Source organism: Alteromonas sp. ABV4_515, assembly GCF_056160345.1.
Genome location: NZ_JBSWWZ010000004.1, coordinates 57,672 through 114,608, shown reverse-complemented (window position 1 = coordinate 114,608; position 56,937 = coordinate 57,672). Strand labels below are relative to the sequence as shown.

Here is a 56,937-nt window from a genome sequence, read left to right as displayed (position 1 = left end):
TATTGTTGCGTCGGTATGGTTCTCCAGCGCTGCCCTGGGTATTGTGATTTGCCTGGCTATTCTGGTGAACATTGTATCAGCGGCCCTTGCCGGGGTGTTTCTGCCGGTATTGCTGGACAAGCTGAAAATCGACCCCGCGCTTAGCGGCTCCGTCATCCTCACAACCGTGACAGACATCGTCGGCTTTGTCGCATTTCTCGGATTGGGAACGCTTTTTCTGCTGTAATCTGCCTGCTATCTCAAAGGACTTGCGTTTGATGAAACATATCATCAACAATGCAGGTCCTTTTTTGTTTCCGTGGAATTCCATTGAGTCAGTCCTCCGCCTCCCAGGCCACCAAAGTCGGCGTCATTTGCGCCATTGCCGCTTACACGATGTGGGGCGTTGCACCTGTGTATTTTAAGCAGCTGCAGGTCTTACCGGCCATGGATATACTGATGCACCGGATAGTCTGGTCTGCAGTACTGTTATTTGGGCTCATTTTTGCGCTGAAACAATGGCCGAAAGTCTCTGCTGCACTACGCAGCCCCGCCGTCATGAAAGTCCTGTTCTGCGCCGGCTTGCTATTAGGTGCGAACTGGCTTCTTTTCATTTGGGCAATTAATAACGATCACTTGTTGGAAGCCAGTTTAGGTTATTACATCAATCCATTGATAAACGTGTTCTTTGGGCGCTTGTTCCTGGGAGAAGTATTGCGGCCAATGCAAAAAGTAGCGGTAGGATTGGCACTCACTGGGGTAGGGATCCTGATTTTCACTTTTGGTCATTTACCCTGGATAGCGTTGGTGCTGGCTATCACTTTCAGTATTTACGGTTTACTGCGTAAGAAAGTGGCGGTGGATTCTTTGCCGGGGTTGTTTATAGAAACCACATTACTGTTGCCATTTGCATTGGTTTACTGGGTGGGTTTCGCCAGTGAACAAAGCGATTTATTTGCCAATGAATGGTCTCTGAATGCCTTAATTGTGGCTGCTGGTTTAGTGACTACGGCACCCTTACTGTGTTTTACAGCAGCTGCCCGTCGCATAATGTATTCCACTCTCGGCTTTTTTCAGTACATTGGGCCGTCGATCATGTTTGTGCTGGCCTTATTCGTGTACAACGAGCCGTTTGAGATGTCCAGATTGATTACCTTCGGCTTTGTCTGGTTGGCGCTGGTGGTGTTCAGTACCGATTCATTGCGCGCGTATCGTCAGCAACAGCGCAAACTTCAGATAGAGCGGGCGCAAACCTGATTTCGCCCGCTCGACTTCGCCTTATAAAGCAGCTTGTCGGCTTCTGTAAGCAAGGTTTCAATATTCTCCCCATGAGCAAACACCAATCCGATACTGCTGGTAATGCTAAGCAACTTGTCTTTGTAAAGAACGGGGGTTTCTGACACCAGAAGACGGAAATCTTCAACACGCTTTTGCGCTTCTTGTGCCGACTGGAAAGGCAGAAATACACAAAATTCTTCACCGCCGAAACGTGCCACTGGCACATCACTAAAGAGTGATGCGATAAGTTCAGCAACGGTTTTCAACACCGCATCGCCGGCATCGTGGCCGTAGGTATCGTTCACCGATTTAAAGTGGTCTAGGTCGATAAGTGCTAATGCCTGATTTTCTGGCGACTGTCGATATTGCGTGGCAATAGAAAAAAAGAAATGACGGCGGTTTGGTAAGCCAGTGAGGTAATCAGAATTGGCTACCCTACGCAGGGTTTCAACATTCTCTAGCAATTCCAGGTTCTGCATGACCCGGCACAAGAACTCTTCATGGCAAAAGGGGCTACGTAAAAAGTCATTGGCGCCGCTTTTTAAAAACGTAGCTGGCAGTAGGCCTGTTCGGTCTTCCGCGATACCAATAATCGCCATTTCTTCTTTTGAATAGGCCCGGCGTAGCTCAGCGATAAAATGAATGCCTTCGTTACCATCTATGGTGTAATCGACAAGCATCAGCTGAATATGCGGATTGTCCGATAAGTACGCCATGGCCTCGTCTTGCCCATTGGCAGAATAAACGAGAAAGTTGTGACGTCGCAGCAGCGATACCATGGCGGTGCGACTTTTACGCTTGTCATCGACCACCAACACACCAATCGATTTGTTTTTATCCAATCGTGCAAGCAGGCGACTTAAATAATCGTAAATTTGATGATTATCTTTTACCAGATAATCAACAATTTCACGGCCTAGAATGGCTTTGCGGGTTTCGGCATCGGCTTGGTCTGTCACCACAATGGTGGGCATGAAAGCGGAAATGGTAAAGTCGATCGCCTCACCATGTGGTGCGTCGGGCAGGCTGTAAGCGACTACCGCACAGAGGTATTCCTCTGGGGTAGACAGAGAAAAGCGCACTTGGGCTTCAGTAAGAGAACTTACACCAACGGGCATCAATCCGGCCTTACGCACCAGCTTTGACACCAATTGAAGGCCCTTCTGGCTACTTTCAATCACCAGCACTTTTGTTTGCATTTCCGACCCCAGCGAGGCTAACTCTGTAAACTATAGACGTATCTGAAAGGTATCGGCTTAGGCTGGCTGAAGTTTAGCGTAAGCCAGTACCAGCCATTTACTGCCGAATTCATCAAAGTTTACCTGCACTCGGGCGTGGTCGCCAGAACCCTCGTAATTCAGCACAATACCTTCACCGAATTTGCGGTGAGTCACCCGCTGCCCTAACTGGAAGCCGGTTTGTTCGAAGCTTTCGTGTGATGTGGCACGAGAGAAACGGTTATGTACCGGACGTGATACCGTGGATTTAAGTCGCACTTCTTCTACGCATTCAGCGGGAATTTCACGAATAAAACGGGAAGCCGTATGGTATTTATCCTGACCATAAAGGCGACGACTTTCTGCATAAGTGATAAACAGCTTCTTCATGGCTCGCGTCATCCCTACATACGCAAGTCGACGCTCTTCTTCCATACGGCCGGGTTCGTCGTTGGTCATTTGGCTTGGGAACATGCCTTCTTCCACCCCGGCCATAAATACCAGGGGGAACTCCAGACCTTTCGCTGTATGGATGGTCATCATTTGCACCGCGTCTTGATCGGAGTCGGCCTGGGTTTCTCCTGCTTCAAGAGAAGCGTGGGCAAGAAAGGCACTCAGCGGCGTCATTTCATCGGCCTCTTCTGGCACGACAAACTGCTTACAGGCGGTAACCAACTCTTCAAGGTTTTCTAATCTTGCCTGGGCCTTTTCCCCTTTTTCAGCCTGGTACATGGCATAAAGGCCGGACTGACGGATGGCTTTATCTGCCTGTTCTTCCAGTGGCTGGCCTTCGGTAGCCTGTTCAAGCTCTGTGATCAGTAAAATAAAACTCTGTAGTGCATTGGCTGCGCGGCCTTTTAATGCGCCCTCAGCGATTAATAAATTACTCGCCTGCCACAGTGAACAGTTGTGCGCTCGCGCTGTTTCCCGGATGGTGGACAGGGTTTTTTCTCCCATACCTCGACTTGGTGTATTCACCACGCGCTCGTAAGCGGCATCGTCGTGTGGATGGTTAATCATGCGCAGGTAACCAAGAGCGTCTTTGATTTCCTGACGTTCGAAGAATCGTAAACCACCATAAATACGGTACGCCAAACCTTCATGAAGTAGAGCTTCTTCCAAAACCCGCGACTGGGCATTGTTACGATACAAAATGGCGGATTCAGCCAGCGGATGACCTTGCTGCAACCAGGATTTAATTTGCGAGACGATGAAACGGGCTTCATCAAGCTCATTAAAGCCGGCATACACCGATACCAGTTCACCTTCGGCGCCGTCAGTCCAGAGTTCTTTACCCAGGCGGCCGGTATTATTGTCGATAACGGCGTTAGCGGCTTTGAGTATGGTACTGGTAGACCGATAGTTCTGCTCTAGGCGGATTGTTTCTGGCTTGGGGAAGTCTTTTAGAAATTTATGAATGTTATCGACGTTAGCACCACGCCACCCGTAAATTGACTGGTCGTCATCACCTACGATCATAATGGTGTTATCACCAGTGCTACACAGCATGCGCAGCCAGGCGTACTGAATATTGTTGGTGTCCTGGAATTCGTCGACCAGTATAGCGCGGAACCGCTTCTGATAGTGAGCGAGGATCTCTGGATTGCGAGCCCATAGTTCGTGGGCACGCAGTAGTAACTCGGCAAAATCCACCAATCCTGAACGATCACAAGACTCCTGGTAAGCCGCGTAGATGTCGCGCATTTTTTGTTGGGTATGGTCGTTGTGCGTATCAATGTGCTGGGGGCGTAAGCCTTCGTCTTTATTGCCGTTGATATACCACTGCACTTGCCTTGGCGGCCAATGCTTTTCGTCCAAATTCATGGCTTTGAGGATACGTCGGATTAGGCGGTACTGATCGTCTGAGTCGAGGATCTGAAAGTTTTCCGGTAACCCGGCTTCGGCGTGATGCGCGCGCAGCAACCGGTGAGCTAAACCGTGAAACGTGCCCATCCACATGGTATGCATGCTACGTTTCATCAAACTTTCAATGCGGCCACGCATTTCTTTGGCCGCTTTATTGGTGAACGTAACCGCCAAAATTGAGAAAGGCGCAATGTTCTCTACTTCCATCAGCCAGGCGATTCGATGAACCAGCACTCTGGTTTTACCACTTCCCGCGCCGGCTAACACTAGCATGTTGGTTTGTGGGGCTGCTACGGCTTCACGTTGTTTATCGTTGAGGTCGTCGAGAAGTAAAGATACATCCATCAGGCAAGTCACCGCTGAGTTGATTAGTAAAACCGCCTGATTATGCCAGACCCCGCTGTGAATTTATACAGTAACTAAAAGGAATAGTTATTCTCGAAACACCTCGACAGCAAGATTAAATATCAGTAACTTTGACTAAAGTATAATGAACGGAAAATAACCAGTCTGGTACAGTCTTACAAATACTGTTTGTTAATTCATCGATGCGGTGTGCAGTTACGGGTAGCAGTATTTTTAGGCTTAAGCAATAAACGTTGAGTTTTCTGAATTGGAATGCTGACCTCGGATGGCCGAACTGTTATGGATTACGACGTTAAAAATGAAACCGTAGATTTCGATAACCTTATTATCGAAATCTACGATGCAGCACTTACCCGGAAGTGGGGAAGAGTGCTTGCCACATGCAATCAGGTTTTTCAGGCAGATAAAACCTTCCTGTTGCTCAGAGATCTCGTCAACGAACGGGAAGTCGCCCTTCGCATTAAAGTGCAGGAAGAAGCAGTCCATAATCCTGAAGCACTTGCTTCTCTCTCCTCTCTCTCTGTTTTTAAGCCTTTGTTTCTAAAACTCCACGAAGGCGATATTTTCGATACCAGCGAAAAGGTATTTCGTGATCAGAAAGATGCGCCCACTTTCATCGAGCAGATCCTGTCTCCGCTGAATGCTGAAAAAATGCTTGGAGCGCTATTAATGCGGGATGCCCGCTATGAAGCTTACCTGGGCGTGTGCAGAGCAGAGCAAAACGACGACTTTTCGACCTTCGAGCATGTTGCATTCAAACGATTAGTGCCTCATTTTATTCGTGCTGCCCGCTTCTTTCGAGACGAAGAAGTCTTCAGGCAACAGCGCCACTTAGCGCAAGGTTTGTACGATCATATCAAAACGGCGTTTGTGGTGTGTAACAGTAAGCTAGAAGTACAGGCGTACAATGTTCAGGCCGAATCCTATTTCGCGGAAAGCGGTGTGCTTGCGGTGAAAAATCGTAAACTCGCATTTAGCGCTTCGTCTCAGCAGAGCCGTTTTAGCGATAAAGTCAGCGAGTGCCTTCATGAAGCTGGGCTGGGAGTGGGGTCGGAAAAAGTATTGGTGATTGATGACCATGTAGACAAAATCGAGATCTTCCACATTCACAAGCTGGGCTCTCAGGCTGAAGGCGAGCGTAGAGAGGCCATGGTGGTGGTAAATATTCAATCTCGAATTAAACCCGACTGGAAAAACGTGCAGTCATGCTATGCACTGAATAAGAAAGAAGTTTTGATAGCTCGCATGCTCTATAAAGATACCCCGTACGGCGATATCTCAGTGGCCGTAAACCTGCCTGAAAGCGAAGTGAAAGATCATGTACACCGTATTTTAAAAGCAGTAAATGTTCGTAATGAGGAAGCGCTTATTGGTAAGCTGTCGATGTTTGCTCATTCTCTTTCTGGCATAGAGTAAGTGGCTGGAAAACTGCACTAACCGGTAAACATTTGCGTACCAAGCCTAATGGTTTCGCATTGTTTTAATTACCGGAGTGTACTTTGACTCACCGTAAACACTATTCGTCAGAAGCGGAGAAGCTCTCAGATTTTTCTTTAGGCGCCTGGTGGCAAATTGCAAAGCGTACTTATGTTCGTCAGAACGCCCACGATCTCTCGCTGGTTTCCGCAGGCGTGGCATTCTATTTTCTACTCGCCGTATTTCCTTTACTTACGGCGGTCATTTCACTGTACGGACTTTTAGTTACGCCGGAACAATTGCACAGTCACATGGCTCATCTCATTGACGTTGTGCCAACAGATAGTCGCTATATCATTGAAGAACAACTCACCAAACTTACCGGAAACTCAGATACGACCCTCAGTTGGGGGGTAATGCTGAGCCTGCTCATTACCACCTGGAGTAGCTCAAAGGGAGCGAATGCCCTAATCACGGCTTGCAACATCACTTACAACGAGAAAGAAGGGCGTCCATTTTTATGGGGATTGGTGGCACGCATGGTGTTAACCGTTGGCATCATTGCTTTTGTTATTGTGGCATTGTTGTGTATCTCAGTGTTGCCAGAAGTGCTGAGTTATATTGCGGGTGCTGCATTAAGTGAAAAAGCGGCGATGTGGCTCACTTGGCCGGTTATGATTTTGCTATTTAATGTCGCGTTGGCAGCGCTATATCGATATGGCCCACATCGTCGCCCAGCTAAATGGCGCTGGGTGACAGCAGGGTCACTGTTTGCGTCCATTTTCTGGGTCGTAGCGTCTTATGCGTTTTCTATGTATCTGAACGCCTTCGCCTCGTACAGTAAAACCTATGGGTCACTGGGTGGCATTGTTATTCTTTTGATGTGGTTTTACCTAAGCGCCTATATCATTTTATTAGGGGCAGAACTGAATTCAGCGACAGAATATCAAACTGACCAGGACAGTACAGCAGGGGAAGACAAACCTAAGGGGAAGCGGGGCGCTTATGTTGCCGACCATTCTCCGGGGGACGGTAAAAACTGAGTGAAAGCCGTAAATGAAAATGGCCGGATAAACCGGCCATTTTAAAGAGTCAGAAATTGATATACGCTGACTCGAGAATCCTACAGATTAATTAAAGTAGCGATCTACTTCTTTCTCTGCTTCATCACGGCTTTTGCCGTAATTTTTCTGAATCTTACCTACCAACTCTTCGCGGCGACCATCAATCTTGTCGAGATCATCATTAGTGAGTTTACCCCACTGTTGTTGGATTTTACCTTTCATTTCTTTCCAGTTACCTTCAATACGATCGCTGTTCATATCAGTCTCCTCGTGTTGTTAACTTGTTTCGCCGCGTTGTGCGACTGAATGTTTCAGAATGAGTAATACAAGGCCTGTTCCAACAAGTTGCATCTCAAGATAAATACATGAATTCAATTAATTATTTTATATTCTCGATTGCGATGGTACCGAATGGTTGATAGCGGTACGATGTAGAACTTTCACACCGCCCGGTAAAAGCGTTTCGGTTTACCCAAGGTGCTTAAAAGTTTGTAATTTAGATCGGTTAATGCCGGTCTGTGGTATTAAAGATGTTGTTGACCGACTTGGGTCGGTATTTGGTAACAAGCCACTTGATAAATGGCGTCGAATCACTATCTTTTCCCGCTATGCACGAATGCATCAATAGGAAAGTCAATGCTCGTAACTACTCAAAATGCTGATTTCTGGTTAACGCTGAAATCTGAAGCTCAGGCAATTGCTGATAATGAACCGCTTCTTGCGAGCTATATTCATGCATGCATTCTTACTCATCATAATTTTGAATCGTCGCTAAGCTTTATTCTGGCCAATAAAATGGCGGATGAAGTGATGCCTGCCATGGCAATTCGTGAGGTGTTTGAAGAGGCGTATTTACTCGACCCGATGATTATTGAATCGGCGGTTGAAGATATAAAAGCCGTTTATAATCGTGATGCAGCGGTAACAAACTTTCTGACTCCATTACTGTATTTTAAAGGCTTCCACGCTGTACAAGCGCATCGTCTTGCGCATTATCTTTGGCAGCGGGGGCGCCATCAGTTAGCCCTGTTTCTTCAAAGCCGTAACTCGGAAACCTTCGGCGTAGACATTCATCCGGCCGCCAAAATCGGCAAAGGTGTCATGTTCGACCATGCAACGGGTATTGTGGTGGGTGAAACGGCGGTTGTCGAAGATAACGTGAGTATTCTGCAGAGCGTGACGCTTGGCGGTACAGGCAATGAATCTGGCGATCGTCATCCCAAGATCCGTCAAGGTGTCCTTGTTGGCGCTGGTGCAAAAATTCTTGGGAATATCGAAATCGGAGAAGGGTCTAAAGTTGGCGCGGGGAGCGTTGTGCTTGATAACGTTCCAGCTCACGTGACGGTAGTTGGTGTTCCTGCCAAAGTGGTGGGTAAGCCCTGTTGCAAACGTCCGTGCGACTCCATGCGCCAGAACGTATTAGAGGACAGCGAGCAAACAGCAAGCTAGTAAGTCCGGTTTAAAACGATATTTAGGCTGGTTTATGCCAGCCTGAGTAAGTCATCCAGCGCCGATAACTCGACGTGAGGCAGCAAAGTTACGGCTTCACGGCTTAAGTTCATCTCCCGATTAGCGGCTATCCACGCACTTTGCATGCCTGCCTTAATCGCACCCATCACGTCTTTTTCTAAATTGTCACCCACATGCAGTATTGCTTCCGGTGACAGGCTCAGCATGTCTGCGGCTTCGTGGAACATGTCTGGCGCGGGTTTCGAGGGGCGAACGACGCTGGCATGCAACACCGCTTCGAAATACTCTGTTAATCCTGTTTTCTGTGTATCTACGTTTCCGTTAGTAATCGCGATAAGAGGTATTTTTTTCGCCAACGCCGACATGACTTCATGAACCTTATCATCAAGCCGGAAATCACTGCGGGCATGGTAAAAGCAATTAAAGCAATCCTGTGCTGCCTGCTCAAGCGCAGAGCCTGGTGCGACATCATCAGCCAACGCGACGCGCAGCGTTTCCAGTCGTAGTAACCCCATATCAGAACCCAACGGGGGATTGTTTCTAATCAGTTCGCGTTTTATTTCGTTCCAGCGAGGGCGAGGAAGCGCTGCCGCACGGGGGAAATTTGCAGCGATAAATGCAGTTAGCGCAGCGTCGGCCTGACTAATGACCGGTTCGTTATTATACAAGGTGTCATCAAGGTCGAAGGTCATCGCCTTTATCGGAGCGAGCGGTCTATAAAATCGCATGGTACCTCTGTGAGTTTTGCGTGTTACTTTTTACGTGCGCGGGGGTGTGCCGAATCGTACACCTTTGCTAAATGCTGAAAATCCAGATGCGTATAGACCTGGGTAGTGGAAAGATTAGCATGTCCTAAAAGTTCTTGTACGGCACGCAAATCACCACTAGATTCTAATACGTGTGTGGCGAAGGAATGGCGCAGTTTGTGAGGGTGAACGGTCTGGTTCATGCCCTGTGATTGAGCCAACGCATTAAGGCGGTTTTCTACTTGACGGTTTGAAATTCGGTTGCCTCTTTTACTGACGAACACAGCAGGTTCGTAGGGGGAGGCGAAATCACCGCGTACTTTCAGCCAGGCGGTAAGCGCTTTCTGTGCAGTTCTTCCCAACGGCACCAAGCGTTGTTTATTTCCCTTACCCATCACCCTTAACGTGCCGTCAGACTTATTCCAGTCAGCCAGTCGCAGACCGGTGAGTTCATTTAAACGTAATCCACAGCCATACAGCAGTTCCGCCATAGCCATATCTCTGCATTCAATGCCTGAATCCTGTGGCGTAGAAAGCAGTTGCTGCATGTCATCTACACTGATTTGCTTGGGCAGTGGTCGACCAAGCTTTGGGGCTTGAATGCCTTCAACGGGGTTGCTGAACAGTTCGTTCTTCTCTATTAAATAGTGACATAGCGTACGCAGAGAAGAGAGCATGAGCGCAATAGAGCGGGCATGCTTGCCTTGGCGTTTGGCTATAGCCATTATCCTTTTTACATCAGAAGGCGTTAGGCCTGACCAATCCTCCAGTGCGAGTTCGCGGGCGATGGAAGTAAGTTGTCGGCGATAGTTGGAAATGGTGTGAGATGACAGACCCCGCTCCACTTCAAGGTGCAGGAGAAATTTATCAAGCCATTGCTGGCAGGTGTCAGACAGAGGGGGCTGTTGCTCCGCCGCTGGCATCAATAACCCAACAAATCCGGCATAGTAATATTCAGGACTTCCTGTAGTTGCTTAAGCAGAAGGGTATCCATGTCTGGCGTGAAGTGACTGGCATCGTTAGAGCCTATGGCCAGTATGCCCAAATCACGGTTGTCACCAAGCAGGATCAGCGCGACAGACTCGGCGGTTTCTTCACCAAAAATCACTTGTCGCTCGTGCTGGCTTAAACGGCCGAAAAAGAATGTGCTGTCTTTGAAGCGTTTTTCGATAACCAGGCGACGTTGCAGTTCCTGCATGGCGTGAGGGCCTTTGAAAAGCTGCAATACTACTGAGTGGAGATCTAAACGTTCCTGCAGTACTGTTTCCAGTTTGTACTGAATCTCAGACACTGATTTGCAACGCAGTAATTCTACGTTTAGGTCGGTATACACCCGATAGATTTTTTCGTTCTGCTTGGCAACGCCAATAAGCTGATTGAGTTTGAAATTTAGCTGGCGTACTTTCTTGCGCAGCTGTTCGCTCTGTCTTTCAACCAGCGAAATTGCCCCTTTTTCCTCGTGAGGAATAACCAGGCGCTCCAAGATATCCGGATTCTGGGTGAAAAATTCGGGGTGTTTTAGGAGAAACGCCCTGACTTCTTCAGCGGTGAGTCCGAATGCCTCGTCGTAATTTGGTTCCAGCGTTACCGGTTGCTTAGTTTGACCTGAAGCATCACTCATAGGTTAATCTGTCCGTCGTAAATATGCTCAGCCGGCCCGGTCATCTTAAGTGCCGAGTCCTCGCCCTGCCAGCGAATACGTAAACTGCCGCCGGGTAAATCTACCCTGACTTCCTTATCTAGTTTGCCTTGAATCTGACCGACAGCGACCGCCGCACAAGCGCCACTGCCGCACGCCAGGGTTTCCCCTGAGCCTCGTTCAAACACCCGAAGTTTAACATGTTCCTTCGACACCACCTGCATAAAGCCAACATTAACCCCCTCAGGAAAACGCTCATGACGCTCCAAAAGCGGGCCAAGTACATGCACATCCGCGGTGTCGACATCATCGACTTCCATCACACAGTGAGGGTTGCCCATCGATGCCGCGCCTAAGAAAACCGTTCTGTCGTCAACACGGAAAATGTAAGTCTTTTCTTGTTTGTTGGCGACCATAGGAACCCGGGTGGGCTCGAAGTCAGGTACACCCATATTCACGGTGACCTGACCATCCTTTTCTAGATACAGCACCATTTTTCCTGCTTTGGTGCTGACCTTAATTTTGTTGCGGTTGATTAACCCTTTCATTTTGACGAAACGGGCAAAACAACGGGCGCCGTTGCCACACTGTGACACTTCGGAGCCGTCTGCATTGAAGATGCGGTAATGGAAATCCTGTTCAGGATCATAGGGAGGTTCTACCAACAAAAGCTGGTCGAAGCCAATACCAAAGTGCCGATCCGCGAGTTGCTGGATCTTCTCCTTTGAAAAGAAAACGTTCTGGGTAACGTTATCAATAACCACGAAGTCATTACCCAGGCCGTGCATTTTGGAAAATTGAACTTGCATTAAGCGCACATCTTTCTTATTTGTATTTCTCTAGTTTACGTAAGTTTATGCTCACCTTTCCAGAGATCTTTTAACATTTCTCGTTCACGCACTACAGTAACGGTAGTTCCATCGACCATAATTTCAGGTGGACGGCAGCGAGTATTATAGTTTGAAGCCATAACAAAACCATAGGCGCCAGCGCTGCGAACCGCCAGCAAATCACCGGGTTTAATTGCAAGTTCGCGGTCTTTACCGATGAAATCACCGGTTTCGCAAATTGGGCCAACCACGTCATATACCCGTGGCGTTGCATCGGTGTCTTGTTCAACGCGACCAATATGTTGCCATGCTGAATATAACGAGGGGCGGATAAGGTCGTTCATCGCCGCATCAATAATGGCGAAGTGCTTTTCATCGCCTTCTTTTACAAACTCAACCTCGGTGATCATGATGCCCGCGTTCGCTGCAATGGCGCGTCCCGGTTCCATAATCAATTTTAGGTGTTCACGGCCAGACATTTTTTCAGCCAGTGCGGCGGCATACTCTTTCGGGTGAGGTGGCGTTTCGTTGCTGTAGGTTACGCCAAGGCCTCCACCGACATCCAGGTGACTGATGGTGATGCCTTTCGATGCTAACACGTCAATCAGTTCCAGTAGGCGCTCAAGGGCATCCACAAAGGGTTCTATGGTGGTGAGCTGCGAGCCAATGTGACAATCCATGCCTTTTACTTCAAGATTCGGCAGGCTGTCTGCTAACTCGTAAGTGGCAATGGCACGCTCACGGGGAATGCCGAACTTGTTCGCTTTCAGACCGGTAGAAATATACGGGTGAGTTTTGGCATCCACATCGGGATTAATACGTAGAGAAATAGGCGCTGTGACCCCCATTTCTGCAGCTACCGCGTTGATGCGCTCTAGTTCTGGTTCCGACTCGACGTTAAAGCACAGAATACCTTGCTCCAGCGCATAGCGGATCTCCTCACGCGTTTTACCTACACCAGAAAATACCACTTTACCGGCATCGCCGCCGGCTTCCAGTACCCGTGCCAATTCACCACCAGATACAATGTCAAAGCCAGAGCCCAGCTTTGCCAGAACACTAAGTACACCAATATTGGAATTGGCCTTTACCGCGTAACAAATAAGGTGCGGGTGTTCGCCTAGCGCTTGGTCAAAGGCATGCCAATGACGCTCAAGGGTTGCGCGAGAGTAAATATAAGCCGGGGTGCCATACTGGTTGGCAATATCTGAAACCGCCACGTCTTCAGCGAAAAGGCGGCCGTCACGGTAAGCGAAAAAATCCATTACTGGGTATCTCCGGATTGATCGGCGGGTGACTCGGCAGGAGTCTGTTTGTTGTTTTGAGACTCATCTGGAAGAGTGAGTGCCCCGCGATATCCACATGCCGACAGGCTGCTGGCAGCCAAAAGCAGCACGATTAAAAAGAAGGGTTTTCTGCGCACAACGAACCCGCAAAGAAAGACTGAAATTGCTGCTATGATGGCACCGCGGTGCTAAATTGCAAGCGCCAATAATCGCTCTTTAGTTTTATCGCCATATTGTACCTGTGCCCACAGTGCGTCGCACAAGGTTTGGGTATCGTGCAGGTCACCATTTTTCAGCCAGTTAATCAGTAGTGAAGGGTCTTGCGGGAATTGAATTGCTTCGTTTTCTGGGGCGTCGAGCCATTCTTCTACAATGTCGGTATCGAGCTGGAAAAGGGTATGACACAAACCCATTTTATCCAGTGTCAGTACATTGGATAACTGTTCAAACTGCCCGTGTAGTGGTTTGATCAATAGCTTCTTACCTAGGTGGAGTGCTTCGCTAGACAATTCAAAGCCGCCATTGGCAATTACCCCATTGCAGTGTTGCAGGTCGTGCTGAAACCCTTTTTTCGATGGTGGGTGCCAGCTAATGTGGCGATTTTGGAAATGCCCTTTTATTGCTGGGTGATAGCAAATAAATTGCTGTTCGGTGAGAGGTTCCAGCATCAGGCGAATATCGTCGATATGCTCGAAGGGCAAATAAACTAACACATGGCTTTTAGTTGGCCGGGCGATACGCTCATCGGCGACAAAGGGAGGCACGATGGGCTGGTTAAAGTGAAACCAGTGCACGCCGAGCTGTACTTGCGTAGGGGCAAAATATTTCAAAATAAGCTTGTTAAGCACGCCATCACCGGCCTTGGGTACCGGATAGCTGAAACAGGCTTGGTGGCTAATTGAAATTGACGGTAGCCCTACACGTTTCGCTGACCATGCGGTGATAGGCTCGAAATCGTTAATCAGCAGGTCGTAACCAGACACGTCAAAATGACGCACGTCTTTAATAAACTGGCTAAAATTGTTCGATTTAACCGTGGCAATGTTGTCTACTCTGCCATGGCTGGTGATAAAGGTTAGTCCTTGGAAGGTGCGGTAGTTTCCAAACACATCCATGTCGAAGTATTTGTCGGTGTCGCGACCTGAAAAAACAAAATCAACTTGAAAATCATCACGATGGGCAAACGCTGCCGCCATAATTCGCGCACGCGCGATATGACCGTTACCGGTGCCCTGTACGCCATAGAGAATTCTCATACTACCCCAGAATAGTCAGACTCGCAGATGCAATGGTGAGGCCCAGCAACGCGCCGGCAATGACATCCGTTGGATAATGCACGCCCAGAAGAATACGGGATAAGCCAATCAATGCAGCCCAGCTATAAGCAATGACAGCGAACGGCGGATAAAAGTGCGCGACAATACTGGCCATCAGCCAGGCTGCGGCAGTATGCCCAGAGGGAAGGCTGAATTTATCTGACGGCGTGACGTGCGCGTTCAGATTATGCAGAAAGTCGCAAGGACGCGGGCGCTTGAACATACGTTTAAGCACCACATAAACGGGCAGTTCCAATGCGTAAGCCATAAGCGCCGTATACAAAAACAGTTCACCAAATTCAGGCTCGAACGCCCAGAGCAATAATCCAATGGCAAAATACAGGTAGCCGTCGCCGGTTTTTGACAACCAGACAATCGCGGTGCAGTTTCGTTTTTGTGTACGTCGGTAAAGCCAGTAGAACAAATCAGTATCGGCTTTGGTCAAGGATTTCCGGTTTAGCATAGCCTTGGCCTACATAATATTGGTTAAGAACTAAGCTAATCGCGATCTGTGAACTGCAGGTGACAGAAAAAAGAAACCTTTGTGACAGGGGGTCAAGAGGGAAATATTTGTGCCTGATAAACGCGGGGCAGGTGTTTTTATTACAGCAAATAATGCTATGCTAACAATAGTTTCTGTTGATACGCCGTATGCTTTTAAGCTTACATAAATAGGGCGGTTTTCCGGCCTGTTGCGTATAACGAGTTTACAATCGGTTTCACAACCAGCACCTCCCTTTCTCTCATCAGCAATAAGGCACAGCGATGGACTATAACACCTCTGAATTATGCGATTTATTTGCAGACAGCGTAGACGTGGTCGACCCTATGTTCGTCAGTTATGGCGGGCATTATTCGTTTGGCGGCGAAGTCACAACGATTAAGTGCTTCGAAGATCGCGGTCTTATCGATCGTGTATTGGCTCAGCCGGGTGAAGGAAAGGTATTGTTGGTTGACGGTGGCGGTTCTACCCGTCGTGCGCTGGTCGATGCCGCTTCTGCCCAGCTTGCTATCGATAATGACTGGGAAGGCATTGTGGTATACGGGAGTGTTCGTGAGGTAGATACACTAGCAGATATGGACATCGGTATTCTTGCCGTAGCTTCTATTCCGGTAAATGCCGAGTCAGAAAGCGTTGGAGAAGTGGATATCCCAGTTAATTTCGGTGGTGTGACATTCTTACCTGAAGATCATCTGTATGCAGACAGCACCGGCGTTATTCTGTCTCCGGAGCCGCTTGATTTGGATTAGTCTGAGGTTTAACCCCCAGTACTGAAAAACCTTCCGCGCATTTGCCCGGAAGGTTTTTTTAACGCTATTTCTTAGCAAATACGTTGTTCAGGTAAGCCGCAATACGCACACCAGCTTGTTGCAAGCGGGTTTTGGCTACCGGTAGAAAGTCGTAAACATAGTCGTAAGACATGTTGTTCGCATCTTCCGGGTACAGAGTATCGCGAATTTCAGTGCTCTCTTTGATCCAGACATTGGGGTCAAGTTCTTGCCAATCTTCGGCCTGTTTGGCAGTAATTTTTCTATCCAGCCAGTCGGTCCACTCTGTGTACGACAGATTTTTTGAATCAATCATGCCCGAATCCCAAACTGAATGAAGATTGCTGTCTTCCCAGAAGAAACGCACTTTTACTGAATTTCCACCGCGATCTGTGCCGTTACCTGCGTGTAAAGGCTGATGTAAATCGCCGATAATATGTACGATAAAGCGCAACGCAACCTGACGATCTTCACGGCTGGCTTTAGAGTCTTTAATCACTTTTGTGTAGTGCTGTAGCGCGCTATAAGCATCGCCTTGTTCTGGGGCACCCACCTCATGATACTCATGGCCTTTGGGCACGGTAACGTAGTGCCAGGGCGGCGAAATTTTGCGCCAGAATTCACTCGGATTAGAACGCATTTCATCAGGATACGTGGAGGCTTCTGCCAGTGATTCATGGGGTAGCAGTTTTACTACAGCCGCTTTCGCTGCGGGTGAAAGATGGTTTTCAGCAATAGCGCCGGTAACCCGGTGACCGGTTTGTCCCCAGCCAAATGCCGGTAAACTGGTGGCCAGCGTGGATACCAGGCAGAAAGAAAGTGCAACAGTCCGTTTTGCAAACACCTGCATATCGGTTCCTCTTAAAATTGTTATTTGTCGTTAGTGTGGTGGTAGCCCCAGCGCATCATGAGTGTTTGGTCGATGCCCAGGTGGTCGAGTACTCTGGCCACGACGAAATCAACCAAATCGCTGATTTTCTGTGGATTATGATAGAAGCCTGGAGATGCAGGCATGATTGTGGCACCCATTTGTGACAGTTTTAGCATGTTTTCCAGATGAATAGTTGAAAGGGGCATTTCCCGGGCAACCAGGATTAACTGTCCGCGTTCCTTCAACACTACATCTGCAGCGCGCTCGATAAGGTTGTCGCTGGCGCCCACGGAAATGGCCGACAAAGTGCCGGTAGAGCAGGGGCAAACTACCATCTTCTTTGGTGCCGCAGAGCCAGATGCTACCGGGGAGAACCATTCTTCTTTACCGCAAACGGTGATCTGGCCTTCGCGAGCACCAAATCGCTCGCTGAAAAACGCGGCAGCATCTTCAGGGCGAGAGGGAATTTTTACCTCTTCTTCAGTGGCGAAAACCACCTTCGCTGCCGATGATATCAGCACGAATATGTCGTAGTCTGCCTTGACCAGAATTTGCAGTAACCGCAATGCGTAGGGCGCGCCTGATGCGCCAGTAATCGCTAGCGTGACGGTATTCGTCGTCATGTAAAAACCTCTGATTAACTCTGTGAGTTGGTGCTTTTCCTTTGAATCTATTTGCTACCAAGGGCGTCTAGTAAACGCTGATGAATACCTTCAAAACCGCCATTACTCATTACCAATACGTGGTCGCCCGGCTGACTGATAGCAGCCACCTTTTGCACAATACTTTCTACATCATGATAGCAGTAAGCAGGCGTTTCACTGTGTTCGGCTATCTCGTTGAGCGACCAGTTCATCCCTGCAGGCTCGAATAAAATGACTTCATCTGCCTGTTGCCAGCTATTCCCTAAAGTATGTTGATGTACGCCCATTTTCATAGTGTTAGAGCGCGGCTCAAGTACAGCGATAATACGTGCGTTACCCACTTTATTGCGTAGTCCCGCTATCGTAGTGGTGATTGCCGTAGGATGATGGGCAAAATCGTCATAAACGGTAATGTTGTTTACCGAGCCTTTGCATTCCATGCGGCGCTTCACGTTTTTAAACGTTCCCAGTGCTGCGATTGCATCGCTTAACGTTACACCTGCGTGGTGGGCCGCAGCGATAGCCATCAACGCATTATCAACATTATGCTGACCCAACAGCGACCAATTTACCGTGCCAGCCAGTCCGCCTTGATATATTACGTCGAAGCGGCTGCCGTCGGCTACGTGCAGCTCGGCTTTCCAGTCAGAGCCAACAAATTGTTGCTCTGACCAGCAGCCTTTCTGCAATGTGTCGTTCAATGCTTCGTCATGCTGCGGAGACAGGATAAGGCCGTTTTGCGGTACCATGCGCACCAGGTGGTGAAACTGGGTTTGAATGGCCGCTAAATCGGGAAAAATGTCAGCGTGATCAAATTCTAAGTTGTTCAGTATTAGCGTGCGCGGGCGGTAGTGCACAAATTTGGAACGTTTGTCGAAAAAGGCACTGTCGTACTCGTCTGCTTCAATCACAAAAAATGGGCTTTCGCCAATGCGTGCCGATACGCCGAAGTTTTCCGGAATACCGCCAATCAGAAAACCAGGTTTAAGACCGGCATATTCGAGAATCCATGCCACCATGCTTGAAGTGGTGGTTTTCCCGTGGGTGCCCGCAACACCGATAACCCAGCGGCTGGTGAGCAGGTTATCGAGCAACCACTGAGGGCCACTGGTGTAAGGAAGATTGCGATTCAGTACATATTCAACGGCAGGATTTCCCCGCGACATGGCGTTACCAATAATCACCATATCCGGTGCTGGCTCAAACTGTGCAGTATCGTAGCCTTCGGTAAGCGTTATGCCCAGTGCTTCCAGTTGCGTACTCATTGGGGGGTAAACGTTGCGATCTGAGCCGGTAACTTTGTGGCCCAGTGATTTGGCGATTGCGGCAATACCACCCATGAAGCTGCCGCAGATCCCGAGAATATGAACGTGCATAAAAATCCTGTATCCAATTAAGAGCGCTACTTTAGCAGAACTCCTACCGTGCGCGCCAACATGAGCGTTGTGACCAGGAGTAAAAGCCAATCTGTGAATAAGCCGTTTCCCTGAGCGGCATTCGCGGTTACAATCATTTTTAACTGCTGCTGTACAAATAAAACATGATCGAAATCGTGTTTAATTTCCAATAATAATAACTAACCACTGCAGTTCTGATTTGTTCGCCAAAGACGGGCGGGAATGCCCGGCAGCGTTCAGTCGTTACCCTACATAAATCAAAAAGGCTATTGCACACAATGAAACGTTTAAATTCTCAACTTCAACAAGACGGCGCTCCCCTCGAACTGATCCTGCTTATCCGTACTTTGCTTGCGGGCTGTAAGGAAATTTCGTTCCGGGTAAGTCAGGGCGCACTGGCAGGTGTACTGGGTTCCACGTTGAGTGAAAACGTACAGGGCGAAACGCAGAAGAAGCTGGATGTGATTTCCAACCAAATTCTGAAAGATACCTTGCGTGACTCGGGTTACGTTAAAGCGATTTCGTCTGAAGAAGAAGATACGGTTGTGCCATGTAATCCTGAAGGGAATTACCTGGTGAGCTTTGATCCGTTAGACGGCTCATCGAATACTGAGATTAACAGTCTAATTGGTACCATATTCTCTATCGCCCATGCGCCACAGTGGATGGAAGCGGATGATCCTTCTGCGTTTCTGCAGCCAGGCACGCAAATGGTTGCTGCTGGTTATGTGCTGTATGGCCCGTCTACCATGATGGCGTTAACCACAGGTCGCGGTACCCACATTTATACGCTGGATAAAACCCATGGTGGTTTCCTGCTAACGCACCCCAATGTGCAGGTGCCAGAGCAAACGTCAGAGTTTTCCATCAACGCATCGAATCAGCGTCATTGGGAAGCGCCAATGAAAGCATACATCGCAGATTTGCTGGCCGGTACCGATGGTCCACGCGAAAAGAATTTCAACATGCGCTGGGTAGCAGCCATGGTAGGTGATATTCACCGCTTACTGTGTCGCGGTGGTATTTTTATGTATCCGTACGACAACCGTAATCCGTCAAAAGCCGGTAAGCTTCGTTTATTATATGAAGCCAACCCGATGGCATTTTTGATGGAGCAGGCGGGTGGTCTGGCAGATACTGGAACTGGTCGTATCATGGAAGTTATGCCAACAGAAATTCACCAACGAGTACCGGTGATTTTGGGTTCCAAAGAAGAAGTGGAAACCTGTCTGAGTTATCAGAACAAAGCTGAATAGGCTTTATTCAGCAAAGAAATAACGAGAAATAACGAAAGCTGCTTAAGACATGGGTCGTAAGCAGTTTTTATTTGTCCGGAGTCACCGTATACTTAGGCGGCGATTTCGCCGGGAAAGGGAATGAATAAGTTTCCTTTCCCGGAAAAATCCTATTTTAATTTAGCAAACCAAAGGACTATTTCATGAGCCTTAATAACGTTCCAGCTGGTAAAGATATGCCAGAAGTGGTGAATGTCATCATCGAAATCCCAGCTCACGCTGATCCGGTAAAATACGAAGTAGACAAAGACACCGGTGCAATGTTTGTTGACCGTTTCATGGCTACTTGCATGCACTATCCGGTAAACTACGGCTACGTGAACAACACACTGTCTTTAGACGGTGACCCGGTTGACGTACTGGTTATGACCCCGTTCCCAATCATTAGCGGTTCTGTCATCAAGTGTCGTCCTGTTGGCGTTCTGAACATGACCGATGAGTCTGGTACCGATGCAAAAGTACTGGCTGTGCCAGTAGACAAGCTGTCTACCATCTATCGTGACGTTAAAGACATCAACGATGTGCCAGAACTGACTAAACAGCAAATTGAGCACTTCTTCTCTCACTATAAAGATCTGGAACCAGGCAAGTGGGTTAAGATCGACGGTTGGGCAGATGCTGAAGCAGCAAAAGCTGAAATCGTATCTAGCGCTAAGCGTTATCAAGAAGGCGAATAATCCCTCAAGGCATGTTTATGCTTACTTATTTGGAAGCCCGGTAAGCCGGGCTTTTTTGTCTCTGCTTACCCTGATCGGGTTGTATTATAAATACGAAAAAGATCCGATCTGATCTGCATTTTAGCTTGCATTTTCCTGACTTTTCCGAAACAGCGATCCACAAACAGTTTGACAATTTCCACAGGCACAACTTTTGTTGTATTTGCCAAAGGCTATAGTTACTTCATCTACTATTTATATCTGCTGAATTGATCGACACCTTGCCATATAGGGTCTTGACGGCTGTTGAATGGCTTCACTATGCGGCTTGCAGAGCTATTGAGTCCACCTCATCAACGCTATGTATACAAACAATGCACAAAGTTATCCACAGGTTGTTGGCGATCATTTACTCTGATCCGGATCGAAATAAAAGCGTGATCAATTCGCGGCCAGCACACATGTTTGTAGACGATGAAATTAGACTGGCTCGATTGGAAAAGTGGGGCGTATGTTGTAATTTGTGCTAGAAGTAGTAGATGGTTTGACAATCTTGTGCTGCGCCTGGCTGTGTTCAGGACGTCCGTTGTCTTATCCAATTGTAACGGCCGCACAAAGTCGCGCGGCTGCCGGAGAGTGATGTGAGTTCAGAAATCAGTAAGCTTCAACAGCAAATAGCAGTATTGCAGCGCAAGCTGAGTCGAGAACAACTTGCCCGAGTGGCAGCAGAAGACATGCTAAACAACTACTCTCGGGATGCTTACCTGGCCAATCAGAATTTGCGTAAAGCCCTCAGTGAAACACGCGCAATTTATCAGCACTTACTCACTCACTTGCCCGAAGAAAAAGCGGCGAAGCTAGATACTGCTTCAAAAGCTGATTTTCATGACGCAGGTATGGTAGACCGCATGACTCTTCTCAGTCAGCTTGCAGCGGGTATTGCTCACGAAATCAATAACCCCATCGGCTTTATTAAGAGTAACTGTGAGATTCAGGGTCACATGCTTAGAGATGTATTCGAAGCTTGGGATGAACTCAAAAGCGAGATAGTTCGGTCGGACTCTGAGTTGAAAGACCTCCCTCATGATCTTGAGCTGAAATACATGCTACAGGACGTGCGTGAAATGTTAGACGACATTCAGCAGTCCTCCCTTGAGGGAGCGAGTCGTATTGCTGAGATAGTATCGTCGCTGCAAATATTTTCCTCGCCAGTCACCGTTGAAAAACGTTGGGAAGAAATTGACGATTTATTGCAATATTGCGTTGAAGACATTATTCATAAATTACCAGCGTCGATTAGCCTTGAGATGATGCCCACCCTCACACATGAAGGCATTGAAGTTAACCGTAAGCAAATTAAGCGTGTTATCGAATCGCTGATTGAAAATGCCGCAGATGCCTGTGGCAAGAAAGGTGCAATTACGGTGGCCACCGCCATTATGCCGGGAGCACTGAAAATCTATATTAAGGATGACGGGGAAGGTATAAAGCCTGAACACAAACCACTCATTTTTACTCCTTTCTTTACAACCAAGCCACCCGGTGGTGGTACTGGACTCGGCCTGTCTGTAGCGCAAGCTTTGATGGAGTCTCATACCGGTTGGATCAACATAGACAGCACTGAAGGTGTTGGTACCACGGTGACGCTAAACTTCCCACTTAGCTGAGCGTTTTTCTGGGGCTCACATCAGAGTGGCCATAGATAATTATAAATTCTGCATTTTCAATCTCTTGTGTGCCCTTTATAATCAGGAACAGATTTTTTTATCGGGTCAATTACTCATTAGTTGTAATTTGCACTAAGGTTTACTTAACGATATTTAATCTATCTTGAAACAATAGGGATATGATTCAGAAACATGCGAAATAATCAGCCGGTTACTCAGAAGCTTTACTCGATTCCCAAACAGTATCGCCTTATCTCGTCTACCGACAAGCGCGGGATTATTACTCACTGCAATGATGAATTTGTTGAGGTGAGCGGCTTTGAGCGCGATGAACTCATTGGGAAAAACCACAATCTTGTTAGACACCCCGATATGCCCCCTGGTGTTTTCAGAGAAATGTGGGAGACATTGTCTGCCGGCAAGATCTGGATGGGATTAGTGAAGAACCGCCGCAAAAATGGCGACCACTATTGGGTATCTGCATTCGTAACCCCGGTATTTGAAGGCGGGGTTATTGTTGGCTATGAGTCGGTACGGGTACCCGCCTTGCAGCACGAGATAGGCCGAGCGGAATTTCGTTATGCCCGCTTGCGCGCAGACCAGTCGAGTACGTCGATGGGTGAACTTATTGTTTACGGTATCAAATCGAATCTGCCTTTTGTCATTGTTGGGGCGGCGACAGTTTGTGTGCTATTAATGTTAGCCGGACTGCTGCCCGCATTAGTGGGACTAATTGGATTCGTGCTCTGCGCCCTATGGATGGCACACCAAAATAAGCAGGATTGGCTAAGTATCATTTCATTGTCGCCGGAGAGTTATTCAAACCCATTGGTTGCGCAAACCTATTTTGCTGATTACGGAAACAAAGCCAGAGCTAAACTCGTTTTGGGCTGTGAACTCGCGCGTAGCCGCACGGCATTGGCACGCATTGAGGATGCAGCCGGTGGTCTGGACGTGATAGCCAACACAACTCATGAACAGGCAGAAATCACCAGTACGGCTGTAGTACAGCAAAACGAGGCTACGCAGAATATTGCTTCAGCAGTTAATCAGATGTCGCAAGCCATTCAAAGCGTGTCTGAACGGGTGGATATGAATGCAGACAGTGCGCGCTCGGCATCAAAAAATGTGGAAGAAGGGAATCGCAAAGCAGACGATGCGTTAAACGCGATTATGTCGCTGAAACAGGCTGTAGCTTCTATCTCAAAAACGGTACAGGAACTTGCGCAGTCAACCAATGACATTGGTGAAGCGGCCAGCCTGATCTCAACCATCGCAGAACAAACGAATTTGCTGGCGCTCAATGCTGCCATTGAAGCTGCCCGTGCCGGCGAGCAGGGGCGGGGATTTGCCGTGGTGGCTGACGAAGTACGGTCTCTTGCTTCCAAAACGCGGGAGTCCACCGACAAAATTCATAATATCATACATGTTCTGGCTGAACGCTCCGAACGCGCTGTTAGGGTTTCTAACGAAGGTATGGAGTCTGCAGAGCAAGGTGCGAATATCGTAGAAGATACCCGCAAAACCCTGTCTGAAATTAATGCTGCCGTGAGTGTTATTGCCGATCAGACCTTTGAAATGGCATCAGCGGTGGAAGAGCAAAGTTCGGTGGCTGAGCATATTAATCAGCAAATTGTTGAGATTGCTGATGGTGCCAAAGACACCCAGCGGGCTTCAGAGTCTTCGCTGGATGCTAGCCAAAAACTTCGCAATACCGTTACCGAGGTGTATTCAGTCATTACCCGGTTTGCGAGCAAAAGTAACATTGTTTGACTCGACATACCTACGCCTATCGCTGCGCCCGGGCGTTGGTTACAGGCCGTTAGCTTTTGCTATTGGCCTGTAGCTTTACCACTTCAGCGGATTCGCTTTCCAGTACATCATCGGCAGAAGCGCCTTTAAGCAGCTTTGTTAGCGCATCTTTATTTTTTGCCAGCATGACTGACAAATCTTCAATCACTTCTTCATCTAGCTTAATGCCTTTCGCGCCTATGTAGGTGGCGATATTGTCGGCGGCATCCAGCATCTTATCGTACTGATCGGCTTCCTTTTTATCTGTAGTCACCAGTTTCTCTACCCCTTTATGCGAAACAACATATTGCACTGTAATAGCCATGATGGTTCTCCGAAAGTCTGCGCGTTGTGAAATTTAATTGTTACTCGATTCGTAATTACTGTATAAATAAACAGTATTAAGAGCAACTACTTTTTGACCTATGCTGAGAATTATTCCTGTTGTCGCACAAGCCGGTATTACCGGATTCGAATCGCCCGCGGCGGAGTACAGAGAGCTCGGGCTAGATCTCGACGCCCTGCTTATCGATCATCCCACAGCCACCTTTATCGGTCAGGCCCAAGGCGATTCTATGACGGGGGTGGGCATTTTTGACGGTGATCTGCTTATTGTCGATCGCTCGGCTGCACCCACATCGCTTGATGTAGTGGTGGCAAACCTTAACGGTGTTTTCGTGTGCAAGCTGTTCGACCGTAAATCCATGGTGCTGATTTCACCGGGTAAAAGCCATAATCCTTACGTACTTAGCGAGGGGGACGTGTTTGAGGAAGAGGGCATTGTGGTGCGCTCTGTGCGCATGCACCGCTATACCAGGATGCTGCGCCAATGTTTGCGCTAGTCGATGCCAACGGATTTTACGCCTCAGCCGAAAAGGTGTTCGACCCGTCCATACGTGATAAGCCTGTTGTGGTGCTTACCAACAACGACGGCTGTATTTGTGCGCTGTGCGATATTGCCAAACAACTCGGCGTGAAAAAATTTGGGCCCTATTACAAAGTACAGAAGTTTCTTGAAAAACACGGTGCAGTCGTGCGGTCATCCAATTATGAACTGTACGACTACTTGTCTAATCGAATGATGGCAGTGGTTGCCGGTTTTGCGCCCCATCAGCATGTGTATTCCATTGATGAGTGCTTCCTGTATTTCGATAGCTGGCAGCCGCAAGAAGGCTGGTATGCTTATGGCGAACGCATTCGCGAAGCCGTATGGGAACAATTGCGCTTGCCTGTCGGCGTGGGCTTTGGCCTCACGCCAACCCTGGCGAAAGCCGCCAGCCACGCGGGAAAGCGTCTTGGTGAGAAGACCGGTATAGCTGTACTGGCAGAGCAGGAAGATATTCAGGCAACACTACAGCAGATGTCTCCCACTGACATTTGGGGCATCGGCCGGCGCATCGGCGAAAAGCTGGAACAGTCTGGCATGCAGACAGCGTGGGATTTTGCCTGCGCCGATGCAAAATCCATTCGTAAGCGCTTTTCCGTGGAAATTGAGCGTACGGTCAGGGAACTCAACGGTACCCGCTGTATGGAGTGGGAAGAATACCGGCCGAAGAAAAAGCAGATTTATGCCACTCGCGCATTCGGACAACCCGTTTCCGATATTCAAAGCCTTCGGCAGGCATTGTGCTGGCATGCCGAGCGGGTAGCTGAAAAACTCAGGCGGCAAAACAGTAGCGTAAAAACACTGACCCTGTTTGCGCACGCCAACCCTTTTGCTGCCAGTGGTCATTATCACAAGGCCGTACAGCACCAGTTCGCCTGCGCCACCGCAGATTCCCGCCAACTGGTAGCCGCCGCCAGCAAAGCCGCTGATACGCTGTATTGCGCTGGCGTACAGTTTCACAAGTGTGGCGTGGGCGCGATAGAAGTACAGGACGACGATGTAAAGCAACCCGACTTGTTCGATGAGAACCCCACTAACAATAAACTTATGGCTTGTATGGATGCCATAAATGCGCGTTATGGCAGCAGTACCATTGGCGTGGCGGCAAAAGGGAAAAATCAGCAGTGGCGCATGAAACGGGCGTACCTGTCACCACGCTACACCACCAACTGGCAGCACATTCCTCAGTGCAAGTGCTAGTACAACCCGGTCAAGAGCAGGTTTACCTAAGTTTAATAGAGATGGCTGAATTCAAAGGTATACTCAGAGTTTGAATTGATAAACCAGAGGCGGGAGTGAATGGAATGCTGAACCTTGAAGGCATAAAAGGTGTGATCTTTGACTTAGACGGCACGCTGGTGGAATCGTCACTGGATTTCACCGCCATGCGCAAAACCATTGGCTGCCCGCAAGATGAAGACATTCTTACCTTCATCGATAACCTGCCCGATAGCGAACAGCAAAAAGCCGCGCATCAGGTGATTCTAGACCACGAACTCGCCGACGCCAGAGAGGCCCGCTGGCTGGACAACGGCAAAGCGATGGTAGAAGCGGTACTAACAGCCAACCTGCCCATGGCCATAGTCACTCGCAACTGCCGCCAAGCCTCAGACATCAAAATTACCAACAACAATATACCCATCACTAATGTGCTTACACGGGAATGCGCCCCCGCTAAACCCGACCCCACCGCACTGCTGATGATTGCCGAACAATGGCAAATAGCCCCCGCACACTGTTTGTATGTGGGAGACTATATTTACGACCAGCTTGCTGCAGAAAATGCAGGAATGAGGTGGGTTTTGGTTTAAATATCAATTACGATAGAAAGAAAGGAGTAAAAATATGGATATATTCGTAATTAGTGATATTCACGCAAAAATTGAAAACTTTGAAATATTGGAAGAAAAATTTGGAGATTTGTTATCTTCAATCAAGATAAACCTCAAGCAAAATAAAAAAACTGTTTTAGTCATCGTTGGTGACATCGCTTTTAGCGGTAAAGGAGAACAGTACGATTTTGTAAAGAAAAACTTAGCAATAGATGAAGATAATTTCTATATAACAACATGCCCAGGAAATCATGATCACGACTTCTCTAGCAGTAAAGTAAGAGATTTAATAATAAAAGAATGTTGGGATAAGATTGATAATATTGAATCTGAATATTCGCCTCATCTGCTAATTTCAATGGATGGATATAAAAATTTTTCTCGAGAAATAACCGCCTCAGCTATTTTCGATGAGTATTTGGCAAGCTCATATGAAATAGATGATTTTAATTTTAATTCAATAAATTCCACTCTTTTTTCAAAGATAAAGGAAATACAAGGTACCTTAAAGGTACCTAAGAGTAATCTTAAGCCAATCGCCGGTAAAAGAAATATTGCATTCTTGCATCACCCCATAAACTGGCTCGAAACTTTCGATAGTAAAGAATTGAAACGACAGTTAATTGAAAGCTATGACTTAGTAATAACAGGTCATGAACATGATTATGATAGAATAAAGCTTTCAAGAGCTGGCGGAAAATGTCTTTTTATAGAAACTCCATCATTCCATGATCCAAGTATTAATAGTAATGGATACATAAAGATTGCTGTAAGAAAAGAAGATTATCAGATAGATTACTATGAATGGGAAGAGAATACATTTAAGAGCGTTGAGAGTGTAACAGAAAGTTTCGGTAAAAAACTCAGTCAAAGTAATTTAACAATTGAGATGAAATACGACTTCGAAAGGTCTCTAAACGAAATGGATGCAGAATTTATGCATCCAGATAAAGATGATCTAATGCTATCTGATTTATATGTATGGCCAAACCTATCAGATTATGAAAAGTCTAGTATCGATTTTAAAAGGAAACCTGCTGATAAAATTCTATCAGAAGAAGGGAGATTCATTATCTATGCGGAGGAGGCTTACGGAAAAACCGCACTTTTGAAGATGTTATACTTAGATAATCTAAAAAGGGGGAATCCCTGCTTATTTATAGATTGTAAAAAATACAGCAATGTTTCAAAAATAAAAATCAATAAGCTAGATAAAATAGTCAGTCAGCAATATGAAAATTCAAGCCTCGAGACGTTTTTAAAAACAAATGGAAGGAAAATATTATTAGTAGATAATTTTGACGCATTGATTGGTAGAGATTCAGATAAAGAGCTGTTGCTAGGATCCTATGCTGATCTATTTGACTCTATTATAATAACTAGAAATGAAGGCAACACAAGCTATGAGATAGATACTATAAATATATCAACTTTATCCACATTTAAAAAATACAACATGGATAGGTTAGGTCACTCACTTAGATTCGAGATGATTGAAAAATGGAATTCATTAAAAAGCAGTGGCGATAGTGAAATAAATCTCAACAAATTGAACAGCAACGCAGTGAAAATGATCGATGGCGTAATTGGAAGAAATTACGTTCCTGCTACTCCATTCTTTATTCTTTCTATTCTGCAAAATATAGAAAGTGGCACTGCATCCGATATGAAAACATCTGCATATGGATATTACTATGAATATCTAATAACTTCTGCGCTTGGTCGTGCGGGAATTGATAAAGAGCAATTAGATGAGCTTTACACTTATATAAATAGCTTATCATTTTATATTTACAAAATGGAGTGCTATGAATTTGATAGAACTTTATTTGAAACTTACAATCGTGATTTTAATAGTATAAAGCGATTAAATGTAAATGCGGAAGATAGGCTAAAATTATTGCTTGAGGCGAAAATATTAAGAGAGTCTGGTGACGATTTTCGTTTCAAATATCCATATGTTTTTTATTTCTTTCTGTCACAGTATTTTGCACATAACATGGAAAAAATTAATATAATGCAAGATATCGAAAAAGTGGTGGATGGAATGTATTTAAATAAAAATACAAGCATTCTTCTTTTTTTAACGCATCATACTAAAAGTTCATTAATCTTAAATAAGATATTAGATAAGTCTCGCTCTGTATTTAGCGGTGGCAGAGTGGTCGACATAAAAAAAGATTTCTCATTTATTGCAGGATTGATTTCTGAATTACCAAGTTTCGAATTTAAAGAGGCTGATTCTGATTCTAGAGCTAATCGCATAGCTTTGAATAAACATAAGGATGAAATGCAGCCTTTGCAGGCTCAAGAAGACGTCATAGATTTAGCCAATGATGACGAGGTAAATGAAAATAATGAAAATTCTGAAGGCAGCAATCTTGCAACAATGGCTAAGGATATGGGGGTTTCTTTTCGATGCTTGGAAATCTTGGGGCAAATAGCAAAGAACTATTATGGTTCCCTAGATTTTGACAGGAAGGAAGAATTACTTAATGAAGCAATTGCAGCGCCGCTTCGCTCATTGCATGAACTTTTTTCACTTATTGGTGAAGATACTGAGTTGTTAATAGATCTAATACAAAACAACCTAAAAGAAAAAATTGAAGATACTAGTCTTTCTCACAACGAGATGCGAGATGAAGCAAAAAAAGCACTTTTTACTATCGTTAGTACCATTTTATTAAATACAATTGTTAAAGTAGGCACTTCTATTTCAAATAAAAACCTTGTTGAGGTAATAAGTGATATAGAGCAAAGTAATAACAATAATAATGTATATAGGCTAATTGACTTCGCTGCTAAATTAGACTTGGGTAAATTAACTGTATCCGATGTTGGAATTGTTATGAAATCTATTGGAAATGATCCGCTTTCTGTTCTTATAACAAGAGTGCTAGTGATAAATCACCTTTACATGTTTGATGTATCAACGCCAACCGCTCAATCTGTATGTAAAAAAGTCGGGATAAAATATGAGGATATAAGAAGTAAGAAAGCATTGCTTAATTAAGTTAAAAAAAGAGGTGAATTATTCACCTCTTTTTACTGATATAGGATCGCAGAAGCAACCTCTCTTGAATCTAATTTTTTATTACTGTCCGTATCGTACTGTTCAAAATTTTTGTAAAGCTTCCTAGTGAATGGCTTGTAAGTCTCACTTATTTTACTACTGAATCGGTTTTCATTAACTTTACGAAGTTCATCATAAGTTAATCTAAATCCGCTAGAATCGATTGAATTTAGTACTTCGTCTATTATCATTTTTCCTGTTAAAATTGTAATATCTGAAGGCGTATTCCTAAGCTCAGTTTCTAATTGTTCAATTTTATTTTTCAAATCTAATATGATTTGGTTTTTCTCTTCTTCAACTTGTGTTAATTTTTGAGAATATTCCTTTTCCATTTTTTCTATTCGAAGATTTTGTTCTTTTATATTAGAATCGTATTTTTGACGTTCAAGCGCAATTTGTTCATTTATAGTCTTAGTGATTATTTGCGATTCAGAGAGTTTTTTCTCTAGTGCTGCTGAATTATTTTCGCTAATTATAGTTTTATTTGTTAAATCTAAGGTAAAGGAGTAAATATTGTAAATTAATAAAGAAGCCAAAATTAGCATTGCTAGGGCAAGAAAAGTTGCTAATTTTTTACTAATCGTAATTTCGCTCGAGTTATGAGTGTAATTATGAAATTCACTCGGCAGTCCATCTGTGGACTTTCTATAAGGATCTCTCATATTTTATCAACCGTTTGTCATAGGAGTGCTATAAGTTGCGAGATCAGGAAGTAGGCCCTCAGTACCAACCAAGCCGGTTCCTTTTATAGAAGATCCAACAATTACTTTAAATTCAATTTTTCTATTAACATTATTTTTGACCGCATTGATGGTTCTTTTTTCTAAATCACTAATTAAAGGGTTGTAGGCCTTTTTTGCGAATTTTATTTTTTGCGAAGTCGACATATCTGTTGCCCACTTATCTATTTTATTAATAAAAAGACAAACGTAGTTTAAGCTTTCCTTAGTTAGCATTCCAAAAACGGCATCCATCGCTGTTCGGTTCCATTCATTTATTTGTTCTTGAACTCGCACCATATCTATTTGTAGTTTGGGGGAATCGACATTTTCTCTACTATTAAAAGTGAATAAATCTACAACGATGATTAAAGAGTTTATCGACCCATATCTAAGTTTTGATCGCGGAACTAATTGCTCCTTTATAAAGCTCGATACCAATTGAGAAAAATCTTGACCACGATAATCTGTTATATCGTAGTCAATTATGGTGCTATTAGAGTCCACGGTCGAAAACGAATGGACCTCAAAGTTTTCTGTAACTTTTATGTTTTCTTTTGATAAGGGTTTGCTAAGAGTCCTGACAAGTTCAGATTTTCCAGATCGCCCAATTCCTATGAGTAGGACTGTATTTTTCCTGTGGCCTTGTTTAATAGGTAGGGGCTTATAATCCCTTTTCTGCTTCGATTTGGTTATTGCAGCACCGAGCCAAGCACTTACTAGGGGCACAAAAACTGGTAGCAGGAAGTTAGAGCCTATAAATGAAGCAAACAAAACTATATTAGCATTTGACATCGAATCAGAGTCTTCTAGACGACTAGACTCCTGAACCACATCTTCCTCACTTCTATTATTTGTGGCGCACGTTACAGGCGTAATTACGTCATCGATCCTAATCGCACATATTGTTGGTTCGTTTCCTAGCGTGCACTCTGCAGGGCTATTAGCTTGCTCGTCAAAGCAGAAATTTGGAACTAATGGGGCATCATTGTCTTCGTTGGCATAGCAGTAAAAGGAAGACAGGCAAGTGACTGCGCCTAAAAACATGCAAATTAAAAATTTTGTCATTCGAAAGTCCTTTTTCAATTGAGTTGAACAACTATAGACTAATTTTTAATCAAATGTGAAGTGCAGCCTCAACCAATAGTCGAATTTACTATAAAAGAGGCTGAGGCCTTTAATCTAAGAGGTTTTATTTAGTTAAGAGAATTTATACTTTTTACTAATACGTCCCACCCCGGTATATTTGGTAAAAAGTGCGTCTCGCAACAATAAAACCAACAAGCGCGACCGGAAGGCATGAATAGCAGGGCAAAGACCATTGCAGCATGCGGCCTACAATACGGACATAAAAAGACGCCACCACGGCGCAAATAAATCCAAACTCATTTAGTACAATCAGGACATCATTATGCGTAACTGGCTTTTAGCTGTTGCTTTACTCTTGCCGTACCCGGCGTTTGCTCAGGCGTCTGCCGACACCGGCGATACTGCCTGGATCCTCACTTCCACCGCACTGGTATTGTTCATGACCTTACCGGGCCTGTCATTTTTCTATGCCGGCCTGGTGCGCAGTAAAAACGTGCTTTCGGTGCTGATGCAGTGCTTTGCTATTGCCTGTGGCGCATCGCTCATCTGGCTGATTGCCGGTTACAGCCTGGCATTTGGTGAAGGGAATAGCTTTATCGGCGATTTCTCAAAAATGTTCTTAGATGGGGTGGGCAAAGACACCCTTTCCGGCACCATTCCCGAAGCCTTGTTTTTTATGTTCCAGCTTACCTTTGCGGTTATTACGCCTGCGCTGATGGTGGGCGGTTTCGCTGAACGAATGAAGTTTTCATCGGTACTGATATTTGCACTGGTGTGGCTGGTACTGGTGTATCTGCCAGTGTGCCACTGGGTGTGGGGCGGCGGTTGGCTAGCTCAGATGGGCCTGCTGGACTTCGCTGGCGGTACGGTGGTGCATATCACTGCAGGTGTGGGCGCACTGGTGGCTGCGCTGGTTGTAGGTAATCGTTTGGGTTACGGCAGTGCCAACCTTATTCCGCATAACCTCACCATGACGGTTGCCGGTGCCGGTATGCTGTGGGTTGGCTGGTTTGGCTTTAATGGTGGTAGTGCTGTGGCGGCTAATGGCGATGCGGCCATGGCTATGCTGGTCACGCATATCAGTGCGGCAGCCGGTTCACTGGCGTGGATGACCATTGAATGGAAAAAATACGGCAAGCCATCGGTACTGGGCATTGTTACCGGCATGGTAGCTGGCTTGGGTACAATCACCCCAGCATCTGGTTATGTGGGCCCAGCGGCGGGTTTGGTGATTGGTCTGCTTGCCGGTGTGGTGTGTTTCTACTGCACAAACCTTATCAAACAGAAGTGGAAAATTGACGACTCATTAGACGTATTCCCCGTACACGGTGTCGGCGGTATTTTGGGCACTTTCCTGGCCGGTGTTTTCTGTTCACCCGATCTGGGCTTATTCAGCGGCTACGGCTTTGGTGGTGATAACACGTCTATCAGCGAGCAGCTAACAGTGCAATTGATCGGCATTGTTGCGGTATTCGCCTATACGGCCGTGGTGTCCTGGCTGCTATTGAAAGTTGTCTCGGTGCTTACAAATGGTTTACGCGTGAGCGAAGAAGTCGAGCAAAAAGGATTGGATATCTCCAGCCACGAAGAGCGTGGTTACAACTTGTAATATGCAATCTGCCGCCCGGGTTCCCTGGGCGGCAATCATGTTCTTGTAGCACATCAACTCTAGCTCCTCAGCACGATAGCAGTTCACATTCCAACCTCAGTGTGTAAAAATCATGTGAAATGTTACCGATAACGTTAACGCTTTCTTCTCCAAGGAATACTTATGAAAACGAATTTGTTTGCCCTGTCTGCATTAGGCCTGAGTTTACTGTCACCTGTGGCCCTGGCCATGGATGCAAGCTTTGCAAAAGACGGCGTAGTGGTTAACGGGGCGGCCGATGATGCTGTTTGGGAAACGGCACAGTGGTACCCGCTAGAGCATTTGATGGTGGGCACTATGCCCTCCAAAGAAGATTTTTCTGGCCGTTTTAAACTGGCATGGGATGAAGGTAAGCTCTACTTGTTGGTGGAAATGCTCGATGACGTGCTGATAGATACGCATCCTGATCCTAAAGATAAGTACTGGGACGATGATGCTCTGGAAGTCTTTATCGATGAAGATGCCTCTGGCGGCAACCATCAGTACAGCTACAATGCGTTTGCTTATCATATTGCATTAGACGGCAATGCAGCAGACTTTGGCGACAAAGGCGATAACGACGGCGTAGTGTTGTTAAACGACCACGTGACGAGTGTGTTGCATCGCGCTGAAGCAGCGCCATATACCATTACTTGGGAAGTGGCTATCGACATTTACGACGATTCCTTTACCACCGCGGAACCGGGTGAACCTGTTACGCTTAGCGAAGGCAAAGTAATGGGGTTTATGTTGGCTTACTGTGATAACGATGGTAGTCCGGAACGTGAACATTTCGTCGGCTCACACGAAATCACGCCAGTAGATGGCAGTAAAAATTTGGGTTATATCGATGCGTCGGTATTTGGAAAAATCACCCTGAAAAAATAGTCCTGAATGACAGGATCTGCATTCGCACCCTGCGAATTACAACAAGGCCGCCAGAAGTTTACTTCAGGCGGCTTTTTAGTTGTCGGGCAACAACAGCAGACTCTTCGGCTACCTCTTTTTGATCATCAGAAAACGGGTGCTGCGCCAGTTCGCACATCAGTGCAGGAATATCATTCAGCGGTAACACGTGTGATGGGTGGTCGTTGAGCACGGCATTGAGTGGCAAGTAAGGCGCGTAAGCATCTTCCGGTGATTGCGCAACGGTGATACCACCCTGTGCAGAGGTTTCCCGCAGGCCAGCAACACCATCATCAAGGTTGCCGGTAAGCAGAATACAGATAGCCCGTTCAGTGTATTCTTTTGCCGCCGACTTAAACAAAAAGTCGATAGAAGGGCGCCAGTAGGAAAAATCAGGCTCTTCATAAAAGCGGATGCGATTGTCCTCTACGCCAATGTGCAGGTTGTCTGGGGGCAGGTAAATGTGACCACCGCGAACGACTTCACCGTCTTCCGCATTTTTCACGGTAAGCTGGGTTTTCGCCTGAAATACCATTTGCATATCGCCACCTTTCTTGTCGCTGTCTTTAATTCGGTGCAGCAACAAAAAAACAGGCGCAGGAAAATCATCGGGTAGTTTTTCCACCAGAGAGATAAACGCTTTTACACCGCCAAGAGAGGCACCGATAAAATAAACCGGGCCTGGCTCAGGGTACCTAATCTTCGTTTTTGGTGTTTCTTCCATTCAGGTATCTTAAAAGAATTTCATGTAAGTTGGTTATTTCTACGGGCTTAGGCAGAAAATCGCTCATACCGGCTTTTAGGCAGCGTGCAATTATGTCTTGATGAACGTGGGCCGAGACTGCGATTACGTCTGTTTTGCTCGCAATATCGGGTTTCTCTGTGCTCAATACTTCAAAGAATTCGAAGCCATCCATAACGTCCATTTGCAAGTCTAGCAAAATGACATCGTAGTGCTGCTTCTCTACCTGTTCTAACGCTTGCTTACCGTTTTCAGCCACATCGTAGGTCAGGCCGAGTTCTTCCAGGTACGTAGTAAGAATAAAGACGTTAGCATCGTTATCTTCCACAACTAAAACGCGGCTATTGTCGGCGGTGGCTAACTTACTAATTTGCTTGTCAGACTGGGGGCGTTTTTCCATAACAGCTTTGGGCGTTTGCAATGGCAGTGTAATAGTAAAGGTAGTACCCGCGTTCTCTTTACTGGAAACAGAGATCGTACCGGCCATCAGCGCCACTAACTCTTTAACAATCGACAGACCTAATCCTGACCCGCCAAAGCGTCGCGCAATACTGGAATTCGCCTGGGTAAATTTCTCGAAAATCTGCTGCAGGTTTTCTTCTGACATACCGATGCCAGTATCAGTAACTTTGACCAGCAGGCGATATACACCACTATCCCAATGTCCACTAAGAGACACTTTGACACTTCCCGACTCGGTAAATTTAATCGCATTGGAAAGCAGGTTGGTGACAATTTGTTGTATTCGCAACGGATCGCCGATAAATGCATCGGGTAGATCTTCACTGAAGTTCGCTGAGATTTTGCGGTCTTCTCTTTCGTTATCAACTGCGTAAAGCTCAATTAAGTCTTCAACTAAATCTTTCGGTGAAAACTCCGTGTGTTCAAGAGATAGTTGGCCCGATTCCAACTTGGCAAAATCGAGCAGATCATTGAGCAAATCTTTTAGTTTGCGGGTAGCGTTGTCGAGGATCTTGAGTAATCGCTCTCGCTTCGAATCGTCGTCAACACTAAGGCCGAACACCTCGTTTACACCGACAATTGCATTTAGCGGGGTGCGGATTTCATGACTGACATTGGCCAGGAACTCCGTTTTTGCCAGGTTAGCGCGTTGCGCCTGCTCACGTTTTTCGTTGAGTTCGTGTTGATGATTAACCAGCACGGTGTTATCAATAAAGCTAAAAATAGCGCCTTCAACTTTGTTGTTAGTTGAAAAGTAAGGAGTAACCTGAAGGCTGTAGTATACGTTTTCGCCTTCCAGAGGAACGGTTAACTCTTTACCGGAATCAGTTACGCCATCGACTAAATCACGCACTTTAATGCCGTCGAACCGCTCGCGGATGCGCTCGTTAAAATTGTCCAAATCGGAATTTAACTTAAACGTTGCTTTGGCAGCTTGGTTGGCTCGTACAACCGTGTAGTTGCTATCAAGATAAACCAACGGGAAAGCCAGAGAGTTTTTAATGTTGACCAACTCATTGGTCACTTGCTCAAGCGACGTGGTTTTGTCGTTGAGCTGGTCGTTCATTGTTACCAGTTCTTCATTGGTAGATTGGAGTTCTTCATTCGTGGTTTCCAGTTCTTCATTGGAAGATTGCAACTCTTCATTCGACGATTGCAGCTCTTCGTTCATCGACTGCAATTCTTCGTTTGATGTTTCGAGTTCTTCCACCACGGTTTGAATATGCTCACGAGCCATGGATAGCTCGTCTTCAAGCTCTTTTATCCGCGCAGCACTCTCGTCAAGAATAACCGTATCCGATTCATTGATAGCTTCAGCTGAGCGTTCGAAACAGACCAGCAGAAACTTTTCATCCTGCTCTTCAATCTGAACCGGCAGCACCTTCATTTTAACCTGATACTTCTTGCCATCAATCGTCATGCGGCGCAGTTGACTTTCAGACTGCTTTTTCGTGCGGGTGACTTTGTAAACCAGTGGTCGAATTTCGTGTCTGAACATTTCCAGCACGATTTCACTCAGGTTAAACGACGGCTTTCCTTTCGGAAACTTGATGTAGTTGGTGCTATTGCCATAAGTATGTTCTACATCCAGGTTATCGTTTATCAGAATGCAGGCATCGCCAAGCTGTTCTACCAGGGCGTCGGGTAGTTGCGGTGGTTGGCTGGTATCCGTAGTTCTTGCCGGCATTTCAGTTAGTCTAACCGACGCCTTTCCACTTAAATGAAAGCGTTGCGGGTTATAGGAAGACACGCTTCGTTTTTGAAAAATCTTTTCCTGTGAATTAACAGCACGGAAAATATCCGTAACCTGAGAGGTACTTTCAGATTTGCCCAGGAATAAGTGTCCACGGTCTCGCAAGGAGTAGTGGAATATACGATACACTTTTTTCTGCAATTCCTGATCGAAGTAGATAAGCAGGTTGCGGCAGGTAATGAGGTCGATACGCAGGAACGGTGGATCGTCAATGATATTGTGACCGGAGAACAAGATAATACGCTTGATCTCATCAATCACTTCATACGCATTGCCTTTCTTGCGAAAGTACTTCTCTTTGAACTGCTGCGGTACATCTGCCATGGATGCTTCGCTATAAATACCGCGGCGAGCAACGGTGAGCGCATCGGTGTCTACGTCAGATGCGAAAATCTGATGCTCTTCGCTGCTCAGTTTCTCCACGCCACCGAGAGCCTCACACAGCATAATCGCTAAACTGTAGGCTTCTTCACCGGTTGCGCAGCCTACCACCCACAATCGAATAGGATCGCCATTACTCTTACTGTCTTTAATCGACTCCAGCACTGGCGCAAGTTGGCTGAAAGTATTGGGGTCGCGGAAGAAGTTAGTAACGGAAATCAGAATATCTTTGTACAGCAGGCGCACCTCTTCGCTATCGTCACGAATCAAATCGACGTACTCTGAGAAGCTGTCGACCTTCCGCGCCAGCATTCTACGTTCGATGCGTCGTTGCAATGTGGCTTTTTTATAATGCTTGAAAGACACACCACATTGCTTTCTGACAATACTAATGAGTTCGAGAAATTTATCCTGAACCCCTTCACCTTCGATTTTGATTTGCAAATCTCGGGGCAGTTTTGTGCTGAGGTCGTGAAGATGAACGCCGATATCTGACGGATTCAGTACAAAATCAACGCAATCGGTGTCTAGTGCTGCGCGCGGCATGCCATCGTATCCGGCAGAGGTAGGATCTTGTGCGTAAGTTACGCCACCTGACGCTCTGATCACTTTAATTCCGTGTGCGCCATCAGAACCGGTTCCCGATAATACAACACCGATGGCATGTTCCCGCTTTTCTTCAGCAAGTGACACAAATAAGGTGTTAACGGAAGGCTTCGCAAAGTTGGCGGAATCCAACTCAGAGAGATAAATCTTTTTCCCTTTAACCCGAACATCATACTTTGGTGGCGTGATGTAAATCGTGTTCGGTTGCGCCTCAATACCATTGGTAATGGTTTGCACTTTCAGGCGTGTTTCTCGCTGAACCAACTCAGTAAGCTTACTTTCATGTTTAGGTGAGAGGTGCTGTGCCACAATGTAAATCATATTTGCATCGTTTGGCAGCTGCTCACAGAGGGTTTGGATAGGTTCGAGTCCGCCCGCAGAAGCACCGATCCCCACCCAGTAATAAGCTTGTTCAGCAGAACTTGTAGTCATCTAAATGTCATATTCAACAAGAAAATATGAATCTAATACTATCATTTAGTCTAACGAGATCCATCATTAACGACCGAGTGCATGACAAACTGCTGACTCACTTTTTTGCTAGGCATTCATACAAAAAATGATATCGAAGATTCTGTATTTGATTATCGATGTGGCGTAACTAAATCATACAGATCGGCAATCGTGCTGTTTACCTTCTGACTGGTTTCGAGAACAGCACCATGTGCATTGACTGCGCTTACACTAAACAGCACATTCTCTAGCGGGTACTGGATTGTTAGTCCAGTGGTATTGGTGCGACTGAGCGTACGAGTTTTCAGTAATGCAAAGGTGTCGCCTACTGCCACGCCGTCGGCAGCCCCTATACCTATCACCAGGTTATCTTCAAGTTTGTCTGCAACTTGCGTAACCGAAGGCTCACACGTAATGATATTGGCGATATCCGTTACTGCCGCATTCACCGTATTCAACACAATTCTGCCGTAGTCTTTGCGCCAGAACAGGCTGTTGTTGGTATCTACTTGTTGGCCTTCAGGGTAATTCCAGTCGGCTTCTGAATGGTAGCTCTCCTGGAAAAGCAGTGAGCTTCGATAAGCATCCACCACATACACGTCTAGGGTGAAGTTTCTTCTGAGCGCGCTTTCGTCGTCATCCGTTATATCAAACTGCTCGAACAAGCTGATATCACGTATATAACCGAAGACAACAAACTGACGACCCTGGGTTTGTGCAAGATAGGAGGCTTTATCATAAATGATTTGTGGAGTCAGAGAGTTGAACGCCGCTCTTGAAGCAAATGCTTTATCTAGTAGCTGCACATTCATAGCCTGTTGCTGCCGCATTAATTGCTGCTCAAAGCGCTTGCTGATCTGGTTGCCGAAGTCATAAATATCGCCATAGGCCGCCTGTCGGGGGCGCAAAAGCTGAAGTTGGGTAACCAATACCGAGCGATGGTATTTATCGCTTTCACAAGAGAATAGTGGCGTGATGTTTACTCTAACTACCACATGCAATGTGCCGTCAGCTATTGTCTCATCAATAATTTCTACCCGCTGTATACGACCCGTAGAGTGAATTTCAGCTTTGCTGCTTACCAGTAGTCCGTTAAGCACCACATCTTCTGCGGTGATCACACTGCCAGATTTAAACGAGGCATCAGCAATAGCATTTTTTATCGCAACTAACCTAACGTCATCTAGTGGTGCATCTTTTACCATCAGAGAGGCTTCTCCCTGTACCCATTCGGCGCGGGAAATAAACGACATAGCAGAGAGAACCAAAAGTATGGCTAAAGGAAAACCACGAAACATAAGATTACCCGAAAATGGAGAAGAGTTTGCCAAGCAAGCTGCGCTTCTGATTATCTTGAAGCTCCCCTTTTCCGCTGTACTCAATTAATGCGTTCCCGACTTTGGCGGAACTGACGGTATTGTTTACATCAATATCGCGAATCCTTACTTCGCCGGAAAAGCGAATGAATTCCTTACCCTGATTCATCGTGATCCACTTTTCACCGGCCACCACCAGATTATCGTTAGGCAACATCTCAACCACATAAACGGTAATTTGTCCTTCCAGCGAATTCGACTGGCTGGTATTGGCTGAGCTGTTAAATTCGCCACTTTGCTGGTGGTCCATGTTCAAGTCATCATCGCTGATGTGTATCGGGCCGGCATTCACGGTTAGCGGTTGAATCTGAAAACGGGTGTTTTTGTCTTCGTTGTAATCGACTGATTTCTGGGATGAAGTCTGCTCATCGAGAGAGATCAGGATCATGTCTCCTACACTGAAATTGTGATGCAGTTCATACAAACCCGCTGCATGAGCGGGGTCGAAGAGCGAACCGGTAGGTACGCTTACCACTGAAACTTTCTCGCTGCGGGGCGGACGAAAGGCCGCTTCGCCCGGAGATGCCTCTCGCTCGCGGGTATCGACAGAGCGTTGCGATACATTCGGATTCGTTGGGCTACTTGCAATAACTTGTGCTTCTTCCGAAGGCGTTTGGCTGCATGCGGCAATGTGTAAAGAAATGAAAAGAATCAAAATTTGGCATCGTAATTTCATAGCTGCGTCGCTCGGTGTCAGATTTCTGACAATAAATATCGTTAATTATAGGGAGAAAGTGCCGCCGTCCTTTGCGAACCCGAATTGAATACTAACTGAGGTTTTGGCTTTCAGCACTGCTGTAGCTTATTGATTTTCAGTACCTTTACAGAGTTTACAATGCCCGCTGGGTAGGGGGATTTATGCAAATTTTAGAGACGATGAGCGGTTACTTCACGAACACCGTTGATGTGGGCGACACTGTGGACAGTACCCAATCGACGCGTGATTCAACACTGATCACTGCGACGGAGACGGCAGATGGTTTTACGGCAATGTTATCTACCCTTACGTCGGGAGATACCAATACCAGTGCGCAGTCAGACGAACTGGTCTCTGGCATTCAATCGGCGTTTATGCGTTCTTTGGGTCTCGGTGGGGGCGCTGATGAAGCGCTGAACTTACTGACTTCTGATGAAGGCTTAGCCAAACTTCAGGGCTCTCTTTTGTCAGTGCTGAAAACCGATTTACTTAAGTCAGCTGTTTCTGCTTCTTCGAGTGATGAACAAGGCGTGACAGAAGAGGTGGTTGAAACGGAATCGGTAGACAGCGAAAACATAGCGTCTTCTGACTGGGCCACCTTTTTAGATAGCGCTTTTGGTGAAGATGGCGTTGACTGGAATGATGGCTTCGATGCGGTCAATCTGCTGCATCACATTCCATTGGTGTCTGACTTTTATCAGAATGTGTCTTCGAGTCATATTAGTGCCGCATCCGATTTAGCAGGTAGCTTTCTGTACGGCGGCCCTGCAGGGTTGGCTTATTCGGCGGTGAATCTGGGTGTAAAGGAAATGACCGGAGATTCCATCACAAATCATTTATGGTCGGCTGGCCATGACTGGTTGTTCAGCGAAGAAACCACAGGGACAGATGAGAGTGTGACAGAAGGTGTGGTTGGTGAACACGGCGAGGCAGTAGCGCAGTCGGCATACCAGTTCGCGAGGCGGAAATTCGATGCAGATTAAGCGGCAACAACGTGCCGCTTCTGCATAACTTGGGTAACGTTATTCCGCACCACTGACAATTTGCACTTGCGCGAGATCGGTATCGCCCTTGATCACTTTATAAATAGCATCCTGAACCAGTGTACGCATGCCGTCTTTCATCGCCTGATCTTTCATGTCAGATACACTGCCTTCTTTATATACCAGACTGCGTAGTTCCGGTGTCATGCCAAGCAGTTCGTGTACACCGGTCCGGCCGCGATAACCTGTACCACCACAATCATCGCAGCCCTCCGCTTTGTGCAGCATAAGCGGCGTTGGAAGGTTCAGTTCTGTAAGGTAGTCTTCACCATATTGACGTTTGATGAACGCCACGTCGCTCTCTGATGCTGGGTACTCTTTCTTACAGCTCTTACACAATGTGCGAATTAGTCGCTGCGCTAGAATACCCACACAAGCATCTGAGAAGTTTACCGGGTCCAGACCTAAATCCAGCAGACGGGTGATGGTTTCTGGTGCAGAGTTGGTGTGCAGAGTCGATAACACAAGGTGACCGGTAAGCGACGCCTCGATACCGGCATGGGCGGTTTCTTTGTCACGCATCTCACCGATAAGAATGATATCCGGGTCGGCCCGCAGGAACGCCCTTAGTGCCGCCGCGAAAGTAAAACCAATCTTCGGACTTACTTGCACCTGCTGTAAACCGGCCTGAGTAATTTCCACCGGGTCTTCGGCAGTCCAGATTTTCTTCTCTGGCGTGTTCAGATAGCCCAGCACCGCGTGGAGCGTGGTGGTTTTACCTGAACCGGTAGGTCCTACAACCAATAGAATGCCGTGAGGCTTACGAATCATACTTTCAAGGCGCTGCATGTTCGATGGCGCAAGGTTCATTTTATCGATGGGCATAGCACCACCGGAAGCCAGGATTCGCATTACTACGCCTTCACCAGCAACGGTAGGAATGGTGGCAACCCGCACTTCAACGAGCTGACCATTCATGCGGAATGACAGCTTACCGTCTTGTGGCACCCGTTTTTCTGCAATATTCAGGTTCGACAGAATTTTAATACGAGCGATGACCGCACTGTGGTGAGATTGCGGAATTTGACTCATATCTCGACACACGCCATCCACACGCATTCTCACGCGGGTAGGGCCCCCTTTTTCGGGGTCAATGTGGATATCCGACGCGTTTAGCCGCTTTGCATCGTGCAGAACCCGGCTCACCAGACGTACCACGGCTGGCGCGTCGTCAGACATTTCATCAACCTGGTCATCGCTGTCTTCATCGCCGGCACTGATCTCGTCGAGAATCTCGCTCATCTCACCGGGGGCACCACCACCGCTACCTTCGCCAAGGTATTGCATGACCTGATTAGGCAACGCGACGGCGATTTCGTAGGTATCTATGCCCAGCGCACTCTCTATTTCCATAAGCAGCGCAGCATTGTTCGGCTCTGCCATTAATACAGTGGGACGTTCGTGCGCATCGGCAATCACGGCAACAAGATTACGCTTTAGATAAGAGAGGTTTAACTTACTGTTGTTCTGATACAGGTGATATTTTTCCGGCAGGTACGGAATATAAGGTACCTGATAATGCACAGAAAGCGTATTACCTAGATCATTCTCGCGGATGCTATGTTCAGACATCAATCGTTGCACGAGAGCACGGTGATCGTTGGCGCTTTCTATTAACTCAGCTAGCGCTGTGGATGAAATTAGGTTTTTATGCAGCAACAGGTCGAAGGGGTTGTTAGTACCACCTAGCTCATATCGAAACTTATTTCCCAGCAGTTCCGTGAGGTTTTGAGCGACGGTGAGGTCGGTATCGTTGAACGGTCCTGTTTCCTTATTGATAAGCTGCATAACGCCAAGCAGAACGCCGGCATTCAAAATGGGCACACACAGAATATTATTGGTACGGAAATTTGTGCTCTTATCGAATTTGTCGGCGAAACGAAGGCGGGGATGAATACTGACTAATTCTTCAGTGTCGTAAGGGTTAGCAACGATCACAGGTCGTTGAGCAAGCGCGACATAACCTGCAATGGACATTGGCGAAATGGGAACCTTAATTTCCTGTGTGGCCTTTCCAGTTTTAAAGCGAGCAACCAAATCCTGGTGTTGCCGACGACGCATAAAAATACTCATACGCTGCGTATCGAACAAATCAAGAATGATGGATTCAATTTCGCTATAGGCATCAAGTAAGGAAGAGTGCTTCTCAAGGATGCTGTTGATTTTATCAAATGCCAACTGCTGACTACTGTTTCCGAGCATAAATAAAGGTTCTATTATTAAGACAAACCGACAATACGAGACATACCGGGCGAAAAAACGTGGTAGTGCCCGAAACTAATGCGTTTCACAATACCCCTTTCTGGTTAAACCAGCAACTGACCGACAAGGCAGAAGCCGCGATTTACCTGATACCGACAATGACTTACGTATAAATAACGCAGTACAACCTACCCACTGAATAAAAATAGATCAATTTTTACAATTCGTGGTTGCTTTGATTCATTAGTTCTGTATAATTCGCGCCCACTTGCCATGTACAACTTGTACAAAAGGCATGGTTTCGGCCGCAGCTACACTGCTTTTAGGGTAGATGCCGAAGCTACAACACCAGTAAACCGGTAACGTAGCGGGCGTGTCAGAAACAAAGAACAAGATTCCAATTGGGAATCACTGGTTTATACGCACATCTTTTCATCCCATATATAAGAGGGAGTGAGAAGATGATTTTTTTGTTCTTTCGATTGGAGCTTAATCGATGCCAAATCAAAGAATTCGTATTCGTCTTAAAGCGTTTGATCACAAGTTGATCGATCAGTCTACGGCTGAAATCGTAGAAACGGCGAAACGTACTGGTGCTCAGGTAAGCGGTCCTATTCCTCTGCCTACTCGCAAAGAACGCTATACAGTTCTGGTTTCTCCGCACGTTAACAAAGACGCGCGTGACCAATACGAAATCCGTACTCACAAGCGTTTGGTAGACATCATCGAGCCAACTGATAAAACAGTTGACGCGCTGATGCGTTTGGACTTGGCTGCTGGCGTTGATGTTCAAATCAGCCTGGGCTAATAAGAGAGGGTATTAACAATGGCGATTGGTCTAGTCGGTCGTAAAGTGGGTATGACTCGCATCTTCACTGAAGATGGCACGTCTATCCCTGTGACTGTTATCGAAGCGACCCCAAACCGCGTTACTCAGGTTCGTTCTGAGGAAACTGACGGTTATCGCGCTCTTCAGGTTACTACTGGTACTAAGAAAGCGAACCGCGTAAACAAAGCTGAAGCAGGTCACTTTGCTAAAGCTGGCGTTGAAGCTGGCCGCACTCTGGTAGAATTCCGCCTGGAAGACAACGAAGGTGCTGAAATTGAAGTTGGCAGTGAAATCACTGTAGAAATCTTCAACGACACCAAGAAAATTGATGTAACTGGTACTTCTAAAGGTAAAGGTTTCCAAGGTGCAATCAAACGTTGGAACTTCAGTTCACAACGTATGACTCACGGTAACTCTTTGTCTCACCGTGCTCCTGGTTCAATTGGTCAAAACCAATCTCCAGGTAAAGTTTTCAAAGGCAAGAAAATGGCTGGCCAGCTTGGTAACAAGCAAGTCACCACTCAGTCTCTGGAAGTTGTACGTGTAGACGTAGAAAACAGCCTGATCCTGGTTAAAGGTGCCGTACCTGGCGCAACTGGCAGCGATGTAGTCGTAAAGCCAGCTGTTAAAGCGTAACGTCTGGGGAGTTAAGTGATGGAATTAACATTGAAAGACGCGCAAAGCGCTCTTGAAGTATCCGAAGCGACCTTTGGACGTGAGTTTAACGAAGCTCTGGTACACCAGGTAGTTGTTGCTTACGGCAATGCTGCCCGTCAGGGTTCTAAAGCTCAGAAGACTCGTTCTGAAGTTCGCGGTGGTGGTAAGAAGCCATGGCGTCAAAAAGGTACTGGCCGTGCACGTGCTGGTACTATCCGCAGCCCAATCTGGGTTGGTGGTGGCCGCGCATTCGCTGCGAAGCCTCGTGACTTTGAGCAAAAAGTTAACAAGAAAATGTACCGTGGTGCTATCAAGAGCATCCTGTCTGAACTGATTCGTCAAGACCGTCTGGTTGTTGTTGAAAAGTTCGGCATCGATGAGCCTAAAACTAAGGCACTGGTAGCTAAGCTGGGTGAATTAGAACTGTCTGACGTTCTGATCGTTACTCCAGAAGTAGACGAGAACCTGTTCCTGTCTGCTCGCAACCTGTACAAAGTTGATGTACGTGATGTTGCTGGTATCGACCCTGTTAGCCTGATCGCATTTGAAAAAGTGCTGATTACTGCGGATGCAGTGAAACAACTTGAGGAGGCGTTAGCATGAAAGAAGAACGTCTACTGAAGGTGCTTAAGGCACCACACGTTTCAGAAAAGTCTACTATGGCTGCTGAAGCGAGCAACACGGTTGTATTCAAAGTAGCTAAAGACGCGAACAAAGCTGAAATCAAAGCAGCAGTTGAAAAACTGTTTGAAGTTGAAGTAGCTGACGTACGCACTGTGAACGTTAAGGGTAAAACCAAGCGTCACGGCATGTCTTTCGGTAAGCGTAGCGACTGGAAAAAAGCGTATGTATCGCTTAAAGAAGGTCAGGACATCGACTTTGTCGGTGGCGCTGAATAAGAAGGGGATTAGAAATGCCATTAATGAAAGCTAAGCCAACTTCTGCCGGTCGTCGTCACGTTGTTCAGGTTGTAAACCCTGATCTGCACAAAGGTGCGCCTCACGCGCCTCTGTTAGACAAGAACAGCAAGTCTGGTGGCCGCAACAACAATGGTCGTATTACCGTACGTCACCACGGTGGTGGTCACAAGCAACACTACCGTATCGTTGACTTCAAACGTAACAAAGATGGCGTACCTGCCAAAATTGAGCGTTTAGAATACGATCCAAACCGCTCTGCAAACATTGCTCTGGTACTGTATGCGGACGGTGAGCGTAAGTACATCCTGGCACCTAAAGGTCTGAAAGCAGGTGATGCGATTCAGTCTGGTTCAGATGCAGCGATCAAAGCAGGTAACGCCCTGCCTATGCGCAACATCCCAGTAGGTACAACTGTACACGCTATTGAAATGAAGCCTGGCAAAGGCGCGCAAATCGCTCGCTCTGCTGGTCAATACGCTCAGATCCTGGCACGTGAAGGTAACTACGTTACTCTGCGTCTGCGTTCAGGTGAAATGCGTAAAGTATTGTCTGACTGCCGTGCAACAATCGGTGAAGTTGGCAATGCAGAACACATGCTGCGTTCACTGGGTAAAGCCGGTGCGAGCCGCTGGCGTGGTATTCGTCCTACAGTCCGTGGTGTTGTAATGAACCCGGTAGATCACCCGCACGGTGGTGGTGAAGGACGTACGTCTGGTGGTCGTCACCCAGTGACTCCATGGGGTGTTCCTACCAAAGGTAAGAAAACCCGTAGCAACAAGCGTACTGATAAGCTTATCGTACGTCGTCGTAACAAGTAATAGCGAGGATTCACCATGCCACGTTCTCTCAAGAAAGGTCCATTTATTGACCTTCACTTGCTGAAGAAGGTAGAGGCTGCAGTGGAAAAGAACGACCGTAAACCAATTAAAACTTGGTCACGTCGTTCTATGATCATCCCAGATATGATTGGGTTGACCATTGCGGTCCATAACGGTCGCCAACATGTACCTGTCATCGTAAGTGACGAAATGGTCGGCCACAAGTTGGGCGAATTTGCGCCAACGCGTACTTACCGCGGCCATGTCGCGGACAAGAAAAGCAAACGTTAAGGGGTAGGAAATGGAAGCATTAGCTAAACATCGCTTTGCCCGCACGTCGGCTCAGAAAGCACGCTTGGTTGCGGATCAAATTCGCGGCCTGAACGTTGAAAAAGCTCTTGAAGTTTTAGCGTACAGCCCGAAGAAAAGCGCAGCATTAGTTAAGAAAGTACTGGAGTCTGCTATTGCTAACGCAGAGCATAACGAAGGTGCTGACATCGACGAGCTGAAAGTTGCGAAAATCTTCGTTGACGAAGGTCCAACGATGAAACGTATCAAGCCACGTGCTAAAGGCCGTGCTGATCGTATCTTTAAGCGCAGCAGCCACATCACTGTAGTTGTAGCGGATAACTAGGAGTAGAAAATGGGACAGAAGGTACATCCTACAGGTATACGCCTGGGTATCAGCAAACCATGGACTTCGACCTGGTACGCTAATACTGCAGACTATGCAGACAACCTGTATAACGATCATCAGGTACGTCAGTATCTGACTAAGCAGCTGAAAAACGCTTCACTTTCTAAAATCGTGATCGAGCGTCCTGCTAAGAGCATCCGTGTGACTATTCACACTGCTCGTCCAGGCGTTGTTATCGGTAAGAAAGGTGAAGACGTAGAAAAACTGCGTAATCACGTATCTAAGCTGGCCGGTGTGCCTGCTCAGATCAACATTGCAGAAGTACGCAAGCCAGAGCTGGATGCACAGTTAGTAGCTGACAGCATCTCTAGCCAGCTGGAGCGTCGTGTAATGTTCCGTCGCGCTATGAAGCGTGCGGTACAAAATGCAATGCGCCTTGGTGCCAAAGGTATCAAAGTTGAAGTTAGCGGCCGTTTGGGCGGTGCAGAGATTGCACGTTCTGAGTGGTACCGTGAAGGTCGCGTTCCACTGCACACTTTCCGTGCGGACATCGATTATGCGACTTCTGAAGCTTTAACTACCTACGGTATCATTGGTACTAAAGTTTGGATCTTCAAAGGTGAGGTTCTGGGCGGTCTGCCTACAAACCAGGAGCCGGCTGCGCCAGCTCAACCTAAGAAGAAAGGCCGCAACGCTAAGCGAGAGGGCTAAATCATGTTACAACCAAAACGCATGAAATTTCGTAAAATGCATAAAGGTCGTAACCGTGGTCTTGCTATTGCTGGTGGCAAAGTAAGCTTCGGCACTTATGGCCTGAAAGCAGTTGGCCGTGGTCGTATGACTGCACGCCAAATCGAAGCAGCGCGTCGTGCTATGACTCGTCACGTTAAGCGTCAAGGTAAAATCTGGATTCGGGTTTTCCCTGACAAACCAATTACTGAGAAGCCTCTTGAAGTGCGTCAAGGTAAAGGTAAAGGTAACGTTGAGTACTGGGTATGCCAAATTCAACCTGGCCGTGTTCTGTATGAGATGGAAGGTGTTCCTGAGTCTCTGGCACGCGAAGCGTTTGAACTGGCAGCGGCAAAACTGCCATTTAAAACAACCTTTGTAACTCGGACGGTGATGTAATGAAAGCGACTGAACTGAAAGATAAAAGCGTAGAAGAGCTGAACGCAGAGTTGTTAAACCTGCTACGCGAACAGTTCAACTTGCGCATGCAGCATTCAACTGGTCAGCTTGAAAAAACAGACCAGCTGAAGAAAGTGCGTCGTAACATCGCGCGTGTTAAAACCATTCTGACTCAAAAGGCTGATGCGTAATGACTGAGCAAAATGTTCGTACAGTACAAGGTCGTGTGGTTAGCAACAAAGGTGATAAGTCAATCACTGTTGTTGTTGAGCGTTTCGTTAAACACCCTATCTATGGGAAGTTCATCAAGCGTTCTACCAAGCTTCACGCACACGACGAAAGCAACACTGCTAACGAAGGCGATACCGTGACTATTCGCGAGTGCCGCCCTGTTTCCAAGACTAAGACTTGGACTCTGGTAAGCGTTGTAGAAAAAGCTAGCATGTAATTGCTGTTTTTATCTTGAAAAAGCCCGGTTTATCCGGGCTTTTTTGTACCTGAAATTTAGTGTTTCTTACTCATCCGTTAATAATTGCTTACATACACAATTCACTTCGTATACGAAATAGCGGTATGCTGTCGTTCACAAGGCGGTGTACGGTTATTGCTCCGTCTAATTACATCAAAAAATGACGTAACGATTAGATAAACCCAAACATCAACGATAATTCTAATAAACAAAGGGAATCAAGCATGAAATCTTCTGTAAAAGCCAGCTTTGGTTTTGCATTAAGTATAGTGGCTACCGCCATGATGGGTTGTTCGCCAGCGAATGAAGCCCCGAAAGAACAGTCAGAAGTTGTCGGCGAGGTGCAGGCAGAACAAACAGAAACCGAACGTCTGAATGCGTGGTTTGAAGAGCAATATGAAGAAGGGCTGAAAAAGTCTCCTCTTGCGTTAACTATGCAGGGTAGAAAGGAACGTTACGGTGAGTTGGATCAGATGTCTGAGCAAGCCTCCAACGAACGCTTTGCTGATATGGAAGCTGCGGTGAAGGAAATGAAAGAAACCTTCGACTACGACAAGCTGGATGACGATGCGAAGATTTCCTGGAACGTATTCCTGTTCGGGTACGAGCAGCAAAAAGCGATGAGACCGTTCGAACGTCGTGAATATACATTTAACCAGATGTTCGGTATGCATTCTCAGTTGCCTACTGTGCTGATTAACTACCACAAAGTAGGTAGTGAGCAGGATCTTAAGGACTATGTGAGTCGATTAGGTGAAGCCGGACGTGCAGTTAATCAACTGATTGATCGTGCGCGAGTGGCAGCTGATGAAGGCGTTAAAGCACCGTACTTCGCTTATGAAGGGGTAATACAACAGAGCAAAGGCATTATCTCAGGCAAGCCGTTCGATGATTCAGAAAATGACAATGCGCTTTACGGCGACTTCAAGGCTAAAGCCGAAGCGCTGGTCGAGCAGGGTACCCTGACACAAGAGCAGGCCGACAAGTATATTGAAGAAGCCGCTACTATGCTCACTACCAAGGTAGGACCTGCATACCAGACGCTGATTGACTGGTTCGAAGACGATCTGCCAAACCTGGATAAAGAAGCAAAAGGTGTATGGGCGTTGCCTGATGGCGAAGCTTATTACAATGTGATGCTTGCTCAGTCTACCACCACAGACATGACGGCGGATGAAATCCATGAGCTGGGCCTGAAAGAAGTGGCGCGTATCCGTGCTGAAATGGAAAAGGTGAAAGGCGAGCTGGGTTTCGATGGCACATTGCGTGAAATGTTCGATTACCTTCGCGAAGATAAATCTGACGAGCGCCTTTATTATGCAAATACCGATGAGGGTCGTGAAGCCTATCTGGAAGATGCCCGCAAATACATTAACGATATGAAGGAAATTCTGCCTGACTACTTTGGTCGTTTGCCAAAAGCTGATCTGGTCGTGAAGCGGGTAGAAGCTTTCCGAGAGCAACCTGGCGCCGCACAACATTACTATCCAAGCTCACCGGATGGCTCCAATCCAGGTGTGTATTATGTGCATCTGATTGATATGACTATGATGCCGAAAAGTGAAATGGAAGCGATTGCCTATCATGAAGGTGTTCCGGGCCACCACATGCAAATCGCCATTGCTCAGGAACTGGAAGATGTACCTACATTCCGTACTCAACAGTTCTTTACCAGCTACGTAGAAGGCTGGGCACTTTATTCAGAGCGTTTAGCTAAAGAGATGGGCATGTATAAAGAACCGATTAACGATTTCGGTCGTCTGCATTCCGAAATGTGGCGTGCAATTCGTCTCGTTCTGGATACCGGCATTCACGCGAAGAAGTGGACCGAAGCGCAGTCTATTGAATATTTCATCAATAACACGCCAATCTCTGAAGGCCAGGCCAAATCCGAAGTACGTCGGTACTTTGTAATGCCAGGACAGGCTACCGCTTATAAGATTGGTATGCTGAAAATTCTGGAATTAAGAGAAAAGGCGAAAACCGAGCTTGGCGAGAAATTTGATATTAAAGCGTTCCATGATTTAGTGCTGGGCGGTGGTGCAGTACCACTGAGCACACTGGAGTTAATGGTAAACGACTGGATAGCCTCGCAAAAGTAAGCGTGATTTCGTATTTATGAAAAAGGCACATCAGCATTGATGTGCCTTTTGTACTTATAGGCAAATAAAAGGTTCAGGATGCCCTTTTAATGACGCGTTCGCATTTCTCTCGCCACTCATCATCGAGTACCTCGATACCGACATAATCTTTCGCTTTCTCAGGTTGGCCTTTGTCGTATACCGCCGTCATGAGTGCAGCAATACTCACTGTGTGTTGCGGGCGTGAGACTAATGCTACGGCGTCCCCCACTTGCAAAACACCGGTTTCAAGCACTCGATAGTACCAGCCTGTAATGCCATTAAGCCCAACGAAGCGATCCAGGTTCTTAATCTCATAGCGATGGGATATTTTATTGCACGGTGCCCGAGGAGCGCTAACCTGCAGTAGCACGTTACCCATTTTATATACATCACCAACATGCACGTTGTTGTCGTCCATACCGGCCACAATCATATTCTCGCCGATCGTCCCAACGGTGAAGGCTTTTTCAGGAAATGCCTCAGTTAATGCCTGATAACCTTTATGGCTATATTGGTGCAGTACCTTTTCAGGGCCACCGTGTAGCTTTTTGTTTCCTTGTTCATCTTCATCTGTTCCATCGATGTTAACGTGAAGCTGTTGAACTGCTTGTTTCTGAATGGCGCTAGGTGCACCACGAGGGCCGAAGGGAACTGGTTTGGCAGCAAAAAGCGCTTCAAGGTGCATATCTGAATGCATAGCGATGTCCTGTGGTAATTGGTAGGCGACTAATGTAAAAAAAACCAAGACGCATTTAAACCTTTTCATCTGGCGATGCGACTAATGAAATATCAGGATCAAAAAACACCGCGCTTAGCGATGAAATAAAAAAGTAAAAGCGTAAACGCTCAAGGAACGCATGGAATTATCACACGCCACAGTCACAGATATGACACCTGACACTTTAAGAGTGCGGGAAAGTGCACTTTTGCGTGCTGCAGCTAACGGTGACCGCAATGCATACCGAGAAATTTACGACAACCATATCAACCGTGTTTATGGGTTGTGTTTTCGGTTAACCGGCGAACGGGGGATGGCTGAAGATGCTGCTCAGGAAGTGTTTATTCAAGTCTGGCGCACATTATCGAATTTCGATGAGCGCAGTCAATTATCTACCTGGCTACACAGTGTGGCGGCGAATGTGACAATCAGCTACATGCGGCGGCAGAAAAACTGGTTGCAGCGCATGTTCGACATCGAAAGCGTCACATTGGCAGAACCCGAGACGTCTGGTTGTAGTAGTGAGGTCGATCTTGAAAAATACATTCTTCGATTACCGGAGCGGGCTCGAGTGGTGTTTGTATTACATGCCGTCGAAGGATATCGGCACGAAGACATTGCCACTATGTTGAAAATTGCATCGGGTACGAGTAAAGCACAGTACCACCGAGCGCGTCAGTTGCTCGAAGACTGGATGGGAGCAGACTAATGGCTGAGCATAACGACAAGCTATCAGTAGCGCTGGCGAAGCTAGAGAAAGAAAAAGTGCCTGAGAAGGATTTGTGGGCAGGGATTGCGCATAGCATTAATGACAACATCCCTGCCACTCCCGTTAAGCAAAGAAGGGGCGTGGCAATGCCTATTGCTGCTTCCTTAATATTAATTGCTGCAGTGTTGTTTGTTACCAGAATGGATCCACTTTCAGATCCGTCATCACAAGGTATGCACGGTGATGCACTGGTGCAGGCCATCAGTAAGCAGCATGAAGAGCAAAAATTGTCGCTGTTAACCCGCTTCAGTGAGAAAGCTGCTGTGACGGATGATTGGCAGCAGCAACTTAATGAACTGGATGATGCGGCTGCGGCGGTAAAACGTGCGCTAGCCGAAGATCCAGACAATACCGCTTTGCTGGGCATGCTCCAGCATATTTACCAACAACAGTTATTGCTGATTGAGCGAGTGCACGCGCCCAAGTGGCAGCAAATTTGAACTTAAGGAATGATATATGATTCGCACTAAACCTTCGCACTCAACGGTCACCGCACTGGTATCAGCAAGCCTGCTTTTTGTAACATTGGCGGCTCACGCCAAAGAAAAAGTTGATAAACGCCTGGAGACTTCTGCATCTCCCCACGTAGAGATTGAGCACGTGTCCGGTAAGGCGAAAATTATTGGTTGGGATAAAAATGAAGTCTACGTTTCCGGCGAGCTTGGCGATCGCACAGAAGAATTTATTTTCGAGAAGGACGGTAATGACATTACCATTCAGGTAGAAACCAACCATCGTAAAATCAACTGGAAAGAGAAAGATTATGACGATGGTGATGATCTGACTATTTATGTGCCTACAAAATCTGGTGTGTCTTACACGGCTGTGAACGCAGGCGTAAGTGTAGAATATCTTACCGACAGTGTTCAATTGGAAGTGGTGAACGGCGATATTGATGCCAAAGACATAGCCGGTCGAATGAAATTAGAAACTGTAAATGGTGACATTTCGCTTAATGCAATACGTGGCTTACTTCAAATTGAAACCGTTAATGGTGACGTGAAAGGCGAACACGAAGGTGACGAACTCACAAAAGTGATGACGGTGAATGGCAATGTGAAGCTTAAAACATCGAGTCCAGTCGTTGAGTTTGAATCAGTGAATGGTGATGCGGAATTAGAATTGGCTCTGATAAAATCGCTGTCATTGACTACCGTAAATGGTGAGATCGAAACATCAATGACCCTCGACAGCAAAGCGGATGTGGAAGCTTCATCCGTAGGGGGCACCATCGCTCTCACCATGCAGAAAGACGTGTCAGCGCGCTTCGAATTGGAAGCCCATGCCGGAGGCGATATTGTTAATAAGATTACCAGCGACAAACAGAAATCTGCCAAGTATGGCCCGAGTAAATGGCTTGAGTTTTCGGTAAATAAAGGTTCGGCAGGGGTGGAAATGTCCACCGTGCACGGCGAGCTCATTGTTGAAACTAAGTAGCAAGCTAAAAAAGTATCCAATATCAAAATAGTTGAAAGGGCAGGAAATCATCAGGTTTTCTGCTCTTTTTTGTAAACATCTGAACCTCTCTTCACGCAAGCAGACCAACTATCCAATAAGCACGATAAGCTCTCTCGGCCGCTTGTTTAATTTAACCTTTTTGACCCCATTTAAGATTAGTAATAAAAATAAGGAGAAATTGATGTCAGCGCGACACCGAAGCGCAAAGGGGGCTTCCCCACTCATCTGGCTCGGCGTACTTTTTCTTACCGCTTGTACGGCCATTACCAGCTGTGCAGTAAAAGAGCCTGCTAGCGTAGAAGGCACTTGGGTTATTACCTCCAAGGTCGCTCCGGGGATCAGTGCCATGGAGCCTAAAGACGCTAAAACTTTACTAGGCCAATCTTTTCAATACTCAACCGACAATGTAGTGCTTGGTCAAACACAATGTGGGCAAACACAATGGCACGAGAAAAAGCTATCAGAGAAAGACTTTCAAACTGAATATAAAGTGTCTTTTGCGCAACTCGGCATTGTAGCGAATAAAATTTCCCGTTTCGACGTTGAATGTCACGGGGAAAATGTACCGGGTCAATCTGTACTGGTTGCCAGTAAAGAACGTGCTTTCACCCTATGGGACGGTGTTTTCTTTCAAATGGAGAAAACCGAAGCCGTAGTGCAATAATGGCTGTGTTAAACCTGAGAAAGCCAATCATCGTCAGTTATTGGAACGACAAGTTATTAGCTTGATAGCCTAAACACATTGCAATTCGTGCTGATTCACGGACAATATCCTCTTCGAAATTTCGGAAGTGAATATTGTGAAAGTCGTTCCAACCTCAAAAGATAAAAATATCGAAAAGCTGAAAGTACCGCCGCACAGCATCGAAGCTGAGCAGGCTGTGCTGGGAAGTATGCTTATCGATCGCGAGAGTTGGGACAAAGTGGCCGAAGTGGTTACCGATACCGATTTTTACAATCACTCCCATCAGGTCATCTTTAAGGTCATTCTTCATCTTTTAGGTCAAAGTCAGCCGGTGGATTTGATCACCGTGTCTGAAGCACTTGAGCACCGAAACGAGCTCGAAGATGCAGGTGGCTTCGCCTATCTAGCCGAATTGGCAAAGAACACCCCAAGCTCTGCCAACGTGGTTTCCTATGCGAAAATCGTTAGTGAACGCGCAATTACCCGCGAGTTAATTGGCGTAGCTCACGAAATCGCCGAAGTGGGGTACAACCCGGAAGGTCGCGACAGTGCCGACATTCTGGATATGGCAGAGAGCAAGGTTTTTGAAATCGCAGAGAAACGCACAGGGGAGAATGAAGGTCCCCGGGATGTTGACTCGGTGCTTGATAAAACCATCAAGCGATTGGAATCGTTGATTGAAACCAGCAAGGAAGTAACCGGTGTTACCACAGGTTTCAGCGACCTTGATAAGAAAACCAGTGGTTTACAACCTTCCGACCTGATCATCGTGGCTGCCCGTCCGTCGATGGGTAAAACAACCTTTGCTATGAACCTGTGCGAAAACGCCATGATGGCTGAGACAAAGCCCGTGTTGGTTTTCAGTCTGGAGATGCCCTCTGAGCAGATCATGATGCGTATGCTAGCATCACTGAGTCGTGTAGACCAAACCCGCATTCGTACTGCTCAACTGGACGATCAAGAGTGGGCCCGAGTCTCTAACACCATGGCCATGCTGAAAGACAAAGATAACCTGTTTATTGATGATTCTTCCGGCCTGACTCCGATGGATGTGCGCTCGCGGGCAAGAAAGCTAGCCCGGGAGCGTGGTGGCATTAGTTTAATCATGGTGGATTACCTTCAATTGATGCGGGTGCCGTCGTTAAGTGATAACCGTACATTGGAAATCGCCGAGATTTCGCGTTCATTAAAAGCATTGGCGAAAGAACTTGAAGTCCCCGTGGTTGCACTGTCGCAGCTTAACCGTAGTCTGGAACAACGGGCAGATAAGCGCCCGGTTAACTCGGACCTTCGTGAATCAGGCTCCATCGAGCAGGATGCCGACTTGATCATGTTCATTTACCGTGACGAGGTTTATCACGAAAACAGTGAATACAAGGGTATTGCAGAAATCATTATTGGTAAGCAGCGTAATGGTCCTATCGGTACCAGCCGGCTTACCTTCCAAGGTCAGTTTTCGCGCTTTGACAACTATGCTGGGCCCGCTTTCGACGACGAATACTAAGGCTTACACTATCGAAACAATCGATAAATCTACAGACACAAAAAAAGGCGCCAGATGGCGCCTTTTTTAAATATGTCATATTGTCGAATTAACGCTTTTCAGGTACTTCAACAATCGCTGTTACACGGATAGAGATGCGACGGTTTACGCGGTTAGCTTCTGGAGAAGTACCTTCCATCAGCAGTTCACTTTCACCGAAACCTTCCGTGCTAAGACGTGCAGGGTCGATATCGTATTCATTTACCAGAACGTCTTTAAATGCTTCTGCACGACGCTCAGACAGTTCCATGTTGTACGCATCAGTACCTGGAG

General features: G+C 46.6%; 58 protein-coding genes (2 of these 58 running past the window's edge). 34 read left to right on the top strand and 24 right to left on the bottom strand.

Going from position 1 to position 56,937, the window contains the following annotated elements:
• Positions 1-226 carry the 3' end of a magnesium transporter gene (locus tag ACXAGX_RS10765; protein ID WP_070125848.1) on the top strand. It extends 1,112 nt beyond the left edge of the window, so the window shows 226 of its 1,338 coding nt (coding positions 1,113-1,338); the start codon falls outside the window, past its left edge; the stop codon is at positions 224-226.
• Positions 227-276: 50 nt separating this feature from the next.
• Entirely contained in the window at positions 277-1,236 is a 960-nt protein-coding gene (rarD, locus tag ACXAGX_RS10760; RefSeq protein WP_474838254.1) for an EamA family transporter RarD, read from the top strand.
• Here rarD and ACXAGX_RS10755 read toward each other — a convergent pair.
• Positions 1,212-2,456, bottom strand: coding sequence for a diguanylate cyclase (locus ACXAGX_RS10755; RefSeq protein ID WP_474838252.1), 1,245 nt, complete (start codon positions 2,454-2,456; stop codon positions 1,212-1,214). The two genes, rarD and ACXAGX_RS10755, sit on opposite strands and share 25 nt — an antisense overlap.
• 57 nt (positions 2,457-2,513) lie before the next feature.
• Positions 2,514-4,685, bottom strand: coding sequence for a DNA helicase II (uvrD, locus tag ACXAGX_RS10750; RefSeq protein WP_474838250.1), 2,172 nt, complete (start codon positions 4,683-4,685; stop codon positions 2,514-2,516).
• A gap of 300 nt (positions 4,686-4,985) precedes the next feature.
• Between uvrD and ACXAGX_RS10745 the strand changes: the two genes are divergently transcribed.
• Both ACXAGX_RS10745 and ACXAGX_RS10740 read left to right on the top strand, forming a co-directional pair.
• Positions 4,986-6,122 (top strand): hypothetical protein, encoded by a 1,137-nt coding sequence (locus ACXAGX_RS10745; RefSeq protein ID WP_474824854.1) that lies wholly within the window; start codon positions 4,986-4,988, stop codon positions 6,120-6,122.
• An 83-nt stretch (positions 6,123-6,205) separates the two neighbouring features.
• Positions 6,206-7,165, top strand: a complete 960-nt coding sequence (locus tag ACXAGX_RS10740; protein ID WP_474824855.1) for a YihY/virulence factor BrkB family protein — start codon at positions 6,206-6,208, stop codon at positions 7,163-7,165.
• Between the two features lie 87 nt (positions 7,166-7,252).
• On the opposite strand, the gene ACXAGX_RS10735 is transcribed toward ACXAGX_RS10740, so the two are convergent.
• Positions 7,253-7,444, bottom strand: coding sequence for a CsbD family protein (locus ACXAGX_RS10735; RefSeq protein ID WP_070125842.1), 192 nt, complete (start codon positions 7,442-7,444; stop codon positions 7,253-7,255).
• Between the two features lie 378 nt (positions 7,445-7,822).
• On the opposite strand from ACXAGX_RS10735, the gene cysE reads away from it, so the two are divergent.
• The gene (gene cysE / locus ACXAGX_RS10730; protein WP_474824856.1) at positions 7,823-8,635 is read left to right on the top strand and encodes a serine O-acetyltransferase; all 813 of its coding nucleotides are present in this window, start codon (positions 7,823-7,825) and stop codon (positions 8,633-8,635) included.
• Positions 8,636-8,667: 32 nt separating this feature from the next.
• Here cysE and ACXAGX_RS10725 read toward each other — a convergent pair whose 3' ends face one another.
• The 8 genes from ACXAGX_RS10725 to ACXAGX_RS10690 are packed head-to-tail and all read right to left on the bottom strand — an operon-like array spanning position 8,668 to position 14,936.
• Entirely contained in the window at positions 8,668-9,384 is a 717-nt protein-coding gene (locus ACXAGX_RS10725; RefSeq protein WP_474838248.1) for an HAD-IA family hydrolase, read from the bottom strand.
• Positions 9,385-9,407: 23 nt separating this feature from the next.
• On the bottom strand, positions 9,408-10,325 hold the full coding sequence (gene xerC, locus ACXAGX_RS10720; protein ID WP_474838246.1) for a tyrosine recombinase XerC: 918 nt from the start codon (positions 10,323-10,325) through the stop codon (positions 9,408-9,410).
• Entirely contained in the window at positions 10,325-11,023 is a 699-nt protein-coding gene (locus tag ACXAGX_RS10715) for a DUF484 family protein (protein ID WP_474838244.1), read from the bottom strand. Before ACXAGX_RS10715 ends, xerC begins: the two co-directional genes overlap by 1 nt.
• Complete coding sequence (dapF, locus tag ACXAGX_RS10710; protein WP_474838242.1) at positions 11,020-11,850, bottom strand: diaminopimelate epimerase; 831 nt, start codon at positions 11,848-11,850, stop codon at positions 11,020-11,022. The genes ACXAGX_RS10715 and dapF overlap by 4 nt, the downstream gene beginning before the upstream one ends.
• A 35-nt stretch (positions 11,851-11,885) precedes the next feature.
• Positions 11,886-13,136 carry a diaminopimelate decarboxylase gene (lysA, locus tag ACXAGX_RS10705; protein ID WP_474838240.1) on the bottom strand — a complete coding sequence of 417 codons (1,251 nt, stop codon included), beginning with the start codon at positions 13,134-13,136 and terminating at the stop codon, positions 11,886-11,888.
• Positions 13,136-13,294 carry an LPS translocon maturation chaperone LptM gene (gene lptM, locus ACXAGX_RS10700; protein ID WP_425388383.1) on the bottom strand — a complete coding sequence of 53 codons (159 nt, stop codon included), beginning with the start codon at positions 13,292-13,294 and terminating at the stop codon, positions 13,136-13,138. The genes lysA and lptM overlap by 1 nt, the downstream gene beginning before the upstream one ends.
• A 51-nt stretch (positions 13,295-13,345) precedes the next feature.
• Positions 13,346-14,413, bottom strand: a complete 1,068-nt coding sequence (locus ACXAGX_RS10695; RefSeq protein WP_474838238.1) for an MJ1255/VC2487 family glycosyltransferase — start codon at positions 14,411-14,413, stop codon at positions 13,346-13,348.
• 1 nt (position 14,414) lies between these two features.
• On the bottom strand, positions 14,415-14,936 hold the full coding sequence (locus tag ACXAGX_RS10690; RefSeq protein WP_474824865.1) for a phosphatase PAP2 family protein: 522 nt from the start codon (positions 14,934-14,936) through the stop codon (positions 14,415-14,417).
• A 302-nt stretch (positions 14,937-15,238) separates the two neighbouring features.
• Here ACXAGX_RS10690 and rraA point away from each other — a divergent pair, with 302 nt between their 5' ends.
• A complete protein-coding gene (rraA, locus tag ACXAGX_RS10685) occupies positions 15,239-15,724 on the top strand; it encodes a ribonuclease E activity regulator RraA (protein ID WP_474838236.1) in 486 nt (161 codons plus the stop codon).
• Positions 15,725-15,788: 64 nt separating this feature from the next.
• Here the strand turns inward: rraA and ACXAGX_RS10680 are convergent, their stop codons facing one another.
• Genes ACXAGX_RS10680 through mpl form a run of 3 tightly spaced genes read right to left on the bottom strand, consistent with a single transcriptional unit; the run spans position 15,789 to position 18,633 of the window.
• Positions 15,789-16,592, bottom strand: a complete 804-nt coding sequence (locus ACXAGX_RS10680; RefSeq protein WP_474838234.1) for a S1/P1 nuclease — start codon at positions 16,590-16,592, stop codon at positions 15,789-15,791.
• 20 nt (positions 16,593-16,612) lie between these two features.
• Entirely contained in the window at positions 16,613-17,236 is a 624-nt protein-coding gene (locus ACXAGX_RS10675; protein WP_474824868.1) for a flavin prenyltransferase UbiX, read from the bottom strand.
• Positions 17,237-17,283: 47 nt separating this feature from the next.
• Positions 17,284-18,633 (bottom strand): UDP-N-acetylmuramate:L-alanyl-gamma-D-glutamyl-meso-diaminopimelate ligase, encoded by a 1,350-nt coding sequence (gene mpl, locus ACXAGX_RS10670; protein ID WP_474838232.1) that lies wholly within the window; start codon positions 18,631-18,633, stop codon positions 17,284-17,286.
• 299 nt (positions 18,634-18,932) lie between these two features.
• Between mpl and ACXAGX_RS10665 the strand changes: the two genes are divergently transcribed.
• The 4 genes from ACXAGX_RS10665 (at position 18,933) to ACXAGX_RS10650 (ending at position 24,045) form a co-directional block, all read left to right on the top strand.
• The gene (locus ACXAGX_RS10665) at positions 18,933-19,910 is read left to right on the top strand and encodes a class 1 fructose-bisphosphatase (protein ID WP_474838230.1); all 978 of its coding nucleotides are present in this window, start codon (positions 18,933-18,935) and stop codon (positions 19,908-19,910) included.
• Positions 19,911-20,092: 182 nt separating this feature from the next.
• Positions 20,093-20,626, top strand: a complete 534-nt coding sequence (gene ppa, locus ACXAGX_RS10660; RefSeq protein WP_070125827.1) for an inorganic diphosphatase — start codon at positions 20,093-20,095, stop codon at positions 20,624-20,626.
• 620 nt (positions 20,627-21,246) lie between these two features.
• Entirely contained in the window at positions 21,247-22,272 is a 1,026-nt protein-coding gene (locus ACXAGX_RS10655; protein ID WP_474838228.1) for a sensor histidine kinase, read from the top strand.
• A gap of 192 nt (positions 22,273-22,464) precedes the next feature.
• Positions 22,465-24,045, top strand: coding sequence for a methyl-accepting chemotaxis protein (locus ACXAGX_RS10650; RefSeq protein WP_474838226.1), 1,581 nt, complete (start codon positions 22,465-22,467; stop codon positions 24,043-24,045).
• 49 nt (positions 24,046-24,094) lie between these two features.
• Here the strand turns inward: ACXAGX_RS10650 and ACXAGX_RS10645 are convergent, their stop codons facing one another.
• Positions 24,095-24,388 carry a YebG family protein gene (locus ACXAGX_RS10645; RefSeq protein ID WP_474824873.1) on the bottom strand — a complete coding sequence of 98 codons (294 nt, stop codon included), beginning with the start codon at positions 24,386-24,388 and terminating at the stop codon, positions 24,095-24,097.
• 100 nt (positions 24,389-24,488) lie between these two features.
• Between ACXAGX_RS10645 and ACXAGX_RS10640 the strand changes: the two genes are divergently transcribed.
• The 4 genes from ACXAGX_RS10640 (at position 24,489) to ACXAGX_RS10625 (ending at position 29,794) form a co-directional block, all read left to right on the top strand.
• On the top strand, positions 24,489-24,905 hold the full coding sequence (locus ACXAGX_RS10640) for a S24 family peptidase (RefSeq protein ID WP_474824874.1): 417 nt from the start codon (positions 24,489-24,491) through the stop codon (positions 24,903-24,905).
• On the top strand, positions 24,893-26,149 hold the full coding sequence (locus ACXAGX_RS10635) for a Y-family DNA polymerase (protein WP_474838224.1): 1,257 nt from the start codon (positions 24,893-24,895) through the stop codon (positions 26,147-26,149). The genes ACXAGX_RS10640 and ACXAGX_RS10635 overlap by 13 nt, the downstream gene beginning before the upstream one ends.
• Before the next feature lie 104 nt (positions 26,150-26,253).
• Entirely contained in the window at positions 26,254-26,760 is a 507-nt protein-coding gene (locus ACXAGX_RS10630; RefSeq protein WP_474838222.1) for an HAD family hydrolase, read from the top strand.
• Positions 26,761-26,794: 34 nt separating this feature from the next.
• Positions 26,795-29,794: an STAND family AAA ATPase gene (locus ACXAGX_RS10625; RefSeq protein WP_474838220.1), complete on the top strand. Its 3,000-nt coding sequence runs from the start codon at positions 26,795-26,797 to the stop codon at positions 29,792-29,794.
• Between the two features lie 32 nt (positions 29,795-29,826).
• On the opposite strand, the gene ACXAGX_RS10620 is transcribed toward ACXAGX_RS10625, so the two are convergent.
• The gene (locus tag ACXAGX_RS10620; RefSeq protein WP_474838218.1) at positions 29,827-30,516 is read right to left on the bottom strand and encodes a hypothetical protein; all 690 of its coding nucleotides are present in this window, start codon (positions 30,514-30,516) and stop codon (positions 29,827-29,829) included.
• A gap of 6 nt (positions 30,517-30,522) precedes the next feature.
• Positions 30,523-31,641 (bottom strand): hypothetical protein, encoded by a 1,119-nt coding sequence (locus ACXAGX_RS10615; RefSeq protein ID WP_474838217.1) that lies wholly within the window; start codon positions 31,639-31,641, stop codon positions 30,523-30,525.
• 343 nt (positions 31,642-31,984) lie between these two features.
• Here ACXAGX_RS10615 and ACXAGX_RS10610 point away from each other — a divergent pair, with 343 nt between their 5' ends.
• A complete protein-coding gene (locus ACXAGX_RS10610) occupies positions 31,985-33,271 on the top strand; it encodes an ammonium transporter (RefSeq protein WP_474838216.1) in 1,287 nt (428 codons plus the stop codon).
• 162 nt (positions 33,272-33,433) lie between these two features.
• Positions 33,434-34,177 (top strand): sugar-binding protein, encoded by a 744-nt coding sequence (locus ACXAGX_RS10605; protein WP_474838215.1) that lies wholly within the window; start codon positions 33,434-33,436, stop codon positions 34,175-34,177.
• Between the two features lie 58 nt (positions 34,178-34,235).
• On the opposite strand, the gene ACXAGX_RS10600 is transcribed toward ACXAGX_RS10605, so the two are convergent.
• The 4 genes from ACXAGX_RS10600 to ACXAGX_RS10585 all read right to left on the bottom strand — a co-directional run bounded on the left by ACXAGX_RS10600 (position 34,236) and on the right by ACXAGX_RS10585 (position 40,644).
• Positions 34,236-34,919, bottom strand: coding sequence for a chemotaxis protein CheB (locus tag ACXAGX_RS10600; RefSeq protein WP_474838213.1), 684 nt, complete (start codon positions 34,917-34,919; stop codon positions 34,236-34,238).
• Positions 34,891-38,571, bottom strand: coding sequence for a chemotaxis protein CheB (locus tag ACXAGX_RS10595; protein ID WP_474838211.1), 3,681 nt, complete (start codon positions 38,569-38,571; stop codon positions 34,891-34,893). Before ACXAGX_RS10595 ends, ACXAGX_RS10600 begins: the two co-directional genes overlap by 29 nt.
• A gap of 152 nt (positions 38,572-38,723) precedes the next feature.
• Positions 38,724-39,890: a flagellar assembly protein T N-terminal domain-containing protein gene (locus ACXAGX_RS10590; protein WP_474838209.1), complete on the bottom strand. Its 1,167-nt coding sequence runs from the start codon at positions 39,888-39,890 to the stop codon at positions 38,724-38,726.
• Between the two features lie 4 nt (positions 39,891-39,894).
• Entirely contained in the window at positions 39,895-40,644 is a 750-nt protein-coding gene (locus ACXAGX_RS10585; protein ID WP_070125813.1) for a flagellar basal body L-ring protein FlgH, read from the bottom strand.
• Positions 40,645-40,826: 182 nt separating this feature from the next.
• Between ACXAGX_RS10585 and ACXAGX_RS10580 the strand changes: the two genes are divergently transcribed.
• Entirely contained in the window at positions 40,827-41,648 is an 822-nt protein-coding gene (locus tag ACXAGX_RS10580; RefSeq protein ID WP_474838207.1) for a hypothetical protein, read from the top strand.
• Positions 41,649-41,687: 39 nt separating this feature from the next.
• On the opposite strand, the gene ACXAGX_RS10575 is transcribed toward ACXAGX_RS10580, so the two are convergent.
• Positions 41,688-43,910, bottom strand: coding sequence for an ATPase, T2SS/T4P/T4SS family (locus tag ACXAGX_RS10575; protein ID WP_474838205.1), 2,223 nt, complete (start codon positions 43,908-43,910; stop codon positions 41,688-41,690).
• 496 nt (positions 43,911-44,406) lie between these two features.
• Here ACXAGX_RS10575 and rpsJ point away from each other — a divergent pair, with 496 nt between their 5' ends.
• The 12 genes from rpsJ to ACXAGX_RS10515 all read left to right on the top strand — a co-directional run bounded on the left by rpsJ (position 44,407) and on the right by ACXAGX_RS10515 (position 51,470).
• A complete protein-coding gene (gene rpsJ, locus ACXAGX_RS10570; protein ID WP_008845776.1) occupies positions 44,407-44,718 on the top strand; it encodes a 30S ribosomal protein S10 in 312 nt (103 codons plus the stop codon).
• 18 nt (positions 44,719-44,736) lie between these two features.
• Complete coding sequence (rplC, locus tag ACXAGX_RS10565) at positions 44,737-45,375, top strand: 50S ribosomal protein L3 (RefSeq protein WP_474824887.1); 639 nt, start codon at positions 44,737-44,739, stop codon at positions 45,373-45,375.
• Positions 45,376-45,393: 18 nt separating this feature from the next.
• The gene (gene rplD, locus ACXAGX_RS10560; RefSeq protein WP_474824888.1) at positions 45,394-45,999 is read left to right on the top strand and encodes a 50S ribosomal protein L4; all 606 of its coding nucleotides are present in this window, start codon (positions 45,394-45,396) and stop codon (positions 45,997-45,999) included.
• A complete protein-coding gene (rplW, locus tag ACXAGX_RS10555) occupies positions 45,996-46,295 on the top strand; it encodes a 50S ribosomal protein L23 (RefSeq protein ID WP_474824889.1) in 300 nt (99 codons plus the stop codon). Before rplD ends, rplW begins: the two co-directional genes overlap by 4 nt.
• Positions 46,296-46,309: 14 nt before the next feature.
• Positions 46,310-47,134, top strand: coding sequence for a 50S ribosomal protein L2 (gene rplB / locus ACXAGX_RS10550; RefSeq protein WP_070125807.1), 825 nt, complete (start codon positions 46,310-46,312; stop codon positions 47,132-47,134).
• A gap of 15 nt (positions 47,135-47,149) precedes the next feature.
• Entirely contained in the window at positions 47,150-47,425 is a 276-nt protein-coding gene (rpsS, locus tag ACXAGX_RS10545) for a 30S ribosomal protein S19 (protein WP_115592705.1), read from the top strand.
• 10 nt (positions 47,426-47,435) lie between these two features.
• Positions 47,436-47,768 carry a 50S ribosomal protein L22 gene (gene rplV / locus ACXAGX_RS10540; protein ID WP_070125805.1) on the top strand — a complete coding sequence of 111 codons (333 nt, stop codon included), beginning with the start codon at positions 47,436-47,438 and terminating at the stop codon, positions 47,766-47,768.
• 9 nt (positions 47,769-47,777) lie between these two features.
• Positions 47,778-48,482 (top strand): 30S ribosomal protein S3, encoded by a 705-nt coding sequence (gene rpsC, locus ACXAGX_RS10535; RefSeq protein WP_119499834.1) that lies wholly within the window; start codon positions 47,778-47,780, stop codon positions 48,480-48,482.
• A gap of 3 nt (positions 48,483-48,485) precedes the next feature.
• Entirely contained in the window at positions 48,486-48,899 is a 414-nt protein-coding gene (rplP, locus tag ACXAGX_RS10530) for a 50S ribosomal protein L16 (RefSeq protein WP_070125803.1), read from the top strand.
• A complete protein-coding gene (rpmC, locus tag ACXAGX_RS10525; protein ID WP_070125802.1) occupies positions 48,899-49,090 on the top strand; it encodes a 50S ribosomal protein L29 in 192 nt (63 codons plus the stop codon). Before rplP ends, rpmC begins: the two co-directional genes overlap by 1 nt.
• On the top strand, positions 49,090-49,347 hold the full coding sequence (gene rpsQ, locus ACXAGX_RS10520) for a 30S ribosomal protein S17 (protein WP_070125801.1): 258 nt from the start codon (positions 49,090-49,092) through the stop codon (positions 49,345-49,347). The genes rpmC and rpsQ overlap by 1 nt, the downstream gene beginning before the upstream one ends.
• Positions 49,348-49,592: 245 nt before the next feature.
• A complete protein-coding gene (locus ACXAGX_RS10515) occupies positions 49,593-51,470 on the top strand; it encodes a DUF885 domain-containing protein (RefSeq protein WP_474838203.1) in 1,878 nt (625 codons plus the stop codon).
• A gap of 73 nt (positions 51,471-51,543) precedes the next feature.
• Here ACXAGX_RS10515 and ACXAGX_RS10510 read toward each other — a convergent pair whose 3' ends face one another.
• The gene (locus tag ACXAGX_RS10510; RefSeq protein ID WP_474838201.1) at positions 51,544-52,188 is read right to left on the bottom strand and encodes an MOSC domain-containing protein; all 645 of its coding nucleotides are present in this window, start codon (positions 52,186-52,188) and stop codon (positions 51,544-51,546) included.
• 190 nt (positions 52,189-52,378) lie between these two features.
• Here ACXAGX_RS10510 and ACXAGX_RS10505 point away from each other — a divergent pair, with 190 nt between their 5' ends.
• From ACXAGX_RS10505 to dnaB, 5 genes are all read left to right on the top strand, one after another.
• Positions 52,379-52,918 (top strand): RNA polymerase sigma factor, encoded by a 540-nt coding sequence (locus tag ACXAGX_RS10505; protein ID WP_474838648.1) that lies wholly within the window; start codon positions 52,379-52,381, stop codon positions 52,916-52,918.
• Complete coding sequence (locus tag ACXAGX_RS10500; RefSeq protein ID WP_474838199.1) at positions 52,918-53,418, top strand: hypothetical protein; 501 nt, start codon at positions 52,918-52,920, stop codon at positions 53,416-53,418. The genes ACXAGX_RS10505 and ACXAGX_RS10500 overlap by 1 nt, the downstream gene beginning before the upstream one ends.
• A 16-nt stretch (positions 53,419-53,434) precedes the next feature.
• Positions 53,435-54,415, top strand: a complete 981-nt coding sequence (locus tag ACXAGX_RS10495) for a DUF4097 family beta strand repeat-containing protein (protein WP_474838197.1) — start codon at positions 53,435-53,437, stop codon at positions 54,413-54,415.
• A 202-nt stretch (positions 54,416-54,617) separates the two neighbouring features.
• Positions 54,618-55,100 carry a hypothetical protein gene (locus tag ACXAGX_RS10490; protein ID WP_474838195.1) on the top strand — a complete coding sequence of 161 codons (483 nt, stop codon included), beginning with the start codon at positions 54,618-54,620 and terminating at the stop codon, positions 55,098-55,100.
• 136 nt (positions 55,101-55,236) lie between these two features.
• A complete protein-coding gene (gene dnaB / locus ACXAGX_RS10485) occupies positions 55,237-56,625 on the top strand; it encodes a replicative DNA helicase (RefSeq protein ID WP_474824895.1) in 1,389 nt (462 codons plus the stop codon).
• 88 nt (positions 56,626-56,713) lie between these two features.
• Here dnaB and ACXAGX_RS10480 read toward each other — a convergent pair whose 3' ends face one another.
• Positions 56,714-56,937: the 3' end of an OmpA family protein gene (locus tag ACXAGX_RS10480; protein ID WP_474838193.1), read on the bottom strand. It continues 916 nt past the right edge of the window; only the last 224 of its 1,140 coding nucleotides appear in the window; its start codon lies off the right edge, out of view — the gene reads right to left on this strand; it ends in the stop codon at positions 56,714-56,716.

Excerpts from the sequence above, each read along its gene's own strand:
- rarD (WP_474838254.1), top strand. The coding sequence starts at position 277 with ATGCAGGTCCTTTTTTGTTTCCGTGGAATTCCATTGAGTCAGTCCTCC.
- ACXAGX_RS10755 (WP_474838252.1), bottom strand. The coding sequence starts at position 2,456 with ATGCAAACAAAAGTGCTGGTGATTGAAAGTAGCCAGAAGGGCCTTCAA.
- uvrD (WP_474838250.1), bottom strand. The coding sequence starts at position 4,685 with ATGGATGTATCTTTACTTCTCGACGACCTCAACGATAAACAACGTGAA.
- ACXAGX_RS10745 (WP_474824854.1), top strand. The coding sequence starts at position 4,986 with ATGGATTACGACGTTAAAAATGAAACCGTAGATTTCGATAACCTTATT.
- ACXAGX_RS10735 (WP_070125842.1), bottom strand. The coding sequence starts at position 7,444 with ATGAACAGCGATCGTATTGAAGGTAACTGGAAAGAAATGAAAGGTAAA.
- cysE (WP_474824856.1), top strand. The coding sequence starts at position 7,823 with ATGCTCGTAACTACTCAAAATGCTGATTTCTGGTTAACGCTGAAATCT.
- ACXAGX_RS10725 (WP_474838248.1), bottom strand. The coding sequence starts at position 9,384 with ATGCGATTTTATAGACCGCTCGCTCCGATAAAGGCGATGACCTTCGAC.
- xerC (WP_474838246.1), bottom strand. The coding sequence starts at position 10,325 with ATGCCAGCGGCGGAGCAACAGCCCCCTCTGTCTGACACCTGCCAGCAA.
- ACXAGX_RS10715 (WP_474838244.1), bottom strand. The coding sequence starts at position 11,023 with ATGAGTGATGCTTCAGGTCAAACTAAGCAACCGGTAACGCTGGAACCA.
- dapF (WP_474838242.1), bottom strand. The coding sequence starts at position 11,850 with ATGCAAGTTCAATTTTCCAAAATGCACGGCCTGGGTAATGACTTCGTG.
- lysA (WP_474838240.1), bottom strand. The coding sequence starts at position 13,136 with ATGGATTTTTTCGCTTACCGTGACGGCCGCCTTTTCGCTGAAGACGTG.
- ACXAGX_RS10695 (WP_474838238.1), bottom strand. The coding sequence starts at position 14,413 with ATGAGAATTCTCTATGGCGTACAGGGCACCGGTAACGGTCATATCGCG.
- ACXAGX_RS10690 (WP_474824865.1), bottom strand. The coding sequence starts at position 14,936 with ATGCTAAACCGGAAATCCTTGACCAAAGCCGATACTGATTTGTTCTAC.
- rraA (WP_474838236.1), top strand. The coding sequence starts at position 15,239 with ATGGACTATAACACCTCTGAATTATGCGATTTATTTGCAGACAGCGTA.
- ACXAGX_RS10680 (WP_474838234.1), bottom strand. The coding sequence starts at position 16,592 with ATGCAGGTGTTTGCAAAACGGACTGTTGCACTTTCTTTCTGCCTGGTA.
- ACXAGX_RS10675 (WP_474824868.1), bottom strand. The coding sequence starts at position 17,236 with ATGACGACGAATACCGTCACGCTAGCGATTACTGGCGCATCAGGCGCG.
- mpl (WP_474838232.1), bottom strand. The coding sequence starts at position 18,633 with ATGCACGTTCATATTCTCGGGATCTGCGGCAGCTTCATGGGTGGTATT.
- ACXAGX_RS10665 (WP_474838230.1), top strand. The coding sequence starts at position 18,933 with ATGAAACGTTTAAATTCTCAACTTCAACAAGACGGCGCTCCCCTCGAA.
- ppa (WP_070125827.1), top strand. The coding sequence starts at position 20,093 with ATGAGCCTTAATAACGTTCCAGCTGGTAAAGATATGCCAGAAGTGGTG.
- ACXAGX_RS10650 (WP_474838226.1), top strand. The coding sequence starts at position 22,465 with ATGCGAAATAATCAGCCGGTTACTCAGAAGCTTTACTCGATTCCCAAA.
- ACXAGX_RS10645 (WP_474824873.1), bottom strand. The coding sequence starts at position 24,388 with ATGGCTATTACAGTGCAATATGTTGTTTCGCATAAAGGGGTAGAGAAA.
- ACXAGX_RS10640 (WP_474824874.1), top strand. The coding sequence starts at position 24,489 with ATGCTGAGAATTATTCCTGTTGTCGCACAAGCCGGTATTACCGGATTC.
- ACXAGX_RS10635 (WP_474838224.1), top strand. The coding sequence starts at position 24,893 with ATGTTTGCGCTAGTCGATGCCAACGGATTTTACGCCTCAGCCGAAAAG.
- ACXAGX_RS10630 (WP_474838222.1), top strand. The coding sequence starts at position 26,254 with ATGCTGAACCTTGAAGGCATAAAAGGTGTGATCTTTGACTTAGACGGC.
- ACXAGX_RS10625 (WP_474838220.1), top strand. The coding sequence starts at position 26,795 with ATGGATATATTCGTAATTAGTGATATTCACGCAAAAATTGAAAACTTT.
- ACXAGX_RS10620 (WP_474838218.1), bottom strand. The coding sequence starts at position 30,516 with ATGAGAGATCCTTATAGAAAGTCCACAGATGGACTGCCGAGTGAATTT.
- ACXAGX_RS10615 (WP_474838217.1), bottom strand. The coding sequence starts at position 31,641 with ATGACAAAATTTTTAATTTGCATGTTTTTAGGCGCAGTCACTTGCCTG.
- ACXAGX_RS10610 (WP_474838216.1), top strand. The coding sequence starts at position 31,985 with ATGCGTAACTGGCTTTTAGCTGTTGCTTTACTCTTGCCGTACCCGGCG.
- ACXAGX_RS10605 (WP_474838215.1), top strand. The coding sequence starts at position 33,434 with ATGAAAACGAATTTGTTTGCCCTGTCTGCATTAGGCCTGAGTTTACTG.
- ACXAGX_RS10600 (WP_474838213.1), bottom strand. The coding sequence starts at position 34,919 with ATGGAAGAAACACCAAAAACGAAGATTAGGTACCCTGAGCCAGGCCCG.
- ACXAGX_RS10595 (WP_474838211.1), bottom strand. The coding sequence starts at position 38,571 with ATGACTACAAGTTCTGCTGAACAAGCTTATTACTGGGTGGGGATCGGT.
- ACXAGX_RS10590 (WP_474838209.1), bottom strand. The coding sequence starts at position 39,890 with ATGTTTCGTGGTTTTCCTTTAGCCATACTTTTGGTTCTCTCTGCTATG.
- ACXAGX_RS10585 (WP_070125813.1), bottom strand. The coding sequence starts at position 40,644 with ATGAAATTACGATGCCAAATTTTGATTCTTTTCATTTCTTTACACATT.
- ACXAGX_RS10580 (WP_474838207.1), top strand. The coding sequence starts at position 40,827 with ATGCAAATTTTAGAGACGATGAGCGGTTACTTCACGAACACCGTTGAT.
- ACXAGX_RS10575 (WP_474838205.1), bottom strand. The coding sequence starts at position 43,910 with ATGCTCGGAAACAGTAGTCAGCAGTTGGCATTTGATAAAATCAACAGC.
- rpsJ (WP_008845776.1), top strand. The coding sequence starts at position 44,407 with ATGCCAAATCAAAGAATTCGTATTCGTCTTAAAGCGTTTGATCACAAG.
- rplC (WP_474824887.1), top strand. The coding sequence starts at position 44,737 with ATGGCGATTGGTCTAGTCGGTCGTAAAGTGGGTATGACTCGCATCTTC.
- rplD (WP_474824888.1), top strand. The coding sequence starts at position 45,394 with ATGGAATTAACATTGAAAGACGCGCAAAGCGCTCTTGAAGTATCCGAA.
- rplW (WP_474824889.1), top strand. The coding sequence starts at position 45,996 with ATGAAAGAAGAACGTCTACTGAAGGTGCTTAAGGCACCACACGTTTCA.
- rplB (WP_070125807.1), top strand. The coding sequence starts at position 46,310 with ATGCCATTAATGAAAGCTAAGCCAACTTCTGCCGGTCGTCGTCACGTT.
- rpsS (WP_115592705.1), top strand. The coding sequence starts at position 47,150 with ATGCCACGTTCTCTCAAGAAAGGTCCATTTATTGACCTTCACTTGCTG.
- rplV (WP_070125805.1), top strand. The coding sequence starts at position 47,436 with ATGGAAGCATTAGCTAAACATCGCTTTGCCCGCACGTCGGCTCAGAAA.
- rpsC (WP_119499834.1), top strand. The coding sequence starts at position 47,778 with ATGGGACAGAAGGTACATCCTACAGGTATACGCCTGGGTATCAGCAAA.
- rplP (WP_070125803.1), top strand. The coding sequence starts at position 48,486 with ATGTTACAACCAAAACGCATGAAATTTCGTAAAATGCATAAAGGTCGT.
- rpmC (WP_070125802.1), top strand. The coding sequence starts at position 48,899 with ATGAAAGCGACTGAACTGAAAGATAAAAGCGTAGAAGAGCTGAACGCA.
- rpsQ (WP_070125801.1), top strand. The coding sequence starts at position 49,090 with ATGACTGAGCAAAATGTTCGTACAGTACAAGGTCGTGTGGTTAGCAAC.
- ACXAGX_RS10515 (WP_474838203.1), top strand. The coding sequence starts at position 49,593 with ATGAAATCTTCTGTAAAAGCCAGCTTTGGTTTTGCATTAAGTATAGTG.
- ACXAGX_RS10510 (WP_474838201.1), bottom strand. The coding sequence starts at position 52,188 with ATGCATTCAGATATGCACCTTGAAGCGCTTTTTGCTGCCAAACCAGTT.
- ACXAGX_RS10505 (WP_474838648.1), top strand. The coding sequence starts at position 52,379 with ATGACACCTGACACTTTAAGAGTGCGGGAAAGTGCACTTTTGCGTGCT.
- ACXAGX_RS10500 (WP_474838199.1), top strand. The coding sequence starts at position 52,918 with ATGGCTGAGCATAACGACAAGCTATCAGTAGCGCTGGCGAAGCTAGAG.
- ACXAGX_RS10495 (WP_474838197.1), top strand. The coding sequence starts at position 53,435 with ATGATTCGCACTAAACCTTCGCACTCAACGGTCACCGCACTGGTATCA.
- ACXAGX_RS10490 (WP_474838195.1), top strand. The coding sequence starts at position 54,618 with ATGTCAGCGCGACACCGAAGCGCAAAGGGGGCTTCCCCACTCATCTGG.